This window comes from Paenibacillus montaniterrae, from assembly GCF_018403185.1.
GTDB classification, from domain to species: Bacteria; Bacillota; Bacilli; order Paenibacillales; family Paenibacillaceae; genus Pristimantibacillus; species Pristimantibacillus montaniterrae.
The window spans coordinates 1-57,671 of sequence record NZ_BOSE01000004.1 but is presented as its reverse complement, the minus strand read 5'-3'; the positions used below and the strand labels follow the sequence as shown (position 1 = coordinate 57,671).

Annotated in this window: 52 protein-coding genes, 5 tRNA genes and 1 other annotated feature (1 of these 58 running past the window's edge); of the genes, 53 read left to right on the top strand and 4 right to left on the bottom strand. The window is 47.5% G+C overall.

From position 1 onward, the window contains the following. The 33 genes from KJS52_RS11850 to KJS52_RS11695 all read left to right on the top strand — a co-directional run. Positions 1 to 409 carry the 3' portion of a ketopantoate reductase family protein gene (locus KJS52_RS11850; protein WP_213515300.1) on the top strand. The gene continues 554 nt to the left of window position 1, outside the view, so only the last 409 of its 963 coding nucleotides appear in the window; its start codon lies beyond the left edge, outside the window; its stop codon occupies positions 407 to 409. A gap of 46 nt (positions 410 to 455) precedes the next feature. Further along, complete coding sequence (locus tag KJS52_RS11845; protein ID WP_213515298.1) at positions 456 to 809, top strand: DUF3397 domain-containing protein; 354 nt, start codon at positions 456 to 458, stop codon at positions 807 to 809. Positions 810 to 951: 142 nt separating this feature from the next. Next, positions 952 to 2,595 (top strand): bacillithiol biosynthesis cysteine-adding enzyme BshC, encoded by a 1,644-nt coding sequence (gene bshC / locus KJS52_RS11840; protein WP_246563468.1) that lies wholly within the window; start codon positions 952 to 954, stop codon positions 2,593 to 2,595. Between the two features lie 287 nt (positions 2,596 to 2,882). Beyond that, the gene (locus KJS52_RS11835; RefSeq protein ID WP_213515296.1) at positions 2,883 to 4,139 is read left to right on the top strand and encodes an adenosylhomocysteinase; all 1,257 of its coding nucleotides are present in this window, start codon (positions 2,883 to 2,885) and stop codon (positions 4,137 to 4,139) included. 129 nt (positions 4,140 to 4,268) lie between these two features. Then, a complete protein-coding gene (mraZ, locus tag KJS52_RS11830; RefSeq protein WP_213515294.1) occupies positions 4,269 to 4,706 on the top strand; it encodes a division/cell wall cluster transcriptional repressor MraZ in 438 nt (145 codons plus the stop codon). Positions 4,707 to 4,733: 27 nt separating this feature from the next. Then, on the top strand, positions 4,734 to 5,684 hold the full coding sequence (gene rsmH, locus KJS52_RS11825) for a 16S rRNA (cytosine(1402)-N(4))-methyltransferase RsmH (protein WP_213515292.1): 951 nt from the start codon (positions 4,734 to 4,736) through the stop codon (positions 5,682 to 5,684). 42 nt (positions 5,685 to 5,726) lie between these two features. Further along, positions 5,727 to 6,101 (top strand): cell division protein FtsL, encoded by a 375-nt coding sequence (ftsL, locus tag KJS52_RS11820; protein ID WP_213515290.1) that lies wholly within the window; start codon positions 5,727 to 5,729, stop codon positions 6,099 to 6,101. A gap of 11 nt (positions 6,102 to 6,112) precedes the next feature. Beyond that, a complete protein-coding gene (locus KJS52_RS11815; RefSeq protein ID WP_213515288.1) occupies positions 6,113 to 8,503 on the top strand; it encodes a penicillin-binding protein in 2,391 nt (796 codons plus the stop codon). A gap of 145 nt (positions 8,504 to 8,648) precedes the next feature. Beyond that, positions 8,649 to 10,601, top strand: a complete 1,953-nt coding sequence (locus KJS52_RS11810) for a stage V sporulation protein D (RefSeq protein ID WP_213515286.1) — start codon at positions 8,649 to 8,651, stop codon at positions 10,599 to 10,601. 189 nt (positions 10,602 to 10,790) lie between these two features. Further along, positions 10,791 to 12,200: a UDP-N-acetylmuramoyl-tripeptide--D-alanyl-D-alanine ligase gene (locus KJS52_RS11805; RefSeq protein ID WP_373871360.1), complete on the top strand. Its 1,410-nt coding sequence runs from the start codon at positions 10,791 to 10,793 to the stop codon at positions 12,198 to 12,200. Between the two features lie 4 nt (positions 12,201 to 12,204). Continuing rightward, positions 12,205 to 13,161, top strand: coding sequence for a phospho-N-acetylmuramoyl-pentapeptide-transferase (mraY, locus tag KJS52_RS11800; protein WP_213515282.1), 957 nt, complete (start codon positions 12,205 to 12,207; stop codon positions 13,159 to 13,161). Between the two features lie 75 nt (positions 13,162 to 13,236). Beyond that, positions 13,237 to 14,688 (top strand): UDP-N-acetylmuramoyl-L-alanine--D-glutamate ligase, encoded by a 1,452-nt coding sequence (gene murD, locus KJS52_RS11795; RefSeq protein WP_213515280.1) that lies wholly within the window; start codon positions 13,237 to 13,239, stop codon positions 14,686 to 14,688. A 45-nt stretch (positions 14,689 to 14,733) separates the two neighbouring features. Further along, positions 14,734 to 15,831 carry a stage V sporulation protein E gene (spoVE, locus tag KJS52_RS11790; protein ID WP_213515278.1) on the top strand — a complete coding sequence of 366 codons (1,098 nt, stop codon included), beginning with the start codon at positions 14,734 to 14,736 and terminating at the stop codon, positions 15,829 to 15,831. 4 nt (positions 15,832 to 15,835) lie between these two features. Continuing rightward, entirely contained in the window at positions 15,836 to 16,954 is a 1,119-nt protein-coding gene (gene murG, locus KJS52_RS11785) for an undecaprenyldiphospho-muramoylpentapeptide beta-N-acetylglucosaminyltransferase (protein ID WP_213515276.1), read from the top strand. A 154-nt stretch (positions 16,955 to 17,108) separates the two neighbouring features. Next, a complete protein-coding gene (murB, locus tag KJS52_RS11780; protein ID WP_213515274.1) occupies positions 17,109 to 18,014 on the top strand; it encodes a UDP-N-acetylmuramate dehydrogenase in 906 nt (301 codons plus the stop codon). A gap of 15 nt (positions 18,015 to 18,029) precedes the next feature. Continuing rightward, positions 18,030 to 19,313: a UDP-N-acetylglucosamine 1-carboxyvinyltransferase gene (gene murA, locus KJS52_RS11775; RefSeq protein ID WP_213515272.1), complete on the top strand. Its 1,284-nt coding sequence runs from the start codon at positions 18,030 to 18,032 to the stop codon at positions 19,311 to 19,313. Positions 19,314 to 19,383: 70 nt separating this feature from the next. Next, positions 19,384 to 20,145: a cell division protein FtsQ/DivIB gene (locus tag KJS52_RS11770; RefSeq protein WP_213515270.1), complete on the top strand. Its 762-nt coding sequence runs from the start codon at positions 19,384 to 19,386 to the stop codon at positions 20,143 to 20,145. A 297-nt stretch (positions 20,146 to 20,442) separates the two neighbouring features. Further along, positions 20,443 to 21,687 (top strand): cell division protein FtsA, encoded by a 1,245-nt coding sequence (gene ftsA, locus KJS52_RS11765; protein ID WP_213515268.1) that lies wholly within the window; start codon positions 20,443 to 20,445, stop codon positions 21,685 to 21,687. Between the two features lie 17 nt (positions 21,688 to 21,704). Further along, a complete protein-coding gene (gene ftsZ / locus KJS52_RS11760) occupies positions 21,705 to 22,796 on the top strand; it encodes a cell division protein FtsZ (protein ID WP_213515266.1) in 1,092 nt (363 codons plus the stop codon). 884 nt (positions 22,797 to 23,680) lie between these two features. Next, positions 23,681 to 24,622: a sigma-E processing peptidase SpoIIGA gene (spoIIGA, locus tag KJS52_RS11755; RefSeq protein WP_213515264.1), complete on the top strand. Its 942-nt coding sequence runs from the start codon at positions 23,681 to 23,683 to the stop codon at positions 24,620 to 24,622. Positions 24,623 to 24,636: 14 nt separating this feature from the next. Next, entirely contained in the window at positions 24,637 to 25,359 is a 723-nt protein-coding gene (gene sigE / locus KJS52_RS11750; RefSeq protein WP_213515262.1) for an RNA polymerase sporulation sigma factor SigE, read from the top strand. A 109-nt stretch (positions 25,360 to 25,468) separates the two neighbouring features. Continuing rightward, positions 25,469 to 25,849: a hypothetical protein gene (locus tag KJS52_RS11745; protein WP_213515260.1), complete on the top strand. Its 381-nt coding sequence runs from the start codon at positions 25,469 to 25,471 to the stop codon at positions 25,847 to 25,849. A 58-nt stretch (positions 25,850 to 25,907) separates the two neighbouring features. Next, positions 25,908 to 26,042 carry a hypothetical protein gene (locus KJS52_RS27710; protein WP_281425590.1) on the top strand — a complete coding sequence of 45 codons (135 nt, stop codon included), beginning with the start codon at positions 25,908 to 25,910 and terminating at the stop codon, positions 26,040 to 26,042. An 84-nt stretch (positions 26,043 to 26,126) separates the two neighbouring features. Continuing rightward, complete coding sequence (gene sigG / locus KJS52_RS11740; protein WP_213515258.1) at positions 26,127 to 26,909, top strand: RNA polymerase sporulation sigma factor SigG; 783 nt, start codon at positions 26,127 to 26,129, stop codon at positions 26,907 to 26,909. A 113-nt stretch (positions 26,910 to 27,022) separates the two neighbouring features. Next, positions 27,023 to 27,304, top strand: coding sequence for a PRC-barrel domain-containing protein (locus tag KJS52_RS11735; protein WP_213515256.1), 282 nt, complete (start codon positions 27,023 to 27,025; stop codon positions 27,302 to 27,304). A 42-nt stretch (positions 27,305 to 27,346) separates the two neighbouring features. Beyond that, the gene (pgeF, locus tag KJS52_RS11730; protein WP_213515245.1) at positions 27,347 to 28,198 is read left to right on the top strand and encodes a peptidoglycan editing factor PgeF; all 852 of its coding nucleotides are present in this window, start codon (positions 27,347 to 27,349) and stop codon (positions 28,196 to 28,198) included. 5 nt (positions 28,199 to 28,203) lie between these two features. Next, positions 28,204 to 28,917 carry a YggS family pyridoxal phosphate-dependent enzyme gene (locus KJS52_RS11725; protein ID WP_213515243.1) on the top strand — a complete coding sequence of 238 codons (714 nt, stop codon included), beginning with the start codon at positions 28,204 to 28,206 and terminating at the stop codon, positions 28,915 to 28,917. Next, on the top strand, positions 28,914 to 29,360 hold the full coding sequence (locus KJS52_RS11720; RefSeq protein ID WP_213515241.1) for a cell division protein SepF: 447 nt from the start codon (positions 28,914 to 28,916) through the stop codon (positions 29,358 to 29,360). Before KJS52_RS11725 ends, KJS52_RS11720 begins: the two co-directional genes overlap by 4 nt. 29 nt (positions 29,361 to 29,389) lie before the next feature. Then, positions 29,390 to 29,665: a YggT family protein gene (locus tag KJS52_RS11715; protein WP_373871359.1), complete on the top strand. Its 276-nt coding sequence runs from the start codon at positions 29,390 to 29,392 to the stop codon at positions 29,663 to 29,665. Between the two features lie 38 nt (positions 29,666 to 29,703). Further along, the gene (locus KJS52_RS11710) at positions 29,704 to 30,486 is read left to right on the top strand and encodes a YlmH family RNA-binding protein (protein WP_213515239.1); all 783 of its coding nucleotides are present in this window, start codon (positions 29,704 to 29,706) and stop codon (positions 30,484 to 30,486) included. A gap of 96 nt (positions 30,487 to 30,582) precedes the next feature. Continuing rightward, positions 30,583 to 31,077: a DivIVA domain-containing protein gene (locus KJS52_RS11705; RefSeq protein ID WP_213515238.1), complete on the top strand. Its 495-nt coding sequence runs from the start codon at positions 30,583 to 30,585 to the stop codon at positions 31,075 to 31,077. Between the two features lie 60 nt (positions 31,078 to 31,137). Continuing rightward, positions 31,138 to 31,404, top strand: a binding site (T-box leader). Positions 31,405 to 31,464: 60 nt separating this feature from the next. Then, the gene (gene ileS, locus KJS52_RS11700; RefSeq protein ID WP_213515237.1) at positions 31,465 to 34,557 is read left to right on the top strand and encodes an isoleucine--tRNA ligase; all 3,093 of its coding nucleotides are present in this window, start codon (positions 31,465 to 31,467) and stop codon (positions 34,555 to 34,557) included. Between the two features lie 74 nt (positions 34,558 to 34,631). Then, entirely contained in the window at positions 34,632 to 34,958 is a 327-nt protein-coding gene (locus KJS52_RS11695; RefSeq protein ID WP_213515235.1) for a DUF5665 domain-containing protein, read from the top strand. A 58-nt stretch (positions 34,959 to 35,016) separates the two neighbouring features. Here the strand turns inward: KJS52_RS11695 and KJS52_RS11690 are convergent, their stop codons facing one another. After that, on the bottom strand, positions 35,017 to 35,712 hold the full coding sequence (locus tag KJS52_RS11690; RefSeq protein ID WP_213515233.1) for a TraR/DksA C4-type zinc finger protein: 696 nt from the start codon (positions 35,710 to 35,712) through the stop codon (positions 35,017 to 35,019). 253 nt (positions 35,713 to 35,965) lie between these two features. Between KJS52_RS11690 and lspA the strand changes: the two genes are divergently transcribed. The 20 genes from lspA (at position 35,966) to KJS52_RS11590 (ending at position 55,028) form a co-directional block, all read left to right on the top strand. Beyond that, the gene (lspA, locus tag KJS52_RS11685; RefSeq protein WP_246563536.1) at positions 35,966 to 36,460 is read left to right on the top strand and encodes a signal peptidase II; all 495 of its coding nucleotides are present in this window, start codon (positions 35,966 to 35,968) and stop codon (positions 36,458 to 36,460) included. After that, positions 36,450 to 37,415, top strand: a complete 966-nt coding sequence (locus tag KJS52_RS11680; protein ID WP_213515231.1) for an RluA family pseudouridine synthase — start codon at positions 36,450 to 36,452, stop codon at positions 37,413 to 37,415. Before lspA ends, KJS52_RS11680 begins: the two co-directional genes overlap by 11 nt. 287 nt (positions 37,416 to 37,702) lie before the next feature. Next, positions 37,703 to 38,938, top strand: a complete 1,236-nt coding sequence (locus KJS52_RS11675; RefSeq protein ID WP_213515229.1) for an LL-diaminopimelate aminotransferase — start codon at positions 37,703 to 37,705, stop codon at positions 38,936 to 38,938. A gap of 347 nt (positions 38,939 to 39,285) precedes the next feature. Beyond that, positions 39,286 to 39,834: a bifunctional pyr operon transcriptional regulator/uracil phosphoribosyltransferase PyrR gene (gene pyrR / locus KJS52_RS11670; RefSeq protein ID WP_213515227.1), complete on the top strand. Its 549-nt coding sequence runs from the start codon at positions 39,286 to 39,288 to the stop codon at positions 39,832 to 39,834. Positions 39,835 to 39,921: 87 nt separating this feature from the next. Further along, complete coding sequence (locus KJS52_RS11665; RefSeq protein ID WP_213515225.1) at positions 39,922 to 40,821, top strand: aspartate carbamoyltransferase catalytic subunit; 900 nt, start codon at positions 39,922 to 39,924, stop codon at positions 40,819 to 40,821. A gap of 42 nt (positions 40,822 to 40,863) precedes the next feature. Beyond that, positions 40,864 to 42,150, top strand: coding sequence for a dihydroorotase (gene pyrC / locus KJS52_RS11660; protein WP_213515223.1), 1,287 nt, complete (start codon positions 40,864 to 40,866; stop codon positions 42,148 to 42,150). Between the two features lie 31 nt (positions 42,151 to 42,181). Beyond that, positions 42,182 to 43,321 carry a glutamine-hydrolyzing carbamoyl-phosphate synthase small subunit gene (carA, locus tag KJS52_RS11655; RefSeq protein ID WP_213515221.1) on the top strand — a complete coding sequence of 380 codons (1,140 nt, stop codon included), beginning with the start codon at positions 42,182 to 42,184 and terminating at the stop codon, positions 43,319 to 43,321. After that, positions 43,314 to 46,535 carry a carbamoyl-phosphate synthase large subunit gene (gene carB, locus KJS52_RS11650; RefSeq protein WP_213515219.1) on the top strand — a complete coding sequence of 1,074 codons (3,222 nt, stop codon included), beginning with the start codon at positions 43,314 to 43,316 and terminating at the stop codon, positions 46,533 to 46,535. Before carA ends, carB begins: the two co-directional genes overlap by 8 nt. A gap of 92 nt (positions 46,536 to 46,627) precedes the next feature. Beyond that, positions 46,628 to 47,362 carry an orotidine-5'-phosphate decarboxylase gene (pyrF, locus tag KJS52_RS11645; protein ID WP_213515217.1) on the top strand — a complete coding sequence of 245 codons (735 nt, stop codon included), beginning with the start codon at positions 46,628 to 46,630 and terminating at the stop codon, positions 47,360 to 47,362. Beyond that, positions 47,355 to 48,002, top strand: coding sequence for an orotate phosphoribosyltransferase (gene pyrE, locus KJS52_RS11640; RefSeq protein ID WP_281425589.1), 648 nt, complete (start codon positions 47,355 to 47,357; stop codon positions 48,000 to 48,002). The genes pyrF and pyrE overlap by 8 nt, the downstream gene beginning before the upstream one ends. Before the next feature lie 226 nt (positions 48,003 to 48,228). Further along, complete coding sequence (locus KJS52_RS11635) at positions 48,229 to 48,942, top strand: ABC transporter ATP-binding protein (RefSeq protein ID WP_213515216.1); 714 nt, start codon at positions 48,229 to 48,231, stop codon at positions 48,940 to 48,942. Further along, positions 48,905 to 49,987 (top strand): efflux RND transporter periplasmic adaptor subunit, encoded by a 1,083-nt coding sequence (locus KJS52_RS11630; protein WP_213515214.1) that lies wholly within the window; start codon positions 48,905 to 48,907, stop codon positions 49,985 to 49,987. The genes KJS52_RS11635 and KJS52_RS11630 overlap by 38 nt, the downstream gene beginning before the upstream one ends. Positions 49,988 to 49,990: 3 nt before the next feature. Then, the gene (locus KJS52_RS11625; RefSeq protein ID WP_213515212.1) at positions 49,991 to 52,942 is read left to right on the top strand and encodes an ABC transporter permease; all 2,952 of its coding nucleotides are present in this window, start codon (positions 49,991 to 49,993) and stop codon (positions 52,940 to 52,942) included. 3 nt (positions 52,943 to 52,945) lie between these two features. After that, a complete protein-coding gene (locus KJS52_RS11620; RefSeq protein ID WP_213515210.1) occupies positions 52,946 to 53,908 on the top strand; it encodes an ABC transporter ATP-binding protein in 963 nt (320 codons plus the stop codon). 122 nt (positions 53,909 to 54,030) lie between these two features. Continuing rightward, on the top strand, positions 54,031 to 54,201 hold the full coding sequence (locus KJS52_RS11615) for a hypothetical protein (RefSeq protein ID WP_213515208.1): 171 nt from the start codon (positions 54,031 to 54,033) through the stop codon (positions 54,199 to 54,201). A gap of 188 nt (positions 54,202 to 54,389) precedes the next feature. Next, a tRNA-Met gene (locus KJS52_RS11610) sits at positions 54,390 to 54,466 on the top strand. A 46-nt stretch (positions 54,467 to 54,512) separates the two neighbouring features. Continuing rightward, a tRNA-Ile gene (locus KJS52_RS11605) sits at positions 54,513 to 54,589 on the top strand. A 26-nt stretch (positions 54,590 to 54,615) separates the two neighbouring features. Further along, positions 54,616 to 54,704: transfer RNA gene (locus KJS52_RS11600), tRNA-Leu, on the top strand. Positions 54,705 to 54,772: 68 nt separating this feature from the next. Next, positions 54,773 to 54,861: transfer RNA gene (locus KJS52_RS11595), tRNA-Leu, on the top strand. 92 nt (positions 54,862 to 54,953) lie between these two features. After that, positions 54,954 to 55,028 (top strand) — tRNA-Val (locus tag KJS52_RS11590). A gap of 69 nt (positions 55,029 to 55,097) precedes the next feature. Here the strand turns inward: KJS52_RS11590 and KJS52_RS11585 are convergent. The 3 genes from KJS52_RS11585 to KJS52_RS11575 all read right to left on the bottom strand — a co-directional run bounded on the left by KJS52_RS11585 (position 55,098) and on the right by KJS52_RS11575 (position 57,376). Then, positions 55,098 to 56,336 carry a tyrosine-type recombinase/integrase gene (locus KJS52_RS11585; protein ID WP_246563465.1) on the bottom strand — a complete coding sequence of 413 codons (1,239 nt, stop codon included), beginning with the start codon at positions 56,334 to 56,336 and terminating at the stop codon, positions 55,098 to 55,100. A 122-nt stretch (positions 56,337 to 56,458) separates the two neighbouring features. Continuing rightward, positions 56,459 to 56,914, bottom strand: a complete 456-nt coding sequence (locus tag KJS52_RS11580; protein WP_213515204.1) for an ImmA/IrrE family metallo-endopeptidase — start codon at positions 56,912 to 56,914, stop codon at positions 56,459 to 56,461. Between the two features lie 12 nt (positions 56,915 to 56,926). Beyond that, entirely contained in the window at positions 56,927 to 57,376 is a 450-nt protein-coding gene (locus KJS52_RS11575; protein ID WP_213515202.1) for a helix-turn-helix domain-containing protein, read from the bottom strand. Positions 57,377 to 57,671: the final 295 nt, after the last annotated feature.

The window sequence follows — 57,671 nt, the reverse complement described above, 5'->3', positions numbered from 1 at the left end:
TACCGCTTTTATGTCGAAAAACATCAAAGAGCAAGTCTACTATAAGCTGATAGGAAATGCAGTGATTAATCCGCTAACCGCCTTGTTCAATGTTTCCAACGGAGAGCTGCCGCAATCCACAACGCGGCGCAGGCTGATGGAAAAGCTGTTTGCAGAAACGAAGCAGGTTTTGCTGATCGAGGAGCCGACTATCGCGGCTTATCGTTTTGAACATATTTTACAGCTTTGCAGCGCTACTGCTGACAATACTTCATCGATGAGAGCAGATATATTAAGGGGAGCAGAAACAGAAGTTGCATACATAAATGGTGCTGTGTCAGCTATTGCGGCGCGACACAAGCTGCAGGCGCCTTTAAATGAAAGTCTGGTACATATGATCGAAGCACTGCATCCTGATCAAAAGGAGTGAGCGTTCAGAGCTTATGTGGGATATCATTAAATATATTTTTTCGGGGATGGCTATATTTCCTGTTTTGACGTTTGTAGTTGCATGCTTTGGCTTGATCGCTTTTGGCAAGGAAAGAAAATATGCAATTCGAATGGCAATGGATATATCGACGATATTTTTTATTTTCAATGTCGGAGCATTATTAAATACGTTATTTAATAACCGCTTTGGACTTTACGGAATTTTTTTAGTTATGATCATTGGTGCAGGCTTGCTCGGAAACAGCTATTATCGAAAAGATGGCGCTATACCTTGGAAAAAAATTATACGAGTTGTATGGAGGATTACCTTCTTTATTACAGTCCTGCTTTACATTGTGTTACATATCATTGTTTTGCTGAAGCTTGCTTTCACCGTATAGCTCAGCTCAGCGCAAGTATACGGCGTCTCTGCTACTGCAGAGACGTTGTTTGCTTCTGTATACAAAATGAGAGATGTACATTAAAGCGGGAATAATGTATCGTTATAGAGTAGGCTTGAAGATGATACAGGAGGTTGAAACCGTGACAGAGGTTCAGAAATATGAATTGCCAATTGCCCAGCAATTGGCTGCAGATTATATACATGGCAAACCGCAAGTAGTGGAGAGTTTGTACGGCTACTATAGCGGACGTAATGAGGATTGGGCAGCGCGCTCTGCTCGCCTTGAGCAGCTTGCTGACAAGCGGCTTAAGCCTGAGGAGCTGGCGAAGGTGCTGCGTTTGTATCATCAGCCATTTCAGCTAAGTGAGCAGCAGGAGCGCAATTTGCAATTGATTGAGCAAGGTGCGCAGGTAGTCGTTGGCGGTCAGCAGGCGGGATTATGGACAGGACAGCTGCTTGTCATTCATAAAGCAGTATCGATTATTCAGGCTGCGCGGGCGGCTAGCGAGCAGCTCGGACGTCCGGTAGTACCGGTGTTCTGGATTGCGGGAGAGGATCACGATTGGGATGAGGTTAATCATACGCATGTAATCGCACCGGACCAAAGCTTGAAAAAGCTGTCGATCGAAAAGAGCAGTGAGCAGCGTACTTCAGTAAGCCGCACGCCGGTAAGCGAACAGCAATGGCAGCAAGCGATTGCCGAGCTGGCAGAGCAATTGCCAGGCTCGGAGTTCAAGGAAGGGTTAATTGCTGAGCTGACACATCTGAGCGAGCAAAGTGAATCGCTATCGACTTGTTTTGCTGCGATTATGCACAGCTTATTTGCTGCGCACGGCTTGCTGCTGATCGACTCCGACTTTGCGCCGCTGCGCGAACTGGAGCGTCCAATGTTCAAGCAGCTGCTAGAGCATAATGATCAGCTGGAAGCGGCCTATCTAGCATCTGCTGCTGCCATCCGTGAAATGGGATATTCATTGCAAGCCGATGTTACTGCCGGCAGCAGCAACTTGTTCATATTCGCAAAGCAATTTGGCGATGATCGCATTTTGCTGTATAAGCAGGATGGCTCGTTTCAGGATCGCAAGGCGCAGCTGCGCTTGAGCTATGAAGAGCTGCTGCATTTGCTGGAAGCAGAACCGAGCCGCTTCAGCAACAATGTGCTGACAAGACCGCTGATGCAGGATTACGTGTTCCCTGTTCTTGCAACGGTGCTTGGTCCAGGTGAAATTTCGTACTGGGCGTTGACCGGAAAAGCATTTGCCGAGCTGGGCATGGAAATGCCGATTATTGTGCCGCGCATGTCCTATACGTTAGTAGAAGGCATTATTGCGAAAAATATGGACAAATACGGACTAAGCTTCCACGATGTAATGGATCATTACCAGGAGCGGAAAAAAGGATGGCTGCAGCAGCAGGATGAGCTACATATCGAGCAGCGCTTTGCCGAGGTGAAGCAGCAGTTTATCGCGATGTATGAACCGCTGCTCGAGCTGGCTGGTTCGATTCAAAGCGGCCTTGCCAAGCTGGGCGATACGAATATGGCGAAAATTTTAGAGCAAATTTCCTACATGGAAGGGAAAACGATTGACGCTCAAGAGAAGCAATTTGAAGCGGCAATTCGCCAGCTTGACCGCATTGAGCTGTCCTTGAAGCCTGCAGGCAAGCCGCAGGAGCGGGTGCTGTCGATGATTTCTTACTGGAATCGCTATGATCGCGCCTGGCTGGATGCGCTGCTGCATGCGCCGTATTCGAGGATTGGTGGTCATGAAATTGTATTTCTATAAGTATGCTTTTAGAGGTGGTTCAAAAAGCAGGGCTTTGATGACGATGTGACCGCGTTGTAGCGTAGTCGACGGCGAATATGTCACGCTACCGAAAGTTCCGGTGCTCACGTAGCAATTGGCCTACGCTGCGCTCCTCACTTTCTAGTATCGTGCCATCTTCTTGGTCCTGAAAGCCGATTTTTGAACTTTCATTGGAAGGGTGGTTCAAAATCCCAAATTTTGAACCTTTGTTTGAACTTCATGATATGCTGTAAGTAAAGTTACTAAATATGGTATGGAGGATGAATATGAGCGCTAAACAAAATAGTATAATTGCCGATCTATCGCTTGCACCGGAGGGGCATTTGAAAATAGATTGGGCGAGCAGCCATATGCCAGTACTGAATCGCGTACGCGAGCAATTTGAGCAGGAGCAGCCATTTAAAGGCTTGAAGGTTTCGATTTCGCTGCATTTGGAGGCGAAAACCGCTTATTTGGCTAAGGTCGTGCAAGCGGGTGGAGCAGAAGTGACGATTACGGGAAGCAATCCGCTTTCTACGCAGGATGATGTTTGTGCCGCGCTTGTTGAGGATGGCATAACCGTTTTTGCCAAATATAATCCAACGTCAGAGGAGTTCAAGCAGCTGAATATTAAAGCGCTGGAAAGCAAGCCTGACCTGATTATCGACGATGGCGGCGATCTTGTGACGCTGCTGCATAGCGAATGCAAGGAATATGGAGTGAACCTGCGCGGTGGAGCGGAGGAAACGACGACAGGCATTATTCGCTTGAAGGCTTTGGAGAAGGAAGGCACACTCAGCTTTCCAATGGTAGCTGTAAATGATGCCTATTGTAAATATTTGTTCGATAATCGCTACGGCACCGGACAGTCGGTGTTTGACGGAATTAACCGCACTACGAATCTTGTAGTAGCAGGTAAAACCGTTGTTGTGGCTGGCTACGGCTGGTGCGGCAAAGGGGTGGCGATGCGAGCAAAAGGGCTTGGCGCACAAGTGATTGTAACGGAAATTGACCCTATTAAAGCGGTTGAAGCGTATATGGACGGATTTACGGTGATGCCAATGCTGGAAGCGGCAAAGCATGGCGATTTCTTCGTAACGGTAACGGGCAATCGCGATGTGATCCGCAAGGAGCATTATGAAGTGATGAAGGATGGCGCGATTTTATCGAATGCCGGACACTTCGATGTAGAGGTTAACAAAGTAGATTTGGCAGCGATTAGTGTAAGCAATCGTGTCGTGCGCCGCAACATTGAAGAATACGCATTGGCTGACGGCCGCAAATTTTATTTGATTGCAGAAGGGCGTTTGGTCAATCTGGCTGCCGGCGACGGTCACCCTGCGGAAATTATGGATATGACCTTTGCGCTGCAGGCGCTCAGCTTGAAGCATGTTAACGATCACTATAAAACGATGGGCAAAGTGGTAGCCAACGTGCCATATGAGATCGATCAGCAAGTCGCAAAATATAAGCTGGAAGCGCTCGGAATGGGCTTGGATGCGCTGACGCAAGGGCAAATGGACTACCTCGATAGTTGGAAGTGAATAAATAGAACTATTTTTTTAAAATCCTGCTGAATAAGCAGGATTTTTCTTTTGTGCGGCGAATTTATCAGCTTAGTGGTGGAAAGTGGGGGGAAGTGGAGCGAAAAGGGGAAGGGGTGGAGCGAAATTATGTTCATGGGAGAATATCAGCATTCGATCGATGATAAAGGTCGGCTTATTATCCCTGCAAAATTTCGCGATCAGCTTGGTGCAAACTTTATTGCGACACGTGGCCTTGATAACTGCTTGTTTGTGTACCCCTCCGATGAATGGGCCATTTTAGAGCAGAAGCTAAAATCACTTCCACTAATGAAATCTGATGCACGTGCGTTTACACGTTTCTTTTTCTCAGGTGCTACAGAATGTGAGCTGGACAAGCAGGGCCGAGTGAATATTCCACCGCATTTGCGCGAATATGCCAAGCTGGAGAAGGAATGTATGGTGCTTGGTGTATCCAATCGCGTTGAGGTATGGAGCAAATCATCTTGGGAAGGCTATTATCAGCAATCTGAACAGGCCTTTAATGAAATTGCTGAAAAGCTCGTAGATTTTGATTTTAATTTCTAGTATGACATCGAGAATTGAGGGATGCAGGTGTTTTCGCACACTACCGTATTGTTGGAGGAAGCCGTTGAAGGACTTAACATTAAGCCAGACGGTATATATGTAGATTGTACTTTAGGCGGAGCGGGTCATAGCGCTCGCATTGCAGCTGCATTGGGCGAATATGGACGGCTCATTGCCTTTGATCAGGATGATTGGGCGCACGAGAATGCGAAAATCAAGCTAGCACCTTATATGGATAAAGTGACGCTTGTGCGCAGCAACTTTCGTCACCTGGAGCAGCAGCTTGCGACATGCAACGTTCCAATGAAGGACGGGATTCCACAGGTTGACGGGATTTTGTTCGATTTGGGCGTATCGAGTCCGCAGCTGGATGAAGCAGAGCGAGGATTCAGCTACAATCATGATGCTCCGCTTGATATGCGGATGGACCGCGAGCAGGAGCTGACCGCTCATCATATTGTCAATGAATGGGATGAACGGGACATTGCTCGCATACTGGATCGGTATGGCGAGGAAAAGTTCGCCCGCAATATTGCTCGCTCCATCATTAAGCAGCGCCAGCTTGAGCCGATTGCTACGACTTCGCAGCTTGCAGAAATTGTTAAAAATGCGATTCCGGCAGCAACGAGAAGAACGGGTGGACATCCTGCAAAACGTTCGTTTCAAGCGCTGCGTATAGCCGTTAACGATGAACTTGGTGCCGAGGAAGAAGCGCTGGAGGCAGCGGTTCGCTGCACAGCTCCACAAGGCAGAATATCGGTCATTACATTCCATTCGCTGGAGGATCGAATTTGCAAGCAGACATTTGCCCAGTATGTTGAGAAATGTACGTGCCCGCCTGATTTTCCGATGTGTGTTTGCGGTAATGAAGGGGTATTAAAATTAGTCAATCGAAAGCCAATCGTACCGAGCGACGCAGAGCTGGAAGCGAACCCTCGTGCAAGATCGGCTAAATTAAGAATAGCAGAAAAATTGTAGGGGGGATTATTCGTGGCCTATCATTATGATGGAAATCTAGCAATGAAACCGAAACGTAAAAAGCAACAGGATTACGTCGTTCGCGAAACTAGAAAAAAAGTAGTAAAAAGAAAATCCATTCCAGTAGCTGAAAAGCTGCTTTATTTGATGACTGTGCTAGCTGTTGTTGTCGTTGCTAGTATCATTATATTTAGGTATGCGGAGATCTACGACATTAACCTACATATCAAACAAGTCAATTCAGAGATTCAAGGCGTCCAGCTTGAAGTGCAGCAGCTGCAGCGAGAGGTGCAAACATTAAGCGATCCGGAGCGGATTCGAGAATTTGCAGAAGCCAACGGCATGTCCAGCAATCTTGATTCAGGTATCGTCGTCAAAAAGTCTTCAACGCTCGAAGGTACAGCAAAGCTTGAATAGGAAGTGAAACGATGATTAAACGAATCAAATTACGGACGCTGACGCTTGGAGGGCTTGTAACCCTCCTTTTTCTCTTTCTCATTATTCATCTTTATAAAACACAAATTGTCGAAGGCGCACAATGGCTGCAAATGGCGGAAAAGCGCTGGTCTACCTCCGAGAAATTTCCGGCAAAGCGGGGTACGGTTACGGATCGCAACGGCAATGTGCTGGCCATGGACGCTTTAGCCTATAATGTTTCGATTAATCCTACGCTTATTCATAGTCTTGATATCGCCGATGAAGTTGCTGAAGGTCTGACGTCTATTTTAGGCGTCGACAAGGATTATATTACAGGGCATTTGAACGCCAAGCGCGAGGATGGCAGCTATTTTGCCAACCGCGAGCTGCGCAAGGGCGGCTGGGAAATTGAAAAGGAAGTAGCCGATCAGATTAAAGAGTTTTCTGAAGAGCTGAAGCAACAGCTAATTAGCGAGAAGAAAGGCTCTGACACAGGCATCTACCTTGCAGAAACATTTGAACGCTTTTATCCGCGCCATCAGCTGGCCTCGCAAATTGTTGGCTATATTAGCTCTGATGGAGAATACAAAATGGGGATAGAGTCGACCTTCGACGATATTTTGCAAGGTCAAGACGGCTACATCAGCTACAAAAAGGATGGTCAGCGCGTACAAATTTTAGGAAGCGATGTGGAGTACATTGCACCTAAGGATGGGCAAACGATCCAGTTGACGCTTGATCATGACATTCAGCTGTATGCGGAGGAAGCGCTGCGCGAGGTTGCACGCAAGTATAATCCGAAAAGCGCTACCGCGATCGTTGCCGATCCGAACACAATGGAAATTTTGGCGATGGCCAATATCCCTGATTTCGACCCGAATGAATACGGTAAATACGATTATGCGAATATGTACAACCATGCGGTTGGCTCGCTCTATGAGCCAGGCTCTACATTCAAAATAGCTACCTTGGCCGCTGCTGTTGAAGAAGGGGTATTCGATCCCGAGGAATACTATCAATCAGGAAGCATTATGGTCAGCGGCGACCCGACGCCGATTAAAGACCACAATCGGGTCGGTTGGGGGAAGATCAGCTTTTTGGACGGCTTGAAATTTTCCAGTAACGTTGCCTTTGTTAAGCTCGGCTATGAGCGCTTGGGCGGCGAGAAGCTGAGAGAATATTTTACGAACTTCGGCTTTGCTCAAAAAACGGGCATTGAAGTGCCTAATGAAGCAACAGGTACGATTCGCTTCCAATATCCGCGCGATATTGCCGCGGCAACATTTGGGCAAGGGGTCGTGCTTGTCACGCCAATCCAGCAGGTCGCTGCTGTAGCAGCAGTAGCAAATGGCGGGGTGCTGATGAAGCCGTATTTGGTTAAGAGCATTACTGATCCCGTTACGAAGACGACGACCGTGACAGAGCCTACCGTAGTGCGCCGCGTCATTTCGGAGCAAAGCTCGAAGCTGACCAGCGAATATTTGGAGCAGGTTGTTTCAGACCGCGTTAACGGTACAGGACGCAATGCTTACATCGAAGGATATCGCGTTGCAGGTAAAACCGGTACGGCGCAAAAGGTTGTCAAAGGTAAAACGGGATATTCAGAAGACAAGTTTGTCGTATCCTTTATCGGCTATGCGCCAGTCGAGGATCCGCAATTGATCGTTTATGTACTGATTGACGAGCCGAACGATCCGTTAGCGGGCGGTGGTGCGGTAGCAGCTCCAGTGTTTCGTGAAATTTTGCTGAAAAGCTTGCGCAAGCTGGAAATTGCGCCTAGCTATGAGGTGATCGCAGAAAACGATGAACAAGAGGATGCGAAGACAGAAGCGATGATCAAAACGCCTGATGTTACGGGCATGAAGGGTGCGCTTGCCAAAGAAAAGCTGAAGGTTTCAGGGCTTAACTTCGAGTTTGTGGGCGATGGAACGATAGTCGAGCAGCAAATTCCGGCAGCGGGCTCGCTCGTCCATCCGACGCAAAAGATTTATCTTATTACAGAGCAGAAGGAAGATCTTGTTGTTCCTGATTTAATCGGCGCTTCCTTGCGCGATGCAGTGGAAATTACAGCACTGCTAGGCGTCAAGCTGAATATTGAAGGCAGCGGCTATATTTACGCTCAGGAGCTTGCAGAAAACGGCGGCAAGCGAGTGCTGAGCATTAAGCTTAAGCCGCTGGTAGAATCAGAATATACGCCCAATATACCAGCTAATACGACTGATGGAGCCGATGGCGAGCAGCAGACTGAAGGAGAACAGCAGACTGAAGGCGAGCAGCAGACTGATGATGTAGAAGAGGATACGCAAGAGGCTGGAACGGAGAACGAGGATCAGACTGAAGACGAGAAGCAGACTGATTCCTCCGCTGAGCAGGACAGCAGCAGTGAAGCAGATCAAACCTAGCTTGCTAAAGGAGAAGGCTGTTTGCAGCAGCGCTTCTCCTTTATTTGATTGTACTGTACAAGTTCTATCTTGTCCCAGCATTGAATAGGCATGAAGAGAAGGATCGTTTAAATCGACATGCAGCTTCAATGTTAGGGGGATGGCGATGAAAGTTTCAAATGTAACAGTAAGACGCAGGTTGTTTATTATTTTGTTAATTGCAATTGCTGCGTTTATTGGATTAATTGTTCGATTAAGCTATGTTCAGTTGGTTAAAGGGACAGAGCTGTCAGAACGGGCAGAGGACTCCTGGCGGCGCAACATTCCGTATGTGGCCAAGCGCGGAGAAATTTGGGATCGCAATGGCGTTCGGCTTGCCTATAATATTAGTACGCCAACGGTATGGGCCATTCCGGTTCAAGTTAAGGACAAGGATACGACTGCCAAAACGCTGGCGCCTTTGCTGTCGATGACGGAGAATGAAATTTTAGAAAAAATCTCCAAAAAGCAAATGATTATTCAGCTTGGTCCAGGCGGGAGGAAAATGACCACTGAGCAGGCTGCTGAAATAAGAGCGCTCAATTTGCCCGGCATTGTCGTAGCCGAGGACAACAAGCGCTATTATCCGTATGATGAGCTGGCAGCGCATGTGCTCGGCTTTACGGGCATTGATAATCAAGGCTTGACGGGCCTTGAGCTTACCCATAATGACAAGCTGACTGGTACTGGCGGTATGGTCAGCTTTTTGTCCGATGCCGCAGGGCGCCAAATGCCTAATTCATCCGACACCTATATTGAGCCGCAGGAAGGCTTGACGCTTCAGCTGACAATCGATCAGCAGGTTCAAACTGTAATGGAGCGCGAGCTTGATCAGGCAATGACGAGCTTGAATGCGGACGCGATCATTGCGATTGCGATGGACCCGAATACAGGAGAAGTTTTAGGTATGGCCAGTCGCCCGACCTTCAGCCCTAGCCGATATCAGGAGGTTGACGCACAGGTCTATAATCGCAACCTGCCAATCTGGATGACGTATGAGCCAGGCTCCACCTTCAAAATTATTACGCTTGCTGCCGCGCTGGAGGAAAACAAGGTTGATTTGAAAAATGAGCGGTTTTACGACAGTGGAGCAGTAGAAATTGGCGGAGCCAGACTGCGCTGCTGGAAAAAAGGCGGGCATGGCAGCCAAACCTTCCTGCAGGTTGTAGAAAACTCCTGCAACCCGGGCTTTGTCGAGCTAGGCAATCGTCTCGGTAAAACTACCCTTTTTGAATACATTCGCAATTTCGGCTTTGGCGCAAAAACAGGCATCGACATCGGCGGTGAGGAAAACGGCATTCTGTTCAAGCTTAGTCAGGTTGGTCCGGTTGAGCTGGCGACTACCGCATTTGGTCAAGGGGTCTCAGTAACGCCAATTCAGCAGATTACAGCCGTTTCCGCCGCCATTAACGGCGGTAAGCTATACAAGCCTTACGTAGCCAAGGCATGGATCAATCGGGAAAGCGGCGAGGTCGTCCAGCGCAATGAGCCGACCGTTGTGCGCGAGGTCATATCGGAGGAAACCTCCAAGCAAGTGCGCGAAGCGCTGGAAAGCGTAGTGGCGCTCGGCACAGGACGCAATGCCTTTATTGATGGCTATCGGGTAGGGGGCAAGACAGGAACCGCGCAAAAGGTCGTAAATGGACGCTATTCTACCTCGGAGCATATCGTATCCTTTATCGGGTTCGCTCCTGCAGATGACCCGCAAATCGTCGTCTATGTTGCGGTCGACAACCCTGAGGGCATTCAATTCGGCGGCGTAGTTGCCGCACCTATTGTACGCAACATATTGGAGGATTCCTTGCAAATTCTTGAGGTGCCGAAGCGGGAGAAGCAAATTGATCGCTTATATCGCTACGGGGAAACACCGGTAGTAACTGTTCCGAATCTTGTAGGCAAAACAGTCGTGGAAATTTACGAGGATTTGAATATGAACTTTAATCTTACGAGCGCCGGTACAGGCAATACTGTCATCAAGCAGGCGCCCGCGGCGGGCGAGCGTGTTGAACGAGGCTCAACGATTCGCATTTATCTCGGAGACGAGTCGGATTTGCCAGAGGGTGCCGGGCATCAGCATTAATAAAAAGATAAGCTCTCTTTCACTCGCTTGGCGCAACTCATGCTATAATAAAAAAGCATGTTTCTAATTCATTCTACATAATTGTTAAAAAAAGCTATTGAATTGTCAAGCCATTGCGAGGTAGTATATTGTTCGGGCTGTATAATATAAAGTATGTAGGCTTCAAGGCCCGGCAAAGTAAAGGAGATAATGATATTGATTACTAGAACAGTTGCACAGCTTGCCGATATGAGTGGTGCAATTCTTAAATCCGAAAATAGAGAGCTTGTTGTACAAGGAATTAAGACCGATTCTCGTGAAGCAGCAGGCGAGTTGTTTGTGCCGATCGTCGGCGAGCGGTTTGATGGCCATCAATTTATTCATCAGGCGGTGCAAAATGGAGCGAAGGCGGCGCTTTGGAAAAAAGGCGTGCCTGTGCCTGAAGATTTGGCGCATATCCCTTTTCTGCATGTGCGCGATACGCTCGCTGCTCTGCAGAAGCTGGCGATGAGCTACCGCAGTGAGCTGTTTACGAGAGTCGTAGCGATTACTGGCAGCAACGGCAAGACGACGACCAAGGACATGACAGCCGCTTTGCTCGGTACAGCTTATAAAGTAAGCAAAACAGCAGGCAATCTCAACAACCATATCGGCTTGCCGCTGACGCTGCTTGCATTGGAAGAGGATACGGATGTCGCTGTAGTAGAGCTGGGGATGAGTGGCTTTGGCGAAATTGAGCTGCTTACTAAAATTGCTCAGCCTGATGTAGCGATTATAACGAATATTGGAGATGCGCATATGCTGCAGCTTGGCAGTCGGCGCGGCATTGCGCAAGCCAAGCTGGAAATTATTCAAGGCCTTGGCGAAGAGGGCGTATTCATTTACAACGGCGATGAGCCTTTGCTGCAGGAAGAAATGGCGAAGCTGTTTATGCCGCAGACGATTGAGAAGAAAACATTCGGGCTTGCGCCGGGCAATGACTGGTCCGCTTCGCACATTGAGCTTGACCCGTTTGGCAGCACATTTGAGGTGCGTTATTTGGGCGCGGCGTGCAGTGTGGGACAGCAACATATCGCCATACCGGGCCGTCATAATGTAAGCAATGCACTGGCAGCAATTGCAGTGGCGCGCTTGTTCGGCGTCCCGGCAGACCAGATTAAGCACGGCTTTGAAGCGATGCAAATTAGCGGCATGCGGATCGCGCCTGCGAAAGCCCACAACGGGGCGATTATTCTTAATGATGCCTACAATGCCAACCCGACTGCAACCAGGGCAGCGATTGACTTGCTGGCCAATCTGACCGGCTTCCGCAAAAAATGGCTGGTGCTGGCAGATATGCTTGAGCTCGGACCTGATGAAGCCAAGCTTCACTTGGAAATGGGACAGTATGCAGATTCATCAAAGGTAGATGCGGTCGTGGCATACGGCACGCTTGCTGAACACATTATTCAGGGCGCAAGCGAACATTTTTCCGATAGTGAGCAATTGCAGCATTTTTCAACGAAGGAAGCTTTAATAGCTTGGCTGCTGCCTCGCGTAATGCCGGAAGATCTCGTTCTGGTGAAAGGCTCGAGAGGTATGAAGATGGAGCAGGTTGTCGAAGCTTTGGAAAAGGGGTGAGTGTATGGACATGATGGTCATTTTACTATCATTAGGAGTTTCTTTTATACTAGCAGTTTTATTCGGACCATTGTTCATACCGCTATTAAGACGCTTGAAATTCGGTCAGCAAATTCGTGAGGATGGCCCGCAAAGCCATTTGAAGAAGAGCGGAACGCCTACGATGGGCGGCATCATCATCATGCTTGCATTTTTGATTGCATTTATCAAGTTTGCTGGCAAGTCCGATGAGTTTTGGGTGCTGCTTACCGCTTCATTAGGCTTCGGCATCGTCGGCTTTCTTGATGATTATATTAAAATCGTATTTAAACGCTCGCTAGGCTTGACTGCTAGGCAAAAGCTGATCGGTCAGCTGCTGTTCTCCATTATTGTGTGCTGGCAGCTGTTCAATATGGGGCACAGCACGGAGCTGTTCATTCCAGGCACTTCGGCAGGCATTGATTTGGGCTGGTTCTACTATCCGTTTGTCGTCATTATTATGTTTGCTGCAAGCAACTCGGTCAACTTCACCGACGGAGTCGACGGCTTGCTGGCAGGAACGAGCGCGATTGCCTTTGGAGCCTTTACAATTATCGCATTAAAGATGGTAGAGTATGATGCTGCCATCTTTTCAGCGGCAATGGTAGGCGGCGTGCTAGGCTTTCTCGTTTATAATGCCCATCCGGCAAAAGTGTTTATGGGCGATATGGGCTCGCTTGGAATTGGCGGAGGAATCGCGGCAGTAGCAATTTTAACGAAAACGGAGCTGCTGCTTATTCTGATCGGCGGCGTATTTGTTCTCGAAATGCTATCTGTCATTATTCAGGTTACTTCGTTTAAGCTGCGTAAAAAGCGAGTTTTCAAAATGAGTCCGATTCATCACCACTTTGAACTGTCGGGCTGGTCGGAATGGAAGGTTGTAACCGTATTTTGGTCAGTCGGGCTGCTGTTTGCCGTAACCGGACTAATGCTTGTTATATAATCATGCTGCTACGGTTCTCGCATGGCGAGAACCGTTTCGGCTATATGTACATATTGTTAAAGTGAGGTCGTTGATATGAAGCATCCATCGCAGTTTAAAAATGAAAAAATCATCGTACTAGGCCTGGCCAGAAGTGGAGTAAGCGTGGCCAAGCTGTTTCACCAGCTTGGCGCCATCGTCACTGTCAATGATCGTAAATCGCGTGAGCAATCACCTGAGGCTGCTGAGCTCGAGGCGCTTGGAATAAACGTGATATGCGGCTACCATCCGGAGGATTTAGTGCAGGCAGACACGGCATTGCTTGTAAAAAATCCGGGTATTCCTTATCATGCCGCGCCGATCGTGCGCGCTCAGCAATTGGGAACCGAGGTTGTAACCGAGGTGGAAATCGCCTACTGGCTTAGCAAAGCGCCGATTATCGGCATAACTGGCTCCAACGGCAAGACGACAACGACGACCTTGATCGGCGAGCTGTTGACCGCAGCGGGGCTCAACCCTGTTGTAGGCGGCAATATCGGCTTGCCGTTATGTGAAATCGCTTTGGAGGTTACTGAGCAGGACTGGATCGTAGCCGAACTAAGCAGCTTTCAGCTAAAAGGAACGATTGCCTTTGCGCCGCAAATTGCGCTTATTCTCAATTTGGCAGAAACCCATCTCGATTATCACGGCGATATGCAGGATTATATCGGATCAAAAGCGAAAATATTAGAGAATCAAAGTGAAGGCGATGTCGCTATACTGAATTGGGATGATCCGGTTACGCGGGCATTTATCAATGATTGCAAGGGAATCAGCTTCCCGTTTTCAATATATGATACATTGGAGCAGGGGGTTTACATAGACCCTCCGTTTGCGCCAATCGTGGAAGGAGAGCCACTGCCGAATGCCGCAGAGGAAGCAGCAGTGCGCAGCATCGTCTACCGCAAATCGCAGAACGAGCCTGCGCAAACATTAATGCCGCTGCAAAGGCTTGGCATTCCCGGACGGCACAATGCCGCCAACGCGATCGCAGCGATTGCTGCCTGCCTGATGGCTGGCGCCAAGCCGGAAGCGCTTGTTGCGCCGCTGGAGCAGTTTCGCGGCGTTGAGCACCGCTTGGAGTATGTGGGCGAGCATCGCGGTATAACCTTCTATAATGATTCCAAAGCAACCAATTCGATTGCAACCATGATGACGATCCGCTCCTTGTCGGCGCCAATTGTGCTTGTTGCTGGCGGACTGGATCGCGGCTCAAACTATATGGAGCTGCTGCCAATATTCCGCGATCGGGTCAAGGGTCTTGTAGCAATCGGAGAAACGCGCTTCAAGCTGGAGCAGGTGGCGAAAGCGGCAGGTTTAGAACGAATCGAGATCGTCGAACCTAAAGCTAGCGCCGAACAAACGCTTGACGCAGCAGTAAAGCTGGCGGATCAGCTTGCTGAAGCAGGAGATATCGTGCTGTTGTCTCCGGCCTGCGCGAGCTGGGATATGTTTTCATCTTATGAGCAAAGAGGAAGCATGTTTAAACAATCGGTGCATACCTTGTAAGTAGGGGGCTTGTCCCTACTTCAATATATAGAGGTGTGTATAGTTATGGTTAAGGCTCGCTCTGCCCCAGACATCTGGCTGTTAATATCGATATTGCTAATACTAGGCATTGGTTTGATGATGGTGTATAGCGCCAGCGCGGTAAAAGCTTTTCATGAGTTTGGTGATAAGTTTTACTTTTTGAAGCGGCAGGCCATTTTTGCAGGCTTGGGCTTGTTCATGATGATGCTGCTTTCAAGAGTAAATTATACAATATGGAAAAAATGGGCACCTACGCTGCTTATTGTTTGCTTCGGGCTGCTGCTCGTAGTGTTGATACCTGGAATCGGCGTTGTGCGCGGCGGCGCGCGCAGCTGGCTCGGTATCGGCTCATTCGGCATTCAGCCATCGGAATTTATGAAGCTGGCAATGATTATTTTTCTTGCCAAATGGCTTTCGATCGAGCAGCAAAAAATCACTCAATTCACGAAAGGCTTGTTACCACCGCTAGGACTTGTGTTTCTGGCATTCGGCTTAATTATGCTGCAGCCGGATTTAGGAACAGGAGCGGTGATGGTAGGCGCATCCATGATTTTGATATTTACTGCTGGCGCAAGAATGGCGCATCTGGGCGGGCTGGCGCTGCTCGGCGTAGCCGGCTTTGTTGGCTTAATTATTGCCGCTCCCTATCGGTTGAAGCGGATTACTTACTTTCTTGACCCGTGGGCTGACCCGCTTGGCGGCGGCTATCAAATTATTCAGTCGCTATTTGCGATTGGGCCAGGCGGACTGGTGGGGCTAGGATTGGGAGCGAGCCGCCAAAAGTTCAGTTACTTGCCTGAGCCGCAAACCGATTTTATCTTTTCGATTTTAGCTGAAGAGCTTGGCTTTATCGGTGGTACGACCTTGATCCTGCTGTTTTTAATCGTCGTATGGCGCGGCGTTCGCACTGCAATTGCAGCGCCTGACACATTTGGTAGCTTAATGGCGATTGGCATTACGAGCATTATCGGAGTACAGGTACTGATCAATATTGGTGTCGTAATCGGAATGATGCCAGTAACGGGTATTACGCTGCCGCTCGTTAGCTATGGCGGATCTTCGCTGACGCTGCTATTGACAGCGCTAGGCATCCTGCTTAATATTTCTCGATATTCGAGGTGACATTATGAAAATCTTGTTAACTGGTGGCGGTACAGGTGGTCATATTTATCCAGCTTTGGCGATTGCGCAGTATATGAAGCAGCAGGAGCCTTCAACCGAGCTGTTATATATAGGAACCGATAAAGGAATGGAAAGCAAAATTGTGCCTCGTGCCGGCATTCCTTTTGAAAGCATAGAAATTACAGGCTTCAAGCGGAAACTGTCCTACGATAATGTACGGACAGTTATCCGTTTTTTACAGGGAGTGTCGCGCTCCAAGCAGTTGATCAGAAAATTCAAGCCAGATGTGGTCGTAGGAACTGGAGGGTATGTATGCGGGCCTGTCGTATATGCGGCAGCCCGCTTAGGCGTGCCAACCTTTATTCATGAGCAAAATGCGATTCCCGGCTTGACTAACAAATTTTTAACGCGCTTTGTTTCTCATGTTGGCGTCAGCTTCGAGGACTCGCTTGCCGCCTTTGCCAAGGCGAAGCAGGTGAGCTTTACCGGCAATCCCTGCGCAAGCCAGGTGCTGGAGGCGATGCCAGGGCGCGGCAGAGCCTCGCTCGGCCTTGCGCCGAATCAGCGCTATGCCTTGATTGTCGGAGGCAGCAGAGGGGCTAAGGCGCTTAATGAGGCCGTTATTGCTATGGCAGAGGAAAGCAGTCTGCTAGAGCGGCTGACGCAGCATGTGCTGGTGTTCGCTACGGGTGAAACGTATTACGAGGGAACGAGGCAAGCGCTTGCTGATAGCAAAGCCGTTGCAAGCGGCAAAATTATGCTGATGCCCTATATTAACAATATGTCCGAGGTGCTGACGGATGCCTCGATCGTAGTTAGCCGCTCCGGCGCTTCCTCGCTCGCCGAAATTACCGCGCTAGGCAAGCCGTCGATTTTAATCCCGTCGCCTAATGTGACGAACAATCACCAAGAAGCGAATGCCCGCAGTCTGGAGGCTGTTGGCGCGGCAGAAATTATACTTGAGCAGCAGCTCACTGGCAAGGTGCTGCTGGAGAAAATGGTTTCGCTCTTGCTGGATGAGCATCGTCTGGCCAAAATGTCCCAGGCGTCATTGTTTTTAGCCGTTCCTAACTCGACAAGCCGGATCGCGCTTGCTCTAAATCGAATTATGAAACGCAAATAAGATCGCAGCTGGGCGATTGTCACATAAATGAGCGCTAAGGCATAAGATACCGTATAATTCGTGATCAGAGCTATGCGAAGCCTTCGCTTGCGCTCATTGAACTGTGATTGCTTGAGAATATAGTCGATCTATTTCTCAGAAGGAGGAGAACATAATGAATCTATTTATAGAGGAGCTTGAAGAGCAAAATATTGGGGAATATCTCTTCAATGAACCGCTATCGAAGCATACAACCTGGAAGATTGGCGGCAACGCTGATTTGATGATCTATCCTCAAGGCAAGGAACAGCTCATTATGCTAATCAAACTGCTTAACAAGCATCAGGTGCCATGGACGACGATCGGACGCGGCTCTAATATGCTTGTAAGCGATAAAGGAATTCGCGGCGTCGTCATCAAGCCCGGCAAAGGGCTGGACTATGTCCGCTTTGAGGGCAGCACAGTTATTGCTGGAGCAGCCTATTCCTTCGTTAAGCTTGCAGTCACTGCTGGAAGACAGGGACTTACTGGACTAGAGTTTGCTGGTGGTATTCCAGGTACAGTAGGCGGTGCTGTTTATATGAACGCTGGCGCGCATGGATCGGATGTATCACGTATTTTCAAGTCTGCTGAGATTGTACTGTCAAACGGAGAATTGGTTACCTATTATAGCGAAGATATGAATTTCTCATATCGTCATTCCATTTTGCAGGAAATGCAAGGCATCGTCGTAGAAGCAACCTTTGAGCTTGCTGAGGGAGAGCGCCAGCATATTACTTCGGAAATGGGAAGACTCAAGGAACGTAGATTGCAAACGCAGCCGCTGAAATCGGCTACTGCGGGCAGTGTATTCCGCAACCCGCCAGGCGATTTCTCGGCACGGTTAATTGAGGAAGCGGGCCTCAAAGGGTTCCAATGTGGAGGAGCACAAGTATCCGAGCTTCATGCCAATTTTATCGTCAACACAGGACAGGCGACAGCTAATGACGTACTCGCTCTAATTACCCATATTCAAGGCGTTATCAAGGAGCGAAATGGCATCCTCTTAATACCTGAAGTATTGGTGGTGGGCGAACGGTAATTCGGAGGTGATACATTGGACAGATTGGTGATCGAAGGCGGCAAGCCTTTGTCAGGAACTGTTATAATCCAAGGTGCCAAAAATGCGGTGCTGCCGATTATGGCTGCCAGTCTGCTGGCTGAAGGAACAACCGTACTTGAAAATGTTCCTCATTTGCTTGACATCGAGGTTATGATTTCGATCTTGCGAGAGCTTGGCTGTCGGGTTGAGCACAAGGGAAGTACGATTATCATTGACACAAAGCATGCATCTGCCTCGCATGTGCCCGAAGGGCTAATGAAGCGGATGCGGTCTTCCATTTTTTTAATGGGACCATTGCTCGCTAAGTATGGCAGGACTCAAGTATACCAGCCAGGTGGCTGTGCAATCGGTGAACGAAAAATCGATATTCATCTGGATGGTCTTAAGGCACTTGGAGCATCGATTGAAGAAACGGGAAATTCAATCATTTGCAGTGCGGAAAAGCTGGTAGGTGCTGATATTTATTTGCATTTTCCAAGCGTAGGCGCTACAGAGAACATTATGATGGCAGCGGTGCTTGCCGAAGGTCGTACGACGATTACAAATGCAGCGCGAGAGCCGGAAATTCAGGACCTGCAGCATTTTCTGAATGCGATGGGGGCCAAGGTGCTTGGCGCTGGAACGGACACGATTACGATTGACGGAGTAAAGTCCTTGAAGCCGTGTGAGCATCGCGTTATCCCCGACCGGATTGTTACGGGGACGTTAATGATTGCCGCCGCTGCAACAAGAGGTCATATTACATTGCATAAGACGCAGCCCAGTCATTTAAGCTCGCTCATTCATGTCATGCGTCGCGCAGGTATTCAAATCCAGGTAGACGGTGATATAATTAGAGTCGACAGCCGTGTACGCAGTAAAGCTGTTGAAAAAATTGTAACTGCACCGTATCCTGCATTTCCAACCGATCTTCAATCTCAAATGATGGTGATGCTTGCTTTGGCTGATGGAGTAAGTGTCATTAAGGAAACGATTTTTGAAGGTCGCTTAAAGCATGTGGATGAGCTTTCTCGCATGGGCGCCGACATTCGAGTGGACATGAACACCGCTTATATTCGCGGCGTGCCTCGACTGTACGGAGCTACCGTGGAGGCTACAGACTTGCGGGCGGGTGCAGCGTTAGTTATCGCAGGGCTGGCAGCACAGGGCAAAACAGTTGTCGAGCGCATTCATCACATTGACCGGGGCTATGAAAGAATTGAGGATATGCTTTCTCTGCTCGGTGCGAAAATTACGAGATTAACAGCACTTTCCAAAAATGAATCCTATGCGCAGTAGTCATTGGAATGATAATCGGCTTCCTCATCTCTGGTGAGGAGGCCGCGTTGTATTAAGGAGTGGACGAGCAATGCAAACTCAAGCCGAATTGCCAGTGCTTAAGGAGCCGGAACCGAAAAAGAAAAGCAATGCAAAGCTGATTGCCATTCTGGTTGTATTGTTTATAGCGCTGTTAGCCATTATTTTCTTTAATTCTTCTTTAAGCAAAATTACTGAGGTGGAAGTTACAGGCGCGCAATTTGTTAGCAGCACTGAAATTATGAAGCATACGGGCATCGCGGTTGGCGATTCCTTCATGTTCAGCTCGGCGCGCAAAATCGAGCAATCGCTGCTGCAAAACAGCAGCATTCAGGAAGCGACCGTTACGAAGCAATTTCCAGGCAAGCTGAAAATCCATGTTCAGGAGTATAAGGTAGTCGCTTTTGAGCTTGACGATAATGGAGATATTGTTGCGCTGCTCTCAAGCGGGGCCAGTATAGTGACAAGCAGCGAGCGAATGCAAATTATGGACAAGCCGATTTTGACCGGCTGGGATGCGGAGGATATGAACAAAAAGGAGCTGGTGAAGCAGTTGGGCACGATCGACAGCTCGCTGCTATCCGACATCTCCGAAATCTCGCCGATTCCGTCACAAGCGTTTCCTGACCGGATTTTAATCTATACGCGCACCAAATTTGAAGTTGTGACAGCGATCAGCTTGCTGCCGGAGAAGATCGAAACGATCAATGGTGTCATTGAAACACAAGCGCCTGGTCGTTTGACGCTGCTGCTAGCGGATACTTTTGTACCTTTCCCAGAAATTGGAGAGGAAGAAAACGCTGAAACCGAGTAAACGGTGCAAAAAGACTCTACTCAACGACTATAAACAATGGTAAAATTTTAAGGAGACTACAAACCCGCAGACAAGCTAGCTCTTTTTTCCTAGGAGCGTTTTTTCTCTAACAGAATATAGGATTATATACCTGTATTTAAATAAAAGTTGAGAAAATAATGTTGAAAAAAGAGGGAAAGCGTAATATTTGTTGAATAGATGATAGTGGGCTTATCCCAATAACTATGAGAAGGCGATAGAATATCCTTTATTCATCGTTACAACTATAAACATTTATTGAAACGGAGGTGCCGCGCAGTGAGCAACGGTGACATTATTGTCAGTTTGGACATCGGTACATCCAAGGTTCGTGCAATTATCGGTGAAATTAACGATGGTGCAATTAATATCATTGGTGTTGGTACAGCAGACTCGGAAGGTATACGTAAAGGTGCGATCGTTGATATCGATCAAACGGTTCAATCTATTAAAAATGCGGTTGAACATGCAGAACGCATGGTAGATATTGATATTTCTGAGGTTTATGTTGGCATACAAGGCAGTCACATTGGTGTTCAAACCAATCACGGTGTCGTCGCCGTCTCGAACGGGGATCGGGAAATCGGAGAAGAGGATATTGAACGCGTGCTGCAGGCTGCCAAAGTCGTAACGCTACCACCAGACCGTGAAATTATTAACCTTGTACCGAAGCAGTACATCGTGGACGGATTGGAAGGAATTTCTGATCCGCGAGGCATGATTGGAGTAAGATTAGAGGTTGAGGCTACCGTCATTACTGGGGCAAAGTCAGCAGTACATAATCTCGTAAGATGCGTCGATAAAGCTGGCCTTAAAATCAACGGTGTTATTTTGTTGACTCTTGCTTCTGGCGTAATGACGCTATCGAAGGACGAGAAGGCTAATGGAACGGCACTGGTAGATATCGGCGGAGGCTCAACTACTATTGCAGTCTATGAAAATGGAGGCATCAGTGCGATTTCGACGCTACCGATCGGTGGTCAATTTGTAACGAATGACATCGCGTACGGTCTTCGTTCACAGAGCGATCACGCCGAAAAAATCAAGCTGAAATTTGGATGTGCCAATGTTGCAGATGCGGCAGAAGAAGTAAAATTCAAAGTAACTCGCATGGGCAGCAATGTTGAAAAGGAATTCTCGCAGAAGGATTTGGCCAGCATTATCGAGCCGCGGATGCAAGAAATTTTTCAACTGATTAAAGCAGAGGTGGCGGCGCTTGGCTACGCTGATACAGTAGAAAGCTATGTGTTGACTGGCGGCTCAGTCTCCTTGCCAGGCACATTGACTTTGGCTCAAGAAGAGCTTCAAGCAAGTGTAAGAATTGCTTTACCTGATTATATCGGTGTAAAGGATCCTTCATATAGCAGCGGAGTTGGAATGATTCAGTATGTCTCAAAATACATGGGTGTCCGAGGAGCTAGCACAACTACGAAGAAGCCAGTTAGTCGCAAAGGAAACACTCCAGCTTCGTCCAAACCCCGTATGTTAGAACGAATAAAAAATATGTTTCAGGAATTTATTTGACAGGGGGAATCGTGTAGATGTTGGAATTCGACTTAGAACTAGAGCAGCTAGCTCAAATTAAAGTAATTGGTGTAGGTGGCGGCGGAAGCAATGCCGTTAACCGCATGATTGAAAATGGTGTAAAAGGTGTAGAATTTATAACGGTTAATACGGATGCGCAGGCGCTGAATCTGGCTAAAGCTGAGCACAAGCTGCAAATAGGCGACAAGCTGACTCGCGGACTTGGTGCAGGAGCCAATCCTGAAGTAGGAAAAAAAGCAGCGGAGGAGTCCCGTGATCTGATTGCCAACCAGCTTAAAGGTGCGGATATGGTTTTTGTAACTGCTGGAATGGGTGGCGGCACAGGTACGGGCGCAGCTCCGGTTATAGCAGAAATCGCTCGCGAATGCGGCGCGTTAACGGTAGGCGTTGTAACACGACCGTTCACGTTCGAGGGACGCAAGCGCTCTGGACAAGCCGAGAACGGAATCGAGGCGCTTAAGGAAAAAGTTGATACGCTAATCGTTATTCCGAACGACCGCTTGCTAGAGATTGTAGATAAAAAGACGCCGATGCTTGAAGCGTTCCGCGAGGCGGACAATGTGCTTCGCCAAGCGGTGCAAGGTATTTCGGATTTGATTCAAGTGCCAGGCTTGATCAACCTTGACTTTGCCGATGTCAAAACGATTATGACAGAGCGTGGCTCTGCGCTGATGGGGATTGGCCTGGCAACAGGTGAAAATCGTGCAGCAGAAGCAGCTCGCAAGGCGATTCAAAGCCCGCTGCTTGAAACTTCGATTGATGGCGCGCGCGGCGTTATTATGAACATAACAGGCGGCAGCAATCTGTCGCTGTATGAAGTCAATGAAGCGGCAGAAATTGTCATTTCTGCTTCTGATCCGGAAGTAAACATGATTTTTGGTGCAATTATTGATGAAGATTTGAAGGATGAAATCAAGGTGACGGTTATTGCCACTGGCTTTGAGTCAAAAGCGGCAGAAGCTCCGCCAAGACGCCAAGTTGGTCAATCATCCGATGCTGGTGATACGGGAAAGTCTCAAGCGGCGAAGCCTATTGGAACCAATCTTTCTAGCGATTTGGAAATTCCGGCTTTCTTGCGTCGCAAATAACAGCATAGACAAACATACTCAAGCTGTCTGTTTCGCAGGTTTACCTGTGAAGCAGGCAGCTTTTTAATTTTCATCTCGCTACGGCCCAGAGTGATCTTGCAGTCGCTTTTTAAAGTCCGATTCTTAGTTGGAAGAAGACAAAGGAAGAATCGGACTTTAAAGGCGACCCGCTGCGCTTTCCAGAATCACTCTGGGCCTCCGCTAGGTGCCAGCCAGCTAGAGCAGCGATGTCTTTGTTGCATGCTTGTACAATGCAGCTGGCGTAGGCGAGGAAGTCGCTGTGGTCCAGAGCGATCGGCAATTGGCTAAGGAATTTGGATAACGCTATTTGCAGTTAAGGAAGTGTTTTCAACTCTAATGAATGTATATCGTCTTATTAGGTGGATTTCATTGTGATTGAGGCAATATTCGAGCCCTTAGCGTTATAAATATTCGTTAGATTTCGATTGATTTCAATTTGATCATTATAACGTTACACAGATTCTTTAGATCCTTCACTTCCCCTATGAGCATCCTCAGAATATTATCATCAGTGTACTTACACACGTCGCCTCCTCGAAACCAGCCCAGTGACTCCCTAGAAAAAGGCTACCAACGGAGCAACCAAGCCGACGGAAAGCGAAGCGTCAGGCCTTGCGGTCCTTTTTGCCCTGCTTAAAAATCGTTCCACAAAAAGGAGTGCAAAAGCCTGTGAAGACGGGCTTGTCTGCGGAGTGATGCCATGCAAGACGGGCTTGTCTGCGGAGCGCTGCAATGGGCGACAAAAATAGAGCGGTTAACGCGACATAAAATGACAGACTTTGGAATAAATATAACCTATACTGTTTACATTGTTTCTAGTTAAACAGTTTGCCCAATGTATAGATAAGCTTGGAGTTGGTAGAATGGCAGTTTATGCTGATGTAGTTTTTTTGCGCGAACTGCTTTTCGATGGTGTTATTTTACTGTTGACTGGCTGGGTGCGAGGAATGCGGCCGAAGCCTTGGAAATTGCTGCTTGCAGCGGCAATTGGCGCAAGCTATACGATTGCGATGCTGTTCCCAAGCCTGGCTGTCATGTACCATTTTTTTATTAAGCTGTTCGTTTCATGCTTGATGCTTTATATCTGCTACGGCTACTATTCCTTGCAAACCTACATGCGAGATTTAATCAGCTTCTATATGATCAGCTTCGTGCTTGCTGGCGGTTTGATGGGCATTTATTATATGCTGATGAGCAGCTCGAGCAAGGTATGGGCGACGATTATTTTTATTGGAGGCGACGTCACAACGAAGTGGCAGATGGGAACCTTTTACATTATTGTATGCAGCCTGCTTGTCATTTATTTATGGTCGCACTTTATCCGCAGCAAGCGAAAGCAGCAGCTGATGCAGCAGCATCTGGCCAAGGTGGAGCTCCAGCTTGCTGGACAGGTTATCCACTGTCAAGGCCTGGTGGACACTGGAAATCAATTGTATGACCCGCTTACCAAAACTCCAGTCATGATCATTGAAATAAGCGAGCTTGCTCATATGCTGCCGCCAAAGCTGGTTGAAGCGTTGCGGCAAAAGGATATGAACCAGGTTCTAAAGCTGATAACTGAGCTTCCAGAGATGGAGCGGTGGCAGGAGCGGGTACGGATCGTGCCTTATCGAGGAGTAAATCGCAATTCACAATTTATGCTTGCGCTTAAGCCTGACCTGGTGAAGGTTACTCATCAGGATGTAGTCTATGACACTGTAAAAGTGCTGCTTGGCTTCGATGGAGGGCAATTGAGCGCGGACGGCTCTTATCAAGCTATTGTTCATCCATCGTTAATTGTTCATCCAACTTCAACCGTTTCATAAGGGAGGATAATGATATGTTAGTCAAATATAAATTAATTGCGCAGTTAACCTATTATAAAATTTTGTTTAAGCTGGGCTTGAAATCAGAAACGATCTATTACATTGGCGGAAGTGAAGCATTGCCTCCTCCGTTGACGCGCGAAGAAGAAGAATATTTGCTGCAGCGCTTGCCTTCGGGAGATGAAGCGGTACGCTCGATGCTCATTGAGCGCAATTTGCGTCTCGTCGTCTATATTGCGCGCAAATTTGAAAATACAGGCATTAACATCGAGGATCTTGTTTCAATCGGTGCGATCGGTTTAATCAAGGCGGTCAATACGTTTGATCCGGAAAAGAAAATCAAGCTGGCCACCTATGCTTCACGCTGCATTGAAAATGAAATTTTGATGCATTTACGCCGCAATAATAAAACACGCACAGAGGTTAGCTTTGACGAGCCGCTTAACATTGATTGGGATGGCAATGAATTGCTGCTGTCAGATGTGCTGGGCACAGAGAACGATACGATTTATCGCAATATTGAAGAGCAGGTGGATCGCAAGCTGCTGCAAAAAGCGCTTGAAAAGCTGTCCGAGCGCGAGCGGATTATTATGGAGCTCAGATTTGGACTAGCTGATGGCGAAGAAAAAACACAGAAGGATGTTGCGGACATGCTCGGCATCTCGCAATCATATATTTCTCGCCTCGAAAAACGGATTATTAAAAGATTGCGCAAGGAATTTAATAAAATGTTGTAATAAAGCTGTGCGCTTCTGCTTAAAATATTGTGATGTACACTTTGCCTGGAAACGGCATATAGTATTGTGACAGGGAACCATTTGCTTTTGAGAGGATGTGTAGTAGGTAATGCCTTACAGCACGACTTCCATAGAATCCGTTATGCTCGGCCATGCCGGCTTTCAGCTAACGTTTGCCAATATGGAGCTGCAAAAAGATCCCAATGCGGTTATTGTCAAAGCCAATATAACGAATAGCGGCAACAATGAGGAAGCAATCAGCAGCCAGTATTTTATTTTGGCGTCTGGCTTAAAGGAAGCAGCTCCGAATGTAAGCTATATGAGTGAGCCCAACAAGCAAGGATGCCTGTGGACCTGGAAACGGCTTAAGCCAGGTGAAACCTGTACCATTATATTGCGATATCAGCTTGAGCCGGATGCGAGCAGCTACGATTTTAACTATTTGTATCGGCAGCAGGCCAAGCTGATCAAGCGATTCGAGTTCGAATAAATCAATATCAGAATTGCCGTGAGGCTGCCCTTGTGTGGGCGGCCTTGCGGCATTTTAAATGCAAGAGCTTGGCGAAGGGCAGCCTGCCTATTTAAGAAAACGGATCATTTTCAGTCAGCTGGAAATGTTGACCAAATCAATGCTTCAGCAGCCCCGAAAGCAAGGCAAAAGCCAGTTTTTCGGTATTTTCTAGTATTGTCGTAAAATGTCAGAGCAGGAATAAAATCATCCTCTGAGGAGATAATGATTGTTAGTTTCTCCTTGGGAGGTAATGATAATGACCCGTAATAAAGTTGAGATTTGTGGTGTAGATACCGCTAAGCTTCCAGTGCTTACTAACGTTGAAATGCGTGAACTATTCACAGCTCTGCAAACCCGCAATGAATGGGGAGCAAGAGAGAAATTAGTTAACGGGAATTTAAGATTAGTTCTCAGTGTCATTCAGCGATTTAACAATCGCGGAGAATTTGTAGACGATTTGTTTCAGGTTGGCTGCATCGGCTTAATGAAAGCGATCGATAACTTTGACCTCGGCCAAAACGTAAAGTTTTCTACTTACGCAGTGCCTATGATTATTGGCGAGATCCGCAGATACTTGCGCGACAACAATCCTATCCGCGTATCGCGAAGCTTGCGCGATATCGCCTATAAAGCATTGCAGGCGCGCGACAGCTTGACCAATAAATTTTCGCGTGAACCGACTGTACATGAAATTTCGGAGCTGCTCAATGTGCCGAAGGAGGATGTCGTATTCGCGCTTGATGCGATACAGGATCCTGTTTCGCTGTACGAGCCTATTTTCAATGATGGCGGAGACCCAATCTACGTATTGGATCAAATAAGCGATGAAAAAAACAAGGACATAACTTGGATCGAGGAAATTGCACTACGGGAGGCGATGCAGCGGTTAAATGAACGTGAACAAATGATCTTATCTATGCGCTTTTTTGAAGGTAAAACGCAAATGGAGGTGGCCGATGAAATCGGAATTTCCCAGGCGCAGGTGTCCAGGCTTGAGAAATCAGCAATCGGCCAAATGCAAAAGTACGTCAATACGTAAAGCAGGAGCTGTCAGGGAAAATCCCTGGCAGCTTTTTTGTAGTACAACTTCAAGATATATCTTCTTTTTACTTGTCATATACTAGTCTCATCATGGTGAGGGAGCGTGGAGGCATGAAAATATCGGATTTACAGTCCAAGGATGTCATCAATATTGTTGATGGAAAGAAGCTGGGCAATGTCAGTGATATTGAGCTTGATTTGAGACAAGGAAAAATAGATGCGATTGTAGTGCCGCAATTCCAGCGCATGTTTGGAATATTTGGCTCGGCTGGCTCCGAGATTATTATTCCATGGCGAAATATTGTAAAGATTGGCGAGGACGTCGTGCTTGTCCGTCTGGAAGAGGCAAAGGCGATTCGCAGCGAGGAAGAAGATTTGCATGCGCATCCTTAACAGGCTACACTTATGACAGAGGCTATACGTAGGGGGAAGGAAATGGAACCGTTTGTGATACAGACAGCAGCTGAGCATCAACATCAGCTATTGCTAGAAGGCTGGATCGAGCAGGAGCAAAGCTTAACCGCGGGCTTTACAACCCGCAAGGGCGGAGTCAGCAGCCCACCCTTCAGCTCATTCAATATCGGTTTGCACGTCCATGATCAGGCTGAGGCGGTGCTAGCGAACCGCAGGCGCCTGACTGACAGCCTGGGCTTCAGCTTTGATGCGTGGACATGCGGCGAGCAGGTGCATGCCAATAAAGTGGCTGTCGTTACCGCGAATGAACGCGGCAAAGGACGCAGCTCCATGGAGGATACACTGCCAGGCGTAGATGGAATTATAACGAATGAACGGGATGTGCTGCTCACGTCGTTTTATGCGGATTGTGTGCCGCTATATTTCTGGGATCCGCAGCATCATGCCGTTGGCTTGGCGCATGCTGGCTGGAAAGGGACAGTATCGGCTATTGCGTTGAATATGGTGGAAGCGATGCGGAATGCCTTTGGCACAGAGCCGCATCAGCTGCGCTGTGCCATCGGGCCTGCGATAGATCAATGCTGCTATGAGGTAAATGAAGTAGTTATTGAGCGAATTTATGAGCTGTGGCAGCAATTAGCGCTTCCGAATCAGCTGCTTGACCTAGTCTTAAAGAAGCAAAATGAAAATAAAGCAATGATAAACTTGAAAGAAATAAATCGACAGATTATGATAAAAGCAGGAATCCTGGCGAGTCATATCGAAATAAGTGAGTGGTGTACTGGCTGCAGACGCGATTTGTTTTACAGCCATCGTATGGAAAATGGCAAAACAGGACGAATGGCTAGCTGGATTGGATTGCGAAAAGGGTGAGCAAGATGAGCATACAAGATCGCTTACAAGCGGTACGAGAACGGGTTGAAGCAGCGGCCAAACGCTCTGGACGAGCTGCTTCGGAAATTCATGTTGTCGGTGTAACCAAGTATGTGTCGACATCAAGCACTGTTGCAGCTTTGCAGGCAGGAGTGGTTGAGCTTGGGGAAAATCGTTGGCAGGTTGCCAAGCCAAAATGGGATTACATACATGAGCATAAATTAGAGCTGCCAGAACCGATCTGGCATTTTATCGGCTCTTTGCAAAGCAATAAAGTAAAGGATGTCGTCGGCCGCTTCGATTATCTCCATTCATTGGATCGCCTTTCATTGGCGGAAGCGCTGCAGAAGCAAGCTGAAAAAATGGATGCAAGCATCAAATGCTTTATTCAAGTGAATGTTTCGGGCGAGCAGTCAAAGCAAGGCTTGAAGCCCGAGGAGGTTCGCCCATTTATAGAGGAGATCAAGCGCTTCGATCGTGTTCAGCCAATCGGCTTGATGACGATGGCGCCTTTTGAGCTCGAGGCGGAGCAGACAAGACCTGTATTCGCAGGCTTGCGGCAGCTTCGCGATCAGCTTCTGCAGGAAGGCGGTGCTGACTGTCCGATTAGAGAGCTGTCCATGGGCATGTCAAATGATTTTGAGGTTGCGATTGAGGAGGGTGCCACCTATATTCGCTTGGGCACCGTATTAATCGGCACAGAGGAGGATGAGCAATGAGTGTTTTCGGCAAATTTATGAACTATTTCGGGTTGCAGGAGGAAGAAGAAATTGTAGAGCGCGAGCAGATTCCGGCTCAAGAAGATCAAGAAGTTGAAACGAATCGCTTTGAGCAACGTAAACAAACAAAGAATTCGCATTTGACAAGCGTAGGCGGCAATGTCGTAAGCCTTCACACACAAAAAAATACACGTATGGTGCTTTGTGAGCCAAAAAGCTATGACGAAGCTCAGCAAATTGCAGATGAAATTCGCAATCGCCGTTCTGTAGTAGTAAACCTGCAGCGGGTTCGCTCAGAGCTGGGCCTTCGAATTGTCGACTTTCTATCGGGTACAGTTTATGCGCTGAATGGCTCGATCTCCAAGCTCGGTCCGAATATTTATTTGTGTGCTCCTGAATCTGTTGAGGTGCAAGGCTCGATCACAGAATTGTCTACAGAATAACATTAAATATAGAACGAGGTGACACATTTTTGTACTCCCTTATTGCAGATATTGTTGGCACACTATTTATGGTCTACTACTATTTGATGCTGGCATATATTCTAATGTCCTGGTTTCCGAATGCGCGTGAAAGCTCGATTGGGCAATTTATTGGCAGACTGGTAGATCCGTATTTGGCGATTTTCCGCCGCTTTATCCCACCGCTTGGCGGGATGCTTGATCTATCCCCGATCGTTGCCTTTATTGCACTGCGCTTTATTCAATCGGGTGTAGATTATTTGCTACGACTGCTGTTTCTGGCATAGCAGATGCTGCATAAATAACTTGTTAAGGTGATAAATCCATGAACAGTGGCTTTTACAGTCATTTTCATCCCGAGGAACGAGCATTCGTTGACCGTGCGCAGGAATGGATAGAAAGGTCCGCCGAGCTTCATGAGCTAAGGCGGACCGATTTTTTGGACCCGCGTCAGCAGTTTATAATTTCAACGCTTTGCAGTCGCAACGGGATGGTAAATATACGATTTGACGGCGGCTACGAAGCGGCTGAGCGCAAGCGAGCGCTAATCGCTCCAGATTATCGTGATCTGGAGTATGAGGATGCCGAGCTGTCTGTGCTGCAGGTGACAAGTCAGGCTGAAAAATTTCATGAGCTTGATCATGGCGATTTTTTAGGCGCTTTGCTTGGACTTGGCATCAAGCGCGATCGGATTGGCGATATTCATTTGCATGATTCATTTTGCCATATTGTTGTTGCTGATCAGATGTCGCAATTTCTCGATATTAGCTTGCGCCAGGTGCATCGCTTGCACGTATTGACAGATGTGCTGCCAATAGACAAGCTTCAGCCAGTGCAGCAGCGCCTGGAGGAGCTTTCCTTTACCGTAGCTTCAATGCGTCTTGACGGGATCGCCAGCGATGCCTATCGCATAAGCCGCAGTAAAATTGTTGATCCTATTAAGGCAGGGCGTTGTCGAGTCAATTGGAAAGCGGTGGAGGATCCTTCAGCCCAATTGCAAGCAGGCGATGTCGTATCGATTAAAGGGCTAGGTCGGTTTAAAGTATTAGAAGTAGATGGTGTCACAAAAAAAGGAAGAATCCGTGTAAAAATCGGCAAATATATTTAATATAATGCAGGAAATTGAAGGTCTCTGTCGAATACGTTTGATAACAGTTCCGAAAAGAGATGATCTATTCTTCTTATATTTATAGGAGGTGCTCCAATGCCATTGACACCATTGGACATACATAACAAGGAATTTTCACGCAGACTTCGTGGCTATGACGAAGACGAAGTAAACGAGTTTCTTGATCTTGTTATTAAAGATTATGAAGCGTTGATTCGTGAGAATAAAGAAATGCAAAATCAAATTCTTGCGCTGCAGGAGCGATTGAATCATTTCTCCAATATTGAAGATACATTAAGCAAAACAATTATTGTAGCTCAGGAAGCTGCCGATGAGGTTCGCAACAATGCGAAAAAAGAGGCTCAGCTTATTGTGAAGGAAGCTGAGAAAAATGCCGACCGCATTGTCAACGAAGCGCTGAACAAATCTCGCAAAATTTCGTTGGAGGTCGATGAGCTTAAAAAGCAAGCGTCGATCTACCGTGCGCGCTTCCGTACACTAGTTGAAGCCCAGCTTGAGCTGTTGACAGAGGAAGCATGGGAAAGCCTTGATATTAATAAGCAGGAAGCTCCAATTGCTGCGGCTGAATAAGTCGCAGCAGTTTTTATTTGACAATGACTGCTGAATCAGCTATAAATATTTTATAATTGATATTATTCGATGACGAGAACGAGTACATAGATGCTCACGCCTCAGAGAGCCGATGCTTGGTGAAAATTCGGTGCGTTGACATGTATGGAATATCATCTCCGAGAAGCTGCGCTGAACGGATTATAACGCTCAGTAAGCGTAGACGGCTGTCCCCCGATATCGGGATGCAAATGAGATGCATGGCTCATTTGCGTAAAGTGTCGCTCGAGTGCAATGATTTAAACCGAGCGGAACAAGGGTGGTAACGCGAGCAACCTCGTCCCTTTTTGGGGCGAGGTTTATTTTTGTTTAAATTAAGGGTTTTAATTAAAGAAGGGAGCGGTAAGCATGCAACGCGTAGATGTGAAAGAGCGTGCACGTACTCGCGAATTGCGGGTTTTGGAAAAGTGGAAGAAGGAAGATACGTTTAAGAAATCAATTGAAAACCGCGCTGACAAGCCAAACTTCGTCTTTTACGAAGGGCCGCCGACAGCGAACGGCAAGCCGCATATCGGCCATGTGCTGGGCCGCGTTATTAAAGACTTTATCGGCCGCTACCGCACGATGAGCGGCTACCGTGTGATCCGCAAGGCAGGCTGGGATACGCATGGATTGCCTGTAGAGCTTGGCGTAGAAAAGCAGCTTGGTATTTCTGGCAAGCAGGAGATTGAAGCATACGGCATTGAGAAATTCGTCAAGCAATGTAAAGCGAGCGTATTTGAATATGAGAAGCAATGGCGCGAGCTGACAGAAGCGATCGGCTATTGGACCGACATGGATAATCCTTATATTACGCTCGATAATCGCTATATCGAGAGCGTCTGGCATATTCTTGCGACGATTCATGAAAAGGGCTTGCTATACCGCGGACATCGCGTAAGCCCGTATTGTCCTTGCTGTCAAACGACTTTGAGCTCGCACGAGGTAGCGCAAGGCTATGAGGATGTAAAGGACTTGAGTGCGACAGCCAAATTCAAGCTGGTCGACTCGGACGAATACATTTTGGCATGGACGACTACACCTTGGACGCTGCCGGCCAACGTCGCTTTGGCTGTTAATCCGGAGCTGACTTATGTACGTGTTGCCAAGGACGGTGAGGTGTATATCGTTGCTGAAAACCTCGTCGAATCTGTTATGAAAGAGAATTACGAGGTGCTTGGCTCCTTGAAAGGCAGCGAGCTTGCAGGGCGCAGCTATACAGCACCGTTTAACTATGTGCCGATCGAAAAAGGTCATATCGTAATTGCTGGCGATTTTGTTAGTGATACAAGCGGTACAGGTATTGTGCATATCGCGCCAGCCCATGGTGAGGACGACTATCGCGTAGCGCGTCAAAACGGAATCAGCATGCTGGCTGTTGTCAACAATGCGGGACGCTACGTTGATGAGGTTACAGACTTGGCTGGCCGTTTCGTTAAGGATTGCGATGTCGACATCGTGAAAATGCTTAGCGAAAAAGGGCTGCTGTTTGCCAAAGAGCGCTATGAGCACAGCTATCCATTCTGCTGGCGCTGTAAATCGCCGCTGCTCTATTATGCAACAGAAAGCTGGTTCATCGAAACGACAGCCGTAAAGGAACAGCTTATTAAAAACAATAGCGAGGTTGACTGGTATCCTGGTCATATTCGCGAAGGGCGCTTTGGTAAATTCCTTGAGGATCTGGTTGATTGGAACATTAGCCGCAACCGCTATTGGGGAACACCGCTCAATGTTTGGATCTGCGAAGCGACAGGCAAGCAGTATGCGCCACGCAGCATTGCGGATTTGCGAGAGCGCGCTGTAGATTTTGTGCCTGAGGATATTGAGCTTCATAAGCCTTATGTCGATGATATTTTGCTTAAAAGCCCGTTTGCTGAAGGAGCGGTGATGCGCCGTACGCCTGAGGTTATTGACGTATGGTTCGACAGCGGCTCAATGCCATTTGCACAGCAGCATTATCCGTTCGAAAACAATGAAGTGTTCGCAGAACAGTATCCTGCTGATATCATTTGCGAAGGAATTGACCAAACACGCGGCTGGTTTTTCAGCTTGCTCGCGGTTTCAACGCTATTCAATGGCAAAGCGCCGTACAAGGCGGTCATTTCGACGGGCCATATTCTTGATGAAAACGGGCAAAAGATGTCCAAGTCAAAGGGCAATGTCATCGATCCATGGGAGATCATTAATGAATACGGCACAGACGCGTTCCGCTGGGCTTTGCTGGCTGACAGTGCGCCTTGGAACAGCAAACGCTTCTCGAAAGGCATCGTAGCAGAGGCCAAATCGAAGGTCATTGACACAATTGTCAATACTCATGCCTTTTATGCGCTATACGCCTCAATTGATGGCTACGAGCATGCTCAGCATGCGCCGCAGCAATCAAGCAACAAGCTGGATCGCTGGATTATTAGCCGCTTGAACAGCTTAATTGCAACAGTGGCCAAAGGACTGGATGCAAATGATTTCCTTAATCCTGCCAAAGCAATTGAAGTGTTTGTTGATGAGCTGAGCAACTGGTACATCCGTCGCTCGCGCGATCGCTTCTGGGGAAGCGGGCTGTCTGAAGATAAAATTGCCGCCTATCAAACCCTGCATCATGTGTTGATTACGCTGGCTAAAGTAATTGCACCGTATACGCCGCTAATTGCAGAGGATGTGTACAATAATTTGGGCGGCGGCGAAAGTGTGCATCTTGCTGATTTCCCTAAAGCGAATGAAAGCTTGATTGATGCCGAGCTTGAGCGAGATATGGAAAGCGCCAAAGTTATCGTCGAGCTGGCTCGCAATGTCCGCAATGAAACAAGCATCAAAACGCGTCAGCCATTGTCTGAGCTGATCGTTTCGCTTGATCGGGAATTTGAGCTAGCTTCTTATGAGGATATCATTAAGGATGAAATCAATGTGAAGCATATTACTGTGCAAAATTCGGATAGCGGCTTTGTCGACTTTACGTTGAAGCTGAATCTGAAGGTGGCTGGCCGCAAATTCGGCAAGCAGGTTGCACCTATCCAGCAGGCGTTCAAAGAAATGTCCGCTGAGCAAACAAGAGCGATTGTACAGCAAGGTCAGTACACATTTACGACAGAAGAAGGCGAGCAGCTTGTTGTTGCGCTTGACGAAATGCTTGTCGAGAAAAAAGCGAAATCAGGCTTCGCTTCAGCATCAGGCAATGGCATCACGGTTGCCTTGAACACGGATATTACGCCAGAGCTTGAGCAGGAGGGCTGGGTGCGTGAGGTAATCCGCGCTGTACAGGATACACGGAAAAAGCTTGACTTGCCTATCGAAAAACGGATCGATCTTGTGCTGCATGCTGATGATCAGCTGCAGGCAGCGTTGAAAGCATTTGACGAGCTGCTTCAAGAGAATTTGTTGCTGCAATCGGTAGCATTTGAGCAGCGAGCGGATATGGAAATTGTTCAGCTAGGCGACAAGTCTGTGGGCATTTTCATTAGCAAATAAGGATATATTAATACAAGCCCGCTTTGCCTGGGTGGCAAGCGGGCTTGTAGCTTTTATAGAAAGGATGACGACTTGTGCCAGTACAGGATCATGACGAGCTGTCTCAGCTTAAGAAATCGTTAGACTCGATCGAGCAAAGACTGATAAAAGTAACGAATGACCTTGAACGTACACAAATTGCCGACTATGTTAATTTGATGAATCGTCCGATGAAGCTGCTTTGGCGCAATTTAATGGCTGGTGTAGCGCGAGGGGTGGGAACAGCTATCGGATGGGTGTTTTTAGCAACATTTGTGCTTTATCTTTTACAGATGCTCGGCGCTTTAAACCTGCCGATTATTGGAGATTATATTGCTGATATCGTACGTATTGTACAAAATCAATTGGATGTGGATCGTTAAACAAGCTTGCAGCAGCGATAAGCAAATGCGAAAGAAGCTAAAGCTAAGACGCTAAATGCTAAAGATGCTCAAGCTCCTGATCACCTTCGTTATTGTTAAGATAGCGCTGGTAGGCATTATTTCTTACTATATATACATGATTGCCAGTAATATCTGTAGCGATAAAGCTTTCCATAGGCTCGCAAAATCCTTCCATTTCATCGACAAGCTCCTCGGCAAACTCGGTGTCCAGCATCGAAATCGCTTCATCATAGGATGAGTTGCCATACTGCAGCACAGATTGCACGGCATCTTCACCGTCAAAGCCATTGCTTTCGCGGTCATCCATATTTAATTGCTCCATTGCAATTGGTACATATTCGTATGAGGCTTCACTCGCTTCGATATGTGGGGCATGCTGCTTGCAGGTTGCTGCTTCCGGAATGGCTTCCAGCCGCTCTAGTGGGATGGGCTGATTGCACACGTTGCAAACGCCATAAACGCCATCCTCTATGCGCTGGATCGCATCATCTAGACGCGAAAGCTTCCGCTGCTGTGCACGATAAAAGGCGATATCCTTTTCCTGCTCATACATTTCAGTCGCCTGATCTGCGAAATGGTTGTCGATTTTCGCCAGCTCGGAGGACAAATTGAGGTCGCCGCTCATTTGCTTCGTATCGGAATTATGCTCGAGCTGCTCGATTACTTGCGCTCGTTCCTTTTGCAGCTTCATTTTAAAATGCTGAAGCTGCTCTGTATTTAAATGAGATTGCATACGTTAGATCACCTCAGTTCATAAATGCGTGCAAGTTATTGTGTGTCAGAATGCGGGTTTATAGTAGAGAAAAGCTTGGTTAAGCTGGTCTTTGCAGGCAGTAAAGCTAGAATATGAATGCTTGATGTGCTACACTAAAAATTGTGCAGCTTGCTTGGTCGGGCTGCAGCCTATGCTTCAGCTGTACTTTTCATGTACGAAGAAGTATAACGTCGCACTTACCATGAAAAGTTTTAGGAGTGAAACCATGATTATGAGAATTGTTTTTTTTCTAATTGCCATCGCAGCCTTTGTTCTTGATTACATAACGAAGCGATGGATCGTAAACAACATGAAAATTAATGAACAATTTAGCGTTATTGGCGATTTCTTTCTCATTACATCGCATCGCAACCGTGGTGCAGCCTTTGGCATCTTACAGGAGCAGCGTGTATTTTTTATTATCATCACAATTGTCATTCTCGTCGGTATTTTATGGTATGCGCATATTATGAGGGAAAAAGGCTCAAAAACCTTGCTCGTCGGCTTGGCGCTTGTACTGGGCGGAGCACTCGGCAATTTTATTGATCGTGTGCGCTTTGGCGAAGTCGTCGATTTTTTCAAGTTCAATTTTGGCAGCTATACGTTTCCGATTTTCAATATCGCGGATTCCGCAATTGTCATCGGCGTAGGGCTAATATTACTTGATACATTGCTTGAAGTTAGGCGGGAAAAGAAAGGTCAGGTTACAGTAAAGCATGAAGAATGATCAACAGCAATATGAAGAAGAGGTAACGGTTGAAGAAGATGTAATAGCTATCGAGGCAAAGGAAGAGCATCAAGGCTTGCGCATCGACAAATTTATCCCTGATGAGCTGCAGGACGCGGCAATTTCGCGTACGCAGGTTCAGCAGTGGATTAAAGATGGGCATGTGCTCGTCAATAATCAGACAGTTAAAAGCAACTACAAGCTGGCGGCTGGTGATGTTGTTGCCATCAGCATCCCTGAAGCCGAGGAGCTTGAAATAGCAGCCGAGCCGATTCCACTTCATGTCATTTATGAAGACAGCGATGTGATCGTAGTCAATAAGCCGCGCGGCATGGTCGTTCATCCGGCGCCAGGGCATTCCTCAGGCACTTTAGTTAATGCGTTAATGCACCATTGCCAGGATCTATCCGGAATTAACGGCGTGCTCCGCCCCGGTATCGTTCATCGCATCGACCGTGATACGACCGGCCTGCTAATGGTCGCAAAAAACGATCTCGCTCATATCTCGCTTGCCGAGCAGCTTAAAGAGCATTCCGTGACGAGACGCTATATAGCGCTAGTTCACGGCAATATCCCGCATGATGAAGGGACGATTGATGCTCCGATCGGTCGTGACCCGAATGATCGCAAGCTGTTTACCGTAACCGATCATAATGCCAAGCAAGCGATCACTCATTTCAAAGTGCTCGAGCGAATCGGCGATGATTTTACGCTGGTGGAGCTGCAGCTGGAGACAGGTCGAACGCATCAAATTCGCGTCCATATGAAATATATCGGCTATCCGTTGGCAGGAGACCCTGTCTACGGTCGCAACAAAACAGTAGCCTTAAACGGACAGGCGCTGCATGCTGGGGTGCTTGGCTTTACACATCCACGTTCAGGCGAGCGGCTGCAGTTTGAAGTGCCGCTGCCCGAAGATTTTGAAAATGTTTTACACAGTCTGCGTACCCGCTAGGGCGTGTATGCAAACTCAGAAGGGAGCAGATTATGCCGAATTTTCGTTCCATGCAAGGCGCTTTTTCGAAGGCGTACCGGGTGTACGTTAAGGAAAGGCAACGCAGCAGGGGGCGAAAAGGCGGTGTAAGATGCCCCTAAGCGGGTTTGCATACACGCCCTAGGGCGCAGACTTTTTTTATGTTTGCAGATATGTACAAAGATTTGATTAGTTACTGCATTATGTTTTGCTGCCCAGTGCGTTATTCTAATAGATATTAAATTGTCGCGAAAAGGATTGGTGAAATTATGACAGCAGTGAACCAGCATTTTCTTGAGCTGCAGGGCAGCTATTTATTTTCTGAGATCGCAAAACGCAGAACAAAATATATGGAACAAAATCCAAATGCAGATGTAATTAGCCTGGGAATCGGCGACGTGACTCGCGGCTTGCCGCCAGCAGTCATCGAGGCAATGCATAAAGCAGTGGATGAAATGGTTAATGTCGGCACGTTCAAAGGCTATGGGCCAGAGCAAGGCTATACATTTTTAACTGATGCAATTATTGCAGGTGATTACCGCACGCGCGGCATCGAGCTTGGCAATGATGAAGTATTCGTTAGCGACGGCTCCAAATGCGATGTCGGCAATATCCAGGAGATTTTCAGCACAAGCAGTGTGGTAGCAGTGCAGGATCCTGTATATCCGGTATATGTAGATACAAATGTAATGGCTGGTCGTGCAGGAAGCTTTAATAGCGAGCTTGGCCGCTATGAAAAGATTGTTTATCTTGATTGCTCGGCAGAAAATCAATTCAAGCCTAGCCTGCCGACAGAAAAGGTCGACTTGATTTATCTTTGCTATCCCAACAATCCTACAGGCATGACGCTTACGAAGGACGAGCTGAAGGTATGGGTTGACTATGCAATTGAAAATGACTGTATTATTTTGTTTGACTCTGCCTATGAGGCATTCATTACTGAAGAAAATGTGCCGCATAGCATTTATGAAATAGAAGGTGCGCGTCAAGTTGCAATTGAGTTCCGCAGCTTCTCCAAAACAGCTGGCTTTACTGGAATCCGCTGTGCGTATACAGTTGTGCCAAAGGAGCTTAAGGGCAAGGATGCGAATGGCAACCAGGTAAGCATTAACGAGCTGTGGAATCGCCGTCATACAACGAAGTTCAACGGTGTTTCCTACGTAACACAAAAAGGTGCGGCAGCAATTTATTCACCTGAGGGAAGAGCACAAATTCAAGAGCTGGTTCAGTATTATATGACGAATGCAGCTATGATTCGCGACGGACTGCGCGAAATTGGACTGACTGTATTTGGCGGAGTGAATGCTCCATATATTTGGCTGAAAACACCGGAAGGGTTCAATTCCTGGAGCTTCTTTGATCATCTGCTAAGCGAAGCGAATATTGTCGGCACGCCTGGCGTTGGCTTCGGTCAATGTGGAGAAGGCTACTTCCGTTTAACAGCATTCGGCAGCCGCGAAAATACCGAGCGTGCGATTGAGCGTATTAAAAAGCTGAGCATTTAAGCCAGCAGCATCATAAAGGAATGTTCAAATTGTCAGCTTCCACTGACGTTTTGAGCATTCCTTTTTATGTGCAAAAATAGACAAAGAACAGTTGACATTTGGTGTCGAACATGGGATAATCTTTTCGATACAGAAGTACCTTTAAATCAGTCCCGTGAGGCTGGCAAGGTAACGTGAATAATTGGATAAGAAAGAGCTGTCTGGGCTGAATCTCGCCAAGCTGTAAGCTGGTGGGTGTCTGCTCCTGTCTTTCCTGTCTTGATTGTCATAACTCCTTGCGAACTTCGCAAGGAGTTTTTTCGTTACCGAAATAAAATGCAGCAAGCTGAAAAAGAGGTGAGATGCTAATGGCTGAAGGAGAACGTCATATTTTAATGGATGAAGCGGCAATTCGCAGAGCATTGACAAGAATTGCTCATGAGATTGTTGAGAAAAACAAAGGTATCGAGGATTGCATCATCGTTGGCATTCGAACTAGAGGCGTACATCTCGCCAAGCGCATCGCTGAAAAAATTTCCGATATTGAAGGAATCGACGCTCCAGTCTATGATCTCGACATTACAAAATATCGCGATGACCGCAGCGACGATTTTGAGCTGGAAACGGCACAGCAGCCTGGTGATACCGAGCTGAACATCGATGTGAAAAACAAAAAGATCATTCTGTTCGATGATGTGCTTTATACTGGTCGCACGATCCGCGCTGCCATGGACGCGATTATGGACTGCGGCAGGCCGCAAAGCATTCAACTGGCTGTGCTCGTTGATCGCGGACATCGAGAGCTGCCGATTCGACCTGACTATATCGGGAAAAATGTTCCAACCTCCAAGCAAGAGGTTATACAGGTACAACTGTCTGAGGTTGATTTGGTTGATCAGGTGACCATTTCTCATTAAGCCGAACAGCTTCAAGGAAGCTGCGCAACAACTTTCGACTAAGCTGCATTTTCAAAGTACTAACGAAACGTTTTAGGAGGCAACGATATGAGCATTGCAACGATTCAAACAAGAAGCTTGCTTGGTTTGAAGGAGTTAAGTCAGCAGGAAATTCAATCGATACTGGACAGAGCCGCTTATTGGGAGCAGCACCCGAGCAAAACCCATAATCTGCTGAACGGTAAGTTTGTTGCCAATATGTTCTTTGAGAATAGCACGCGGACTAGAACCTCGTTCGAGGTTGCCGAGAAAAGATTGGGTGCAGAAGTCATCAATTTTTCAGCAGCAGCGTCCAGCGTTGAAAAAGGTGAATCCATTTATGATACGGTGCGCACACTTGAATCAATGGGGATTGACGCTGGTGTTATCCGCTTGAAGCCGGTAGGCATGCTCGCAGAAATCGCTGAAAAAATTCAAGTGCCGCTCATTAACGCAGGCGACGGCAATAACGAGCATCCAACACAGGCTTTGCTTGATCTATATACGATGCAAAAGCATTTTGGCACAGTGCAGGGCTTGAAGGTTGCCATTATCGGAGATATATTGCACAGTCGAGTTGCCCGCAGCAATTTATACGCACTGCGCAAATTTGGCGCAAGCGTCGTATTCTGTGCGCCGGACAATATGAGAGCAGCAGAGCTTAATGCTCCTTATGTATCGATGGAGGAAGCGATACAAGCCGATGTGGTGATGATGCTGCGTGTACAGCTTGAGCGCCACGCAACAGGCATGCTGAAATCAGCAGAAAGCTATCGCGCCAGCTACGGCTTGACGGTAGAGCGCGCGCAGCAAATGCAGGAGCATGCGATCATCATGCATCCAGCGCCAGTCAATCGCAATGTTGAAATTGACAGCGAGCTGGTTGAAGCTCCAAACAGCAAAATTTTCCCGCAAATGGCTAACGGTGTGCCAATTCGCATGGCGGTTGTAGAACGTGCGCTAAGCTAATGCTACAAAGTATGATTAAAAAGTTTTAGGAGGATATCAATTATGTCTTTATGGATCTTGAACGGCCAGGTATGGAATGAGGCAAGCGCTCAATTGGAAAGCAAGCATATTCAAGTAAAGGATGGCGTTATTGCAGCGATTGTGGATGGCAGCGAGCAGGTAGCTGCAGAAGGCTGCGAGGTTGTTGATGCGGCTGGCAAGCTAGTATCGGCGGGCTTTATCGATATGCATGTGCATTTGCGCGATCCGGGCTTTACCCATAAGGAAGATATTGTAACAGGTTCTCGCGCTGCTGCGAAAGGCGGCTTTACGACAATTGCTTGTATGCCCAATACCCGCCCTGTGACGGACACTCCTGAAACAGTCAAATATATAATCGACAAAGCTAACGAGGCAGAGCTGGTCAAGGTGCTGCCTTATGCAGCGATTACGAAAAATGAGCTGGGCCGCGAGCTGACTGATTTTGCAGCCTTGAAGGAAGCGGGAGCGATCGGCTTTACCGATGACGGCGTAGGCGTACAAAACGCGCAAATGATGAAGGATGCCATGGCGCTCGCTAAATCGCTGGATATGCCGGTAATCGCACATTGCGAGGATGACTCGCTAGTAAAAGGCGCGTGGGCTTCAGAAGGAGCGTTTTCGCGCAAGCATGGCATTAAAGGCATTCCGAACGAATCCGAAGCGATTCATGTCGGGCGCGATGTGCTGCTGGCTGAAGCAACTGGCGTGCATTATCATGTCTGCCATGTCAGCACGGAGCAATCGGTTCGCTTGATCCGCCTGGCGAAGCAGGTTGGGGTCAAGGTCACCGCAGAGGTATGTCCGCATCACTTGATTTTATCGGATGAGGACATTCCGGGACTTGATGACGCGAATTGGAAAATGAATCCGCCATTGCGCACACCGCGTGATGTAGAAGCAGTGATCGAGGCGCTGGAGGACGGCACAATCGACATGATCGTAACAGATCATGCGCCGCATAGCGCTGAGGAAAAAGCAAAGGGCGTTGATCTGGCGCCGTTCGGCATCGTTGGACTGGAAACAGCTTTCCCGCTGCTCTATACGAAATTTGTTGAGACAGGACGCTGGACGCTAGGCTTTTTGCTTAAGCGTATGACAACTGATCCGGCAAGAGTATTCGGCCTGCAGCAAGGAAGCCTGGAGGTCGGCAAGCCGGCTGACCTGACAGTCGTTGATTTGCAGGAAACAGCGAAGGTAGACCCGAGCACATTTTTATCGAAAAGCACCAACATGCCGTTTGGCGGCTGGGAATTGAAGGGCTGGCCAACAGCGACTATCGTAAACGGCAAAATCGTTTGGACGAAATAGATCAGAACAACTATTGAGGAGTGAAACGCGGATGCAAGCAAGACTATTGTTGGAAGATGGAACGCTATTTACAGGGGTGTCATTTGGCGCAGAAACAGAAAAAATCGGAGAGGTCGTTTTCAACACAGGCATGACAGGCTATCAGGAGCTGCTTTCTGATCCGTCCTACTGTGGACAAATTGTTACGATGACTTATCCACTAATTGGAAACTACGGCATTACGCGCGATGATTTTGAAGCAATTCGCCCGAATCTGTTCGGAATGGCAGTTCGTCGCTATGAGCCGATTCCAAGCAACTGGCGTGCTCAATTTTCACTAGGCGAGCTGCTTAAGGAATATGATATTCCTGGCATCGCCGGCATTGATACTCGCATGCTGACTCGTAAAATTCGTCAATTCGGCTCAATGCGCGGTATGCTGACTACTGGAAACGAGCGAGTAGAGGAGCTGCTGGAGCGTCTGCAAGCAGCACCTGTGCCGCATGATCAGGTCGCTCGCACATCAACACCTTTTGTCTATTCAGTACCTGGCAGCAAAGAGCGTATCGTTGTGCTTGACTGCGGCTCGAAAAACGGGATCGTTCATGAGCTTTCCAAGCGCAATTGCGACATTATCGTAGTACCGCACACAACGACTGCTGACGAAATTCGCCGTATTGCTCCAGATGGCATTCAGCTGTCCAACGGCCCTGGAGATCCTAAAGACAATTTGCATGTCGTTGAGACGATTAAGCAATTGCTTGGCGAGTTCCCGATCTTCGGCATTTGCCTTGGACATCAGCTATTCGCGCTGGCATGCGGTGCAGATACAAGCAAGCTGAAATTCGGACATCGCGGCGGCAACCATCCAGTTAAAGAGCTTGAAACGGATCGCTGCTACATTACTTCGCAAAATCACAGCTATGCAGTTACCGAAGAATCGATCGAAGGTACTGATCTGGTTGTTACCCATATCAACAACAACGATAAAACGATCGAAGGCTTGAAGCATAAAACGTATCCGGCGTTCTCGGTGCAATACCACCCAGAGGCTGCGCCAGGTCCTAATGATTCCAGCTACTTGTTCGACCAATTTATTGAATTGATTCGCAAGCATAAGCAAGAAAATCCGCAAAAACCTCGTCAAGCTGTGTTGTCGGAAATGTTGAGAGGAGAACTGAAAAATGCCTAAAAATACAAAGCTTAAAAAGATTCTTGTTATTGGTTCTGGTCCAATTGTTATCGGACAAGCGGCGGAGTTCGACTATGCGGGAACTCAAGCATGTCAAGCGCTGAAAGAAGAAGGCTATGAGGTTGTGCTTATTAACAGCAACCCGGCTACGATTATGACAGATACAAATATGGCTGATAAAGTGTACATCGAGCCTATTACGCTAGATTTTGTTGCCCAAATTATTCGCCAGGAGCGCCCTGACGGCTTGCTGCCAACACTAGGCGGTCAAACTGGCTTGAACATGGCGGTTGAGCTGGCGCGTGCAGGCATTTTGGAGCAGGAAAATGTTCTATTGCTTGGTACTCAGCTTACAGCGATTGAAAAGGCAGAGGACCGCGACTTGTTCCGCGAGCTAATGCGCGAGCTGGAGCAGCCGGTTCCTGAAAGTGATATCGTCACGTCTGTAGAAGAAGCGGTGCAATTCGCCAATACAATCGGCTATCCGATTATCGTTCGTCCGGCTTACACGCTTGGCGGAACAGGCGGCGGTATTTGCGCCAATGAAGAGGAGCTGCGTGAAACTGTTGCTTCCGGTATTCGCTACTCGCCAATCAACCAGTGCCTGATTGAGAAATCAATTGCCGGCATGAAGGAAATCGAATACGAAGTTATGCGCGACGCGAATGACAACTGTATTGTAGTATGTAATATGGAAAACTTTGACCCGGTTGGCGTGCATACAGGCGATTCCATCGTCGTAGCGCCTTCCCAAACATTATCGGACCGCGAGTATCAAATGCTTCGTTCCGCATCGTTGAAAATTATTCGCGCCTTGAATATTGAAGGCGGCTGTAACGTTCAGTTTGCGCTTGATCCGCACAGCTTCCAATACTATGTAATCGAGGTTAATCCGCGCGTATCCCGCTCCTCTGCACTAGCATCCAAAGCAACGGGCTATCCGATTGCAAAAATGGCTGCTAAAATTGCAGTTGGCTATACGCTTGATGAAATCGTCAACCCGGTTACAGGCCAAACCTATGCATGCTTCGAGCCAGCGCTTGACTACATCGTTTCCAAAATTCCTCGCTGGCCGTTCGATAAATTCGTTGATGCCAACCGCAAGCTTGGCACGCAAATGAAAGCGACAGGCGAGGTTATGGCAATTGGCCGCACATTCGAAGAGTCGATTCATAAAGCAGTGCGCTCGCTTGAAATCGGCGTGCATCGCCTGCATCTGAAAGAAGCAGTTGAGCTGTCTGATGAAGTGCTTCGCACTCGCCTGCAAAAGCCGGACGACGAGCGTTTATTCCTTGTAGCTGAAGCGTTCCGCCGCGGCTATGCATTGCAAGACATTCAAGATATTACGAAAATCGACTGGTGGTTCCTTGATAAAATCGAAGGCATCGTTAAATTCGAGGATAAGCTGCGCTCGACTGAAACGTTAAGCGAAGAGCTGCTATATGAAGCAAAACGTCTTGGCTTCTCAGATCGCTCGATTGCTGAGCTGCGTCAAGCAGGCTTCCCTGGTCAAGCTTATACCAATGAACACGATATTCGCGAGTATCGCAAATCGTTGAACATCGTGCCCGTATATAAAATGGTAGATACTTGTGCGGCTGAGTTTGAGGCTGTCACACCTTACTATTACTCAACCTATGAGGTTGAAAACGAAGTAGTGGAAACAAGCAAGCAGAAAATTTTGGTGCTTGGCTCCGGTCCGATTCGTATCGGTCAAGGGATTGAATTCGACTACTCTACCGTTCATGCGGTTTGGGCGATTCAACATGCAGGCTATGAAGCGGTCATTATTAACAACAACCCTGAAACTGTTTCAACTGACTTCAGCACTTCCGATCGCTTGTACTTTGAGCCGCTATTCTTCGAGGACGTGATGAACGTAATCGAGCAGGAGCAGCCAATTGGCGTCATCGTACAATTTGGCGGTCAAACAGCGATCAATCTTGCAGCACCACTTGCAAAAGCAGGCGTGAAAATTCTTGGTTCAAGCCTGGAAAGCATCGATACTGCAGAGGATCGCAAAAAGTTTGAAGCGCTGCTGCGCAGCTTGAATATTGCTCAGCCAGAGGGCAGCACTGTAACCTCCGTCGATGAAGCGGTAGAAACAGCGCAACGTCTTGGCTATCCAGTACTCGTTCGTCCTTCCTATGTACTAGGCGGACGCGCAATGGAGATTGTTTACTCTGATGCAGATCTTCTCAGCTATATGAAGGTAGCCGTTAAAATCAATCCGGAGCATCCGGTGCTGATTGACCGCTACATGCTGGGCAAGGAGGCTGAAGTTGACGCGATTTGCGATGGCGAGACAGTGCTTATTCCGGGAATTATGGAGCATGTTGAGCGCGCGGGTGTTCACTCTGGCGACTCGATTGCCGTATATCCTCCACAATCGCTGTCGGATGATATTAAGCAGCAAATTGTTGACATTACCATTAAAATTTCCAAAGCGTTAAAGGTTGTCGGTCTCGTCAACATTCAGTTTGTTATTCATGAGAATCAAGTATATGTGATTGAGGTAAACCCTCGTTCTTCCCGCACAGTACCGTTCTTAAGCAAGGTAACAAACATTCCGATGGCAAATCTGGCAACGCGCGCAATTTTGAATCAAAGCCTTGCCGAGCTGGGCTATGTGGATGGTCTATGGCAGGAAGATGATCATGTATCCGTTAAGGTTCCTGTATTCTCCTTTGCCAAGCTGCGTCGCGTAGACCCGACATTAACGCCAGAGATGAAATCTACTGGTGAAGTAATGGGCCGTGACGAGCAATTTGCCAAAGCCTTGTACAAAGGCTTGCTGGGTGCAGGTATGAAAATTCCTACTTCTGGCACGATTCTCGTAACAGTTTCCGACAAAGATAAAGCAGAAACGGTTGAGCTAATGCGCGGCTTTGCCAACTGTGGCTACAAGCTGATGGCAACAGGCGGTACTGCAGATGCATTGGAAGCGGCTGGCTTGTACGTGGAGCGCGTCAACAAGCTAAGTGAAGGCACGCCAAATATTCTTGATCATATTCGCGAGGGCCATGCGCAATTTGTCGTCAATACATTGACCAAAGGCAAAACGCCTGAGCGCGACGGCTTCCGCATTCGCCGCGAAGCGGTTGAAAACGGCGTTGTATGTATGACATCGCTGGATACAGTGCGCGCATTGCTGACGATGATGCAGACGATCAACTTCTCATCACGCTCAATGCCTGTATCTCACCAAAAATAAATAACTTCCATCTCGATGCTACTTCACCTTATGTGAGGTAGCATCGAGGACTATATAGCACTATTTTTACTTAAAAGCTTAGGAGGGATCAGATGGTTGCTTTGACAAGAGCAGAGGCAGCCGCTAAGGTGATGGTCGCGCTTGACTATCCAAATGCAGCGGCGGCAGAGCAATTGCTAGAACAAATTAACGGAATTCCATGCTATATCAAGGTTGGCATGCAGCTTTACTATGCAGCAGGTCCGGGCTTCGTTGAAAAGCTGAAGTCGCGCGGCTTTCATATCTTTCTTGATTTGAAAATGCACGATATTCCGAATACGGTGAAAGGCGGCGCGTCAAGCATAGCTGCTTTGGGCGTCGACATGTTCAACGTGCATGCCGCAGGCGGCAAAGCGATGATGGAGGCGGCGATGGAAGGCGTGTCTCTTGCTGGCAGCTCTGACAATCGACCGACCGTTATAGCTGTAACGCAGCTGACAAGCACAAGTCAGCTTGTGATGAATGAGGAAATTGGCATTCCGGGAACAGTTGAGGATACCGTCATTCATTATGCGCGTCTTGCGAAGCAAGCCGGGCTGGATGGTGTGGTAGCTTCTCCCTCCGAAGTCGTTGCGATTAAGGCTGCTTGCGGCAGCTCGTTCCAAACAGTAACACCGGGCATCCGTCCGGCAGGCGCGGCGCTCAATGATCAAACGAGAATTATGACGCCTGGCGAGGCGCTGCGGCAGGGCACTGATTTTATGGTCATCGGTCGTCCGATTACTTCAGCACCTGATCCGCGTCAAGCATTAGAATCTATAATAGAGGAGCTGGTTTCGCATGAGTAATGCAGCATTGGAGCAATTGGCAAAGGATATTGCCGCATCATTATTGGAAATTGAGGCGGTAGCGCTTCGTCCGAACGAGCCTTTTACATGGACATCTGGCATACAGTCGCCGATTTATTGTGACAACCGCTTGACGATGGCATATCCGGCAATTCGTGAAAAGGTTGCTGAAGGCTTTGCTACACTAATTAAACAGCTTTATCCTGAAGCTGAAGTGATTGCAGGCACATCAACAGCAGGCATTCCGCATGCAGCGTGGGTAGCGCAAAAGCTGAACCTGCCGATGGCATATATTCGCGATAAAGCAAAAGGCCATGGCAAACAAAATCAAATCGAAGGGCGTGTAGCACCGGGGCAAAAGGTCGTTGTTATTGAGGACCTCATTTCAACGGGCGGCAGCTCGCTAAAGGCAGCATTGGCTGTGCGTGAGGCTGGAGCAGAGCCGCTTGCGGTTCTGGCAATTTTCACTTATCAGTTCCAATCTGCAATTGACGCTTTTGCTGAAGCAGGCATTCCGCTTTACACGCTTTCCAATTACACAAGCTTGATCGAGCAAGCAGCAGCTGCTGGCAAAATCGCACAAACTGATATTGCCGAGCTTCAGGCTTGGCGCGCTAACCCGCAAGCATACCGAAAATAAAAAGCCTCACGGTGTTTTCAACTGCAGGCAAGCGACAGCTATTATATTGAAATCCATCGAAAGGCTATTGACTTCGTACGTGCTGCGGAGTAATAGCCTTTGGCTATTTTGACTATGTTATAAGGCCAAAAGGAAATATTTACAGAAAAATAGATTTTGCTGTAACCTTTTGTAATGCTGCAACGTCTGAAAGATAGACTAAGTACGGGGAGTGTCGTGAAATCAGATGAGTAGAGAAAATGAAGTACATAACGATGCCGCTAGCAACGCTCCTTTATTAGAAGTAAAAGATATGGAGCGAAGCTTTCAAGTCGGCAGCAAACAGCTTCACGTATTAAAAGGTATTAATATGGTTGTCAAAAAACAGCAGCTGGTTATGCTTAAGGGACGTTCAGGCTCAGGCAAAACGACCTTGCTCAACAGTCTTGGCGGTCTCGATACGCCGAGCAAAGGCGAAATTTCTTTCAATGGCAAGCCATTCAGCACGTTAAGCGATAAGGAGAGGACGAAAACCCGATGCAAGCAAATGGGGTTTATTTTCCAGGCCTTTGCGCTTATGCCGCTTTTGTCTGCCTATGAAAATGTTGAATTGTCGTTGCGAATGGCCAATAAGCCTAAAAAAGAGTGGAAGGATCGCGTTGAGGAATGCTTGACGCTCGTCGGTTTGGAAAAGCGGATGCACCATCGGCCTTTCGAGTTGTCAGGCGGTGAGCAGCAGCGCGTTGCGATTGCCAAAGCGATCGCCCATCGGCCTATTTTGCTGCTTGCCGATGAGCCGACTGCAGAGTTGGATACGGCTATGTCAGCACAAGTTATGGCATTATTTCAAAGCATTATTCGCAATGAGCAAATTTCGATTTGCATGACGACACATGATCCTACAATTTTGGAGGTTGCTGACCATGTCTATGAAATGGTTGACGGAAAGTTTATTTCGTAAAACAAGTATTGTATGCATTGCCGCAGCGGTAATGCTTAGCGGCTGCAGCTTGCTGCCGGATGAGAAGGAAGAAGAGGTTTTGCCGGAAATCAAGCCGCCGCAAATATCGCAAAGACCCGAGTATGAGGTAACAACTAAAAATTTAGTAACAACGGTACCAGTGATGGGTAAAGTAATTTCTCTTGAAGAAGAGACCGTTTATTTTACGACAGGCGACCATAATGTGAAGGAAGTTTATGTCAAAACGGGCGATGAGGTTCAAGCTGGCGATCCAATCGCGACCTTGGATATGAGCGAAATGGAAAAGACGCTGCGCATGGAGAAGCTGGCATTTCAACGCGATGAGCTTGCGATGAAGGAGCTGCTGCGCACGCGCGATGAGATGGACCAATCTGATTTTGAGCAGCAGCGCATCGCGTTTGAAGAAAAACGGCAAAAGCTGGCGGATATGGAGGAGGAAATTTCCAAGTCGACCATTACAGCGCCGTTTTCCGGAACAATCGTTTCCTTGTCGGTGAAAAAGGGAGATTTGGTCAAAGCGTATGCACCAGTAGCGATAATCGCCAATACCGATTTGCTTGTCCCAGCCTCCAAGCTCACCAAAACCGAGCAGGAGAAAATTGCAGTCGGCATGGAAGCTGAAGTTACAATTAGCAATGGCGGTACAATTAAAGGCACCGTTAAGCAGCTGCCAGTTCAATCCAGTGAATCGTCTGGCAATGGCGGTGGTGCAGGCGGTGGAGGCGCAGGGAATAACGCTGCTGACATTGAGCGCGTTGAGGACTTTATGATCATTGAAGTGGACGAGATGCCGGAGGGAGCAACACGCGGTATTCCTGCTTCCATCAAAGTGATTACGAAGCGTACTGAAAATGCGATTGTCATTCCTCCATCAACGCTTCGCAGTATCGGAAATCGTACGTATGTTCAAGTCGTCGATGAAAATGGCAAGCGTGAGGTAGATGTAGAGGTTGGACAGCAAACAGCTACAGATGTTGAAATATTAAATGGGCTAGAGCCTGGACAGAAAGTAGTAGGTCGATAACCGATGAGGTTGCCGTTCTTTCGCTTTATTTTCCGCAAAATGTGGAATACTCGTTGGCTCACGTTAAGTACGCTTGCTGGACTTATCGTTGCTGTCGCATTTGCCACCAGTATTCCAATGTATGCGGACGGAGCTTTAAAGCGAGTTATAGCCAAGCAGCTTGAGAATGACAGCGTTGATTCGCCTGCCGGCTCCTTGCTGATGAGGTACCAAGGCGTAGGGTCTTCGCCTACCAACCTTGAAGGTTTGCGGGCAGTTGAGCAATATATTCAACAAGAGCTGCCTGGAACAATAGGCTTCGATCATTTAACCTTTGTCCAGCAATACGGCATTCGCAGCAGCAATGTCATACCAACCGATACGTCGAAGATTGATGCGAGCCGTTCCAGAACATTAACGATTCAAAGCATGAGCGGTCTGCAGGAAAAAAATGAACTGGTACAGGGACAGTGGTATAAAGATACTGTTGACCAGAGCGGCGTAATCGAAGCGGTAATGCTGGAGGAAGGCATGTTCCGCAACGATGTGCATGTTGGCGATATTTATCAGTATCGAATCGGCAGCAGCTCGCAATCTGTCATGGTGAAAATCGTTGGCGCAATTACGCCTAATGATATGACGGATTCGTATTGGATGCTTGGACTTGAAAGCAATTTTGCAACCTTGTTCGTATCTGAAAAGGTAATGAACGATTATTTGCTCGAGCAGAAAAAAATTGCATTGCAAAATGCAGCCTGGTATTATAACTTCGATCTTTCGCAAATTAAGAGCAGTCAAATTAATCCTCTAGCTTCTACTTTAAGCAGACTGGATATTGAGCTGTACCAGCTGTTAAAGGATACGAGAGTAGAGAAATCATTTGCAGATACACTGGATGAATTCCGCAAGCAAAGCACGCAGCTGCAATCCTTGCTGTTCACGCTCGCCGCGCCAATGCTGGCGATGGTATTCTACTTCATTACGATGAATGCCAAGCAAGCGTTAGACAAGCAACGAAGTGATATTGCGGTGCTTCGCAGCCGCGGTGCCGGTACAAGGCAAATCGTATGGATGTACATTATTGAAAGCTTGATGCTCGGCGCAGTCGCGCTTATTCTCGGGCCGATGCTCGGCTGGTTTATGTCAAAGAGCATTGGCTCCGCCGATGGCTTCCTGTCGTTCGTTAATCGGAAGTCCATTTCAATCGGCTTTTCGGTTGAAACGATTATTGCAGGCGTTGTAGCGGTGTTTATCGCGATGCTGGCGACAATTATTCCTGCCATTCAATATGCAAGAGCATCCATTGTCAGCTACAAACAAGATTTAGCCCGTTCGGACAAAAAGCCATTTTGGCAAAAATGGTATCTCGATGTCCTGCTTGTGCTTGTAGCTGCCTATGGCTGGTACTTGTTCAATGAGCGGCAGCTGCTGACGATGAACACTGGGCTTGGTGCTGATGAAATGCAAGTCCAGCCATTTCTGTTCTTCGTGCCAGCGATTGCGATATTTGCAATTGGGCTAGTATGCTTGCGTGTATTTCCTTGGATATTGTCATTTTTCAAATGGCTTGGCAAAAAATATTTGCCAGTATCGCTGTATTTAACACTAACGCAGCTGTCACGTTCATCCAAGGGCTACTATCCTTTGATGACGCTGCTTATTTTAACAATTGGTCTTGGTGTCTATAACGCTTCGGCGGCACGTACCATTGATTTGAACTCCACTGAGCAAACCTTGTACCAATACGGTGCAGATGTCGTCATTCAAACCGTATGGGATGGCATTCCGGAGAAAACACCTCAGCAGCCTGGCGGCGGTAACGGAGGCAATGGCAACGGAGGCGGTCAGGGCGGTGGCAACGGAGGCGGTCCTGGTGGCGGCAATGGTGGCAACGGAGGCGGCCAAGGCGGTGGTAACGGAGGCGGCCCAGGTGGAGGCAATGGTGGCAACGGAGGCGGCAATCAACCGCCAGCCAAAGTTTTGTTCACCGAGCCACCATTTGAAGTGTTCCGCGAAAGCCCTGGGGTATTGGCTGCCGCGCGAGTGCTGCAGACGGAGCATAACATTGTAGTCTCTGGAAAAACGGTAGGCAAAGGCACCATAATGGGGATAGATAATAAAGATTTCTTTAATGTTGCCTGGTTTGGCGATGATTTGTATCCTGTCAATCCCGCTTATTATTTGTCTTATTTGGGCGACTATGAGCATGGTGCAATTGTTCCGCAAAATATTGCAGACAAATACCAGCTTAAAGTTGGCGACTATATTTCTGTCAGCTTTACAGACGGTACGGTCGAGTTTTCCGTGGTCGGATTCGTGCCTTATTGGCCAAGTCTGTATCCGGATGAAGAGCCGTTCCTAATTGCAAACCTTGATTACATTTATGATCAGTTGCCATTAATGCCATACGAGGTATGGCTGAAGATGGAGCCAGAGGCTATGACTACTCCTGTCGTTGAGAAGCTGGCCGCTGCCAATATGGAAATTGCCAGCGTCAAGGATGTGCGCAATGAGCTGCTTGTCCAGTCGAAGCTGCCTACTCGCGGCGGTGTATTCGGGATTTTGAGCTTGGGCTTCCTCGTTACCGTTGCGATCACGCTGGCGGGATACTTGCTCTATTGGTTCTTCAATTTGTCGGGCCGCGTTGTGCAATTTGGTGTATTGCGGGCGATGGGCTTGTCAAAGTTCCAGTTAACGAGCATGCTTTTGCTTGAGCAATTATTTACAGCTGGTTTGGCGATCGGACTAGGCTTTGGCATCGGCAAGCTGGTCAGCTATATTTTCTTACCATTCTTGCAGGCGACGGATTCGGCAGCCAAAATGGTGCCGCCATTCAGAGTCGTGTTCCAGTCCAGCGATACGAACCAATTGATCGCTGTCGTTACAGTTATGATTGTAATTGGTGCAGGAGTGCTGTTCCTGCATATTCGCAGGCTGAAAGTGCATCAAGCGGTTAAGATGGGAGAGGAGCGGTAACTCATGATACATTGTGAAGGACTTGTTAAAATTTACAAAACAGACGATCTTGAGGTTGTCGCGCTGCAAGGACTTAATCTTACCGTTGAGCAAGGCGAGCTAATGGCGATTATCGGAAACAGTGGTAGCGGTAAATCAACGCTGCTCAATACGCTGGGAGGGCTTGATCGCCCTTCCGCTGGTCAAGTTAAAGTTGGCAAATGGGATTTGCTGAAAATGACGGATGAGCAGCTTGTAGAGTATAAGCGCGATACGGTTGGTTTTATTTGGCAAAATAATGCGCGAAACTTGCTGCCTTATTTGACGGCTTTGGAAAATGTTGAAATGCCGATGATGCTGTCAGGCAAGCTTGATCGCGCATATGCCAAGCAGCTGCTTGAATGGGTTGGCTTGGGCCATCGCATGAACAACAAGCTGCATCAGCTGTCCGGGGGTGAGCAGCAGCGGGTTGCTATCGCGATTTCACTTTCCAACAAACCACAGCTGCTGCTGGCGGATGAGCCTACCGGCTCTGTTGATACTGCGACTTCGGATATGATCATGAACATTTTCCGCAAAATGAACAAGGAGCTTGGCGTAACGATTGTTATCGTAACGCATGATATGGAGCTTGCAAGCCAGGTTGATCGCGTTGTAGCGATTAGAGATGGTTTGACCAGTACCGAGTTCGTCAAGCATAATCCTGACCTTGCTGCGCACCGTGACGGCTTTGTATCCTTCGCCTCTCGCGATCAGGCAGCGCATGTCGCGTACGTGGTGGTTGACCGCGTAGGCAGGCTGCAGGTGCCTAAAGAGTACTTGAAGGCGATGAACATTAAGGATAAGGTGCTCATGGAATTTGATGGGGAGAAAATTACGATTACTTCTCCTCAGTCTCTTGCAAAGGCAGAAGCCGCTGAGGAAGAGCAGAAGCAGGAAGCAGCGGTTGAGGAAGTAAAGGAAGCAGTAGAAGCAGAAAAGCACTAAAAATGTGCCCAGCATGCGGCTAAACCGTTGCTGGGCATATTTGTTAGCATAATATACTCTCTGTTCGTATGAACCAATGTAAAATGGGTACGCTATTCGTTAGATTAATGGAGGTGTACACGATGTGGGTTTATTGGATAAGGCTGTACGAATCAAAGTTTCAAGCAAGCTGTGTCCTGCAGCGCATGGAGCATGATTATTGGATGTACGGTATGGAATGTCCGAGGGAAATCGAAATTTATAAATCTAATCGCGGCAGATATGGCGTAAGATTTATGCCAGAACGCCGCTAAACCATCGTGCTAAGGGCTTCGATCTTATTAAAAAAGCTAGGGAAAGAAAATGTTGTCAAAAAATGCTTGACGGCATATATCAATTTATAGTATATTAATTTATGTCGCCATTGCGAGTAGCTGATTTTAAGGCAGCGCAATGAACCAATATTTTGGTATGTGTTTCAAGTTGTTTGTACGAATAATGACGCGGGGTGGAGCAGTTCGGCAGCTCGTCGGGCTCATAACCCGAAGGTCACAGGTTCAAATCCTGTCCCCGCAACCAAAACTCCAAACTCTAGCTATAATGAAATTATTCATTATTTGATCGAGGGCCCTTAGCTCAGTTGGTTAGAGCAGTCGGCTCATAACCGATTGGTCGGGGGTTCGAGTCCCTCAGGGCCCACCATTAATTCCATATAGCATTTAACTTTTGCCGGGGTGGCGGAACTGGCAGACGCACAGGACTTAAAATCCTGCGGTAGGTGACTACCGTACCGGTTCGATTCCGGTCCTCGGCACCATTTAAGTAAGATACTGATTCAAGCTTGTACGAATACATACGATCGATCATATGCAGAAATTCATACATGCCGGGGTGGCGGAACTGGCAGACGCACAGGACTTAAAATCCTGCGGTAGGTGACTACCGTACCGGTTCGATTCCGGTCCTCGGCACCAGTTAATTTGATAGTATGTAATAGATTCAGAGAATAAACAAGATTCTCGAATGAGTATATAAGCTGAAAGATGAAATGGCTATTGCTCGCTATAGGACGGTAACTCAGCGGGAGAGTGCTACCTTGACAGGGTAGAAGTCGCGGGTTCGATCCCCGCCCGTCCTACCATATAACGAATGTTCAAAACCCTTGTATATCAAGGGTTTTTCTTGTTTTTGCTAAGAAGAATTAAAACCCTTAATTAGGAGCTGATTTTGAGCTTGGGGACGGATTGGGGACGGACTGGGGGCGAGGGGCAAACTTGTCAAACTTCTCTGCTGTATCACGGCTGACCTTCTTCGTAACATGCGCATAGATGTTGGCCGTAGTTTGATACTTGGAATGCCCTAGGCGCTTCTGTATGGCTTTCATCGACGCTCCAGCTTCAATTAATAGGGTTGCGGAACTGTGGCGTAAATCGTGCAGCCTAATCCGTTTTAAGTTGTGTCGCTTAACAAATTTTGCCCACCAACCTGTAGGGGAGTTATGATGTAAAGGTTTGCCCCGCCCTGCGTGAAATACGTAGGTTCTTTCGTTACCTATCCATTCGCCTGCCACAATCGCTTTCTTCCTCTGCAGCTCCCATTCCCGTAAATGTATATCTAACTCATTCATGTACCAGTCTGGCATTTCAATGATTCGCTTCGAGCTCTTTGATTTAGGTCCTTTTTCAATTGCTTTCGATTTCTTTGTTTGCGATATGCTTTTTTTAATCGAGACCGTCATATTTTCAAAATCCACATCTGACCATTCAAGACCGACTAATTCTCCTCGTCGGCAGCCTCCGATTATAGCGCCTAGAATAAGCAACCGCCAATATCGAGGCTCCAGATATAAAGCAGCTATAACTTCCTTTGCTTCAACCTCGTCGTAAAACTCAACTTCTTTCTGTTCGACTTTTGGCTTCTTCACGCCGGTCACCGGATTAGACGGAATGAGTTGCCATTCGGTAGCCCTGGTAAGAACATTCTTTAAGACTCGATAGATGTACTGAATGGTGCCGGCAGCGAGTGTTTTTCCTCTGCCGTCTTTTCGAGCACCTGGCTTGCTGAGATTGTTTACAAACGTAACAATATGCAGTGTTTTAATCTCAGATAAATATTTGCTCTCAAACGCGGGGTAGATATGGTTTTCTAAATGGCTACAATAGGTATCATATGTGAGCGGAGCTAAATTATCCTCGTGAGATGCGTATTTCGGTTTCCACTCGTTCTCCACAAACTCCTTAAACGTCATCTTATCCACTTGGATATACTCTCCAGACAATACTCGGCGCTTAAAGTCTGATAGCTGATCGTCCAGGTAATCCCTTAAGCCTCGACTAGCGTCTTTATATCCTGTGCATTTCTCGGACATTTTCATCAACGACGGATCATCAATCTCTATCGTTACGCTAGGCCGGTTTCTTTTATTGTCCGTTTGAATGCCCAGATCCACGCGAAGCCTCCACTTATAGACGCCACGCTTTTCGATACTTCCCCTCATGTAAATCACCCTTTCAGAACATATGTTCGGTTTAATGTATATAATAAACAGCCTTGCGGCTGGAAAGCGCAAGATTACAATTTTATAATGGACAACGGCTCGAAGTAGATCATGTAACCTTGATACATGGTATGTATGCCGTATTTACGCTGATAATGCTCAATCGACTCTTGCAAGAACTCTTCCGTTATCTCTAAGTATTCTGCTACAGCATACCTGCCTTCGACGCCTGCTTGTCCAGCTTGAATAATGCGGTCAAGCGGGATCAAGCGTTCATATGCCCAGGCTCGTCCAAGACGTTCCTTCTTTCGGTTCTCAAGCTTGCTCTGATCGGCGAAGTCTCCAACGGCGGTATGGTAGTGTCCGATTTCCTCAGCAAGAATGCAGGCTTTTTCTTTAGAAGTCTGAATGTTTTTATTGATTGCGATAATGTTATTTTTGATTAGTCCTTTAGCTCGTGATCGCAAGCATGCTTCATAAATGTACAAACCCTGTTGCTCAGCTTGGATCAATAGGTTCTCGTACCCCATTGATTCACACCCTTATTGGTTCGTTCGTTTTTTATGCAGTTTTTCTAGTTCTTCTAAGTCTTGCAACATAAGCTCTTGCTGCTCTTCTGAATAATCATCACTGTGCGCTGCAATCAGATCAATTTTCGGTTCGGTACAACGTTTATACTGAGCTTCAAGAGTTGTATCAACAGTGTATCTCCCAATGTCATCTAATTTGCGGTATTTATCGAGCATAATTTGTTCATGTTTTGTTATTGCGGGAGATATACTCTCAGCGTTAGAATCCCAGCCCATCAAATATGCTGGTGTTGTCTGGAGTATCTCGCTTAAAGGTTCTAGTATGTCTATAGGAAGCTTGTCGATGTCACCGCCTTCGTATCGGAAAACAGTGGACCTGTTAACATTTAATTTTTCTGCTACGTAGTCAGCCGAGAAACCAAGTTCTTTTCTCCTTGCCCTCATTCTTTCTCCAGTCGTCAATTTCATTACCTCCTTATGATCTCATGTTAATATAAATGATGCAAAAATGCAACATATTTATATGCGTTTTTGCGACTTATCTATTGACTTATATAACTTAAAGGGTTAATATTGAAACAACAAGTCGCGTTAGTGCGACAATTGTAAACGGAGCTTACTTGGAGGTGATAGTTTGAAAGAATGCTAAAGTAACTGCTGAGAAAAAAGTGGGCATAACAAAATAAGCCTACTAAAAGTGGCTTTTAAAAAATTTTCGTTATATGGAGGTTCACATTTTAATGGGCATGTGGGGTAT

What these genes read in the sequence shown, in the direction of transcription:
- KJS52_RS11580 (WP_213515204.1), bottom strand. Translation starts at nt 56,914, where the DNA reads ATGGGGTACGAGAACCTATTGATCCAAGCTGAGCAACAGGGTTTGTAC.
- KJS52_RS11630 (WP_213515214.1), top strand. Translation starts at nt 48,905, where the DNA reads ATGTCTATGAAATGGTTGACGGAAAGTTTATTTCGTAAAACAAGTATT.
- KJS52_RS11845 (WP_213515298.1), top strand. Translation starts at nt 456, where the DNA reads ATGGCTATATTTCCTGTTTTGACGTTTGTAGTTGCATGCTTTGGCTTG.
- KJS52_RS11635 (WP_213515216.1), top strand. Translation starts at nt 48,229, where the DNA reads ATGAGTAGAGAAAATGAAGTACATAACGATGCCGCTAGCAACGCTCCT.
- murD (WP_213515280.1), top strand. Translation starts at nt 13,237, where the DNA reads ATGAAGCATCCATCGCAGTTTAAAAATGAAAAAATCATCGTACTAGGC.
- murG (WP_213515276.1), top strand. Translation starts at nt 15,836, where the DNA reads ATGAAAATCTTGTTAACTGGTGGCGGTACAGGTGGTCATATTTATCCA.
- ftsZ (WP_213515266.1), top strand. Translation starts at nt 21,705, where the DNA reads ATGTTGGAATTCGACTTAGAACTAGAGCAGCTAGCTCAAATTAAAGTA.
- KJS52_RS11810 (WP_213515286.1), top strand. Translation starts at nt 8,649, where the DNA reads ATGAAAGTTTCAAATGTAACAGTAAGACGCAGGTTGTTTATTATTTTG.
- carA (WP_213515221.1), top strand. Translation starts at nt 42,182, where the DNA reads ATGCAAGCAAGACTATTGTTGGAAGATGGAACGCTATTTACAGGGGTG.
- mraY (WP_213515282.1), top strand. Translation starts at nt 12,205, where the DNA reads ATGGACATGATGGTCATTTTACTATCATTAGGAGTTTCTTTTATACTA.
- spoVE (WP_213515278.1), top strand. Translation starts at nt 14,734, where the DNA reads ATGGTTAAGGCTCGCTCTGCCCCAGACATCTGGCTGTTAATATCGATA.
- KJS52_RS11720 (WP_213515241.1), top strand. Translation starts at nt 28,914, where the DNA reads ATGAGTGTTTTCGGCAAATTTATGAACTATTTCGGGTTGCAGGAGGAA.
- sigE (WP_213515262.1), top strand. Translation starts at nt 24,637, where the DNA reads ATGTTAGTCAAATATAAATTAATTGCGCAGTTAACCTATTATAAAATT.
- KJS52_RS27710 (WP_281425590.1), top strand. Translation starts at nt 25,908, where the DNA reads ATGCAAGAGCTTGGCGAAGGGCAGCCTGCCTATTTAAGAAAACGGATC.
- KJS52_RS11770 (WP_213515270.1), top strand. Translation starts at nt 19,384, where the DNA reads ATGCAAACTCAAGCCGAATTGCCAGTGCTTAAGGAGCCGGAACCGAAA.
- pyrE (WP_281425589.1), top strand. Translation starts at nt 47,355, where the DNA reads ATGAGTAATGCAGCATTGGAGCAATTGGCAAAGGATATTGCCGCATCA.
- KJS52_RS11690 (WP_213515233.1), bottom strand. Translation starts at nt 35,712, where the DNA reads ATGCAATCTCATTTAAATACAGAGCAGCTTCAGCATTTTAAAATGAAG.
- carB (WP_213515219.1), top strand. Translation starts at nt 43,314, where the DNA reads ATGCCTAAAAATACAAAGCTTAAAAAGATTCTTGTTATTGGTTCTGGT.
- KJS52_RS11675 (WP_213515229.1), top strand. Translation starts at nt 37,703, where the DNA reads ATGACAGCAGTGAACCAGCATTTTCTTGAGCTGCAGGGCAGCTATTTA.
- KJS52_RS11665 (WP_213515225.1), top strand. Translation starts at nt 39,922, where the DNA reads ATGAGCATTGCAACGATTCAAACAAGAAGCTTGCTTGGTTTGAAGGAG.
- KJS52_RS11735 (WP_213515256.1), top strand. Translation starts at nt 27,023, where the DNA reads ATGAAAATATCGGATTTACAGTCCAAGGATGTCATCAATATTGTTGAT.
- KJS52_RS11620 (WP_213515210.1), top strand. Translation starts at nt 52,946, where the DNA reads ATGATACATTGTGAAGGACTTGTTAAAATTTACAAAACAGACGATCTT.
- KJS52_RS11705 (WP_213515238.1), top strand. Translation starts at nt 30,583, where the DNA reads ATGCCATTGACACCATTGGACATACATAACAAGGAATTTTCACGCAGA.
- pyrF (WP_213515217.1), top strand. Translation starts at nt 46,628, where the DNA reads ATGGTTGCTTTGACAAGAGCAGAGGCAGCCGCTAAGGTGATGGTCGCG.
- pgeF (WP_213515245.1), top strand. Translation starts at nt 27,347, where the DNA reads ATGGAACCGTTTGTGATACAGACAGCAGCTGAGCATCAACATCAGCTA.
- KJS52_RS11615 (WP_213515208.1), top strand. Translation starts at nt 54,031, where the DNA reads ATGTGGGTTTATTGGATAAGGCTGTACGAATCAAAGTTTCAAGCAAGC.
- murB (WP_213515274.1), top strand. Translation starts at nt 17,109, where the DNA reads ATGAATCTATTTATAGAGGAGCTTGAAGAGCAAAATATTGGGGAATAT.
- KJS52_RS11835 (WP_213515296.1), top strand. Translation starts at nt 2,883, where the DNA reads ATGAGCGCTAAACAAAATAGTATAATTGCCGATCTATCGCTTGCACCG.
- KJS52_RS11725 (WP_213515243.1), top strand. Translation starts at nt 28,204, where the DNA reads ATGAGCATACAAGATCGCTTACAAGCGGTACGAGAACGGGTTGAAGCA.
- pyrR (WP_213515227.1), top strand. Translation starts at nt 39,286, where the DNA reads ATGGCTGAAGGAGAACGTCATATTTTAATGGATGAAGCGGCAATTCGC.
- pyrC (WP_213515223.1), top strand. Translation starts at nt 40,864, where the DNA reads ATGTCTTTATGGATCTTGAACGGCCAGGTATGGAATGAGGCAAGCGCT.
- KJS52_RS11625 (WP_213515212.1), top strand. Translation starts at nt 49,991, where the DNA reads ATGAGGTTGCCGTTCTTTCGCTTTATTTTCCGCAAAATGTGGAATACT.
- spoIIGA (WP_213515264.1), top strand. Translation starts at nt 23,681, where the DNA reads ATGGCAGTTTATGCTGATGTAGTTTTTTTGCGCGAACTGCTTTTCGAT.
- KJS52_RS11710 (WP_213515239.1), top strand. Translation starts at nt 29,704, where the DNA reads ATGAACAGTGGCTTTTACAGTCATTTTCATCCCGAGGAACGAGCATTC.
- ftsL (WP_213515290.1), top strand. Translation starts at nt 5,727, where the DNA reads ATGAAACCGAAACGTAAAAAGCAACAGGATTACGTCGTTCGCGAAACT.
- KJS52_RS11745 (WP_213515260.1), top strand. Translation starts at nt 25,469, where the DNA reads ATGCCTTACAGCACGACTTCCATAGAATCCGTTATGCTCGGCCATGCC.
- mraZ (WP_213515294.1), top strand. Translation starts at nt 4,269, where the DNA reads ATGTTCATGGGAGAATATCAGCATTCGATCGATGATAAAGGTCGGCTT.
- KJS52_RS11680 (WP_213515231.1), top strand. Translation starts at nt 36,450, where the DNA reads ATGAAGAATGATCAACAGCAATATGAAGAAGAGGTAACGGTTGAAGAA.
- ileS (WP_213515237.1), top strand. Translation starts at nt 31,465, where the DNA reads ATGCAACGCGTAGATGTGAAAGAGCGTGCACGTACTCGCGAATTGCGG.
- KJS52_RS11815 (WP_213515288.1), top strand. Translation starts at nt 6,113, where the DNA reads ATGATTAAACGAATCAAATTACGGACGCTGACGCTTGGAGGGCTTGTA.
- lspA (WP_246563536.1), top strand. Translation starts at nt 35,966, where the DNA reads ATGAGAATTGTTTTTTTTCTAATTGCCATCGCAGCCTTTGTTCTTGAT.
- KJS52_RS11805 (WP_373871360.1), top strand. Translation starts at nt 10,791, where the DNA reads ATGATATTGATTACTAGAACAGTTGCACAGCTTGCCGATATGAGTGGT.
- sigG (WP_213515258.1), top strand. Translation starts at nt 26,127, where the DNA reads ATGACCCGTAATAAAGTTGAGATTTGTGGTGTAGATACCGCTAAGCTT.